At 60.1% G+C, this 57,671-nt stretch carries 46 protein-coding genes and 6 pseudogenes (2 of these 52 running past the window's edge); 29 read left to right on the forward strand and 23 right to left on the reverse strand.

The genetic code is table 11. The features are described 5' to 3' along the window. The 3 genes from glcE to QTN24_RS09555 form a co-directional block, all read right to left on the reverse strand. Window positions 1-688: the 5' portion of a glycolate oxidase subunit GlcE gene (gene glcE, locus QTN24_RS09545; protein WP_062794395.1), read on the reverse strand. The gene continues 386 nt to the left of window position 1, outside the view; only the first 688 of its 1,074 coding nucleotides appear in the window; it begins with the start codon at window positions 686-688; its stop codon lies off the left edge, out of view. Between the two features lies 1 nt (window position 689). Continuing rightward, a complete protein-coding gene (locus QTN24_RS09550; RefSeq protein WP_043355338.1) occupies window positions 690-2,201 on the reverse strand; it encodes an FAD-linked oxidase C-terminal domain-containing protein in 1,512 nt (503 codons plus the stop codon). Between the two features lie 332 nt (window positions 2,202-2,533). Further along, on the reverse strand, window positions 2,534-3,415 hold the full coding sequence (locus QTN24_RS09555; protein ID WP_043355340.1) for a LysR substrate-binding domain-containing protein: 882 nt from the start codon (window positions 3,413-3,415) through the stop codon (window positions 2,534-2,536). Between the two features lie 472 nt (window positions 3,416-3,887). Between QTN24_RS09555 and QTN24_RS09560 the strand changes: the two genes are divergently transcribed. The 4 genes from QTN24_RS09560 to QTN24_RS09575 all read left to right on the forward strand — a co-directional run bounded on the left by QTN24_RS09560 (window position 3,888) and on the right by QTN24_RS09575 (window position 8,944). Continuing rightward, window positions 3,888-5,492, forward strand: a complete 1,605-nt coding sequence (locus tag QTN24_RS09560) for an FAD-binding oxidoreductase (RefSeq protein WP_043355342.1) — start codon at window positions 3,888-3,890, stop codon at window positions 5,490-5,492. 34 nt (window positions 5,493-5,526) lie between these two features. Then, window positions 5,527-6,750, forward strand: a complete 1,224-nt coding sequence (locus tag QTN24_RS09565; protein WP_043355344.1) for a CaiB/BaiF CoA transferase family protein — start codon at window positions 5,527-5,529, stop codon at window positions 6,748-6,750. Between the two features lie 58 nt (window positions 6,751-6,808). Beyond that, the gene (locus QTN24_RS09570; protein ID WP_043355346.1) at window positions 6,809-7,795 is read left to right on the forward strand and encodes a Bug family tripartite tricarboxylate transporter substrate binding protein; all 987 of its coding nucleotides are present in this window, start codon (window positions 6,809-6,811) and stop codon (window positions 7,793-7,795) included. Window positions 7,796-7,924: 129 nt separating this feature from the next. Next, window positions 7,925-8,944 (forward strand): LacI family DNA-binding transcriptional regulator, encoded by a 1,020-nt coding sequence (locus tag QTN24_RS09575; protein ID WP_043355348.1) that lies wholly within the window; start codon window positions 7,925-7,927, stop codon window positions 8,942-8,944. A 357-nt stretch (window positions 8,945-9,301) separates the two neighbouring features. On the opposite strand, the gene QTN24_RS09580 is transcribed toward QTN24_RS09575, so the two are convergent. After that, window positions 9,302-9,745 (reverse strand): MarR family winged helix-turn-helix transcriptional regulator, encoded by a 444-nt coding sequence (locus QTN24_RS09580; RefSeq protein WP_043355349.1) that lies wholly within the window; start codon window positions 9,743-9,745, stop codon window positions 9,302-9,304. A gap of 151 nt (window positions 9,746-9,896) precedes the next feature. On the opposite strand from QTN24_RS09580, the pseudogene aceE reads away from it, so the two are divergent. From aceE to QTN24_RS09595, 3 genes and pseudogenes are all read left to right on the forward strand, one after another. After that, window positions 9,897-10,259: pseudogene (gene aceE, locus QTN24_RS09585) on the forward strand (pyruvate dehydrogenase (acetyl-transferring), homodimeric type); the annotation flags it as partial. A 109-nt stretch (window positions 10,260-10,368) separates the two neighbouring features. Further along, complete coding sequence (locus QTN24_RS09590; RefSeq protein WP_081201625.1) at window positions 10,369-11,685, forward strand: cytochrome P450; 1,317 nt, start codon at window positions 10,369-10,371, stop codon at window positions 11,683-11,685. A gap of 20 nt (window positions 11,686-11,705) precedes the next feature. Then, on the forward strand, window positions 11,706-11,927 hold the full coding sequence (locus QTN24_RS09595) for a ferredoxin (protein WP_196765233.1): 222 nt from the start codon (window positions 11,706-11,708) through the stop codon (window positions 11,925-11,927). 173 nt (window positions 11,928-12,100) lie between these two features. On the opposite strand, the gene QTN24_RS09600 is transcribed toward QTN24_RS09595, so the two are convergent. The 9 genes from QTN24_RS09600 to QTN24_RS09640 form a co-directional block, all read right to left on the reverse strand. Next, complete coding sequence (locus QTN24_RS09600; protein ID WP_124684263.1) at window positions 12,101-12,703, reverse strand: hypothetical protein; 603 nt, start codon at window positions 12,701-12,703, stop codon at window positions 12,101-12,103. A 121-nt stretch (window positions 12,704-12,824) separates the two neighbouring features. Continuing rightward, a complete protein-coding gene (locus QTN24_RS09605) occupies window positions 12,825-13,940 on the reverse strand; it encodes an acyl-CoA dehydrogenase family protein (RefSeq protein WP_043355352.1) in 1,116 nt (371 codons plus the stop codon). 11 nt (window positions 13,941-13,951) lie between these two features. Beyond that, window positions 13,952-15,133, reverse strand: a complete 1,182-nt coding sequence (locus tag QTN24_RS09610; RefSeq protein ID WP_043355354.1) for an acyl-CoA dehydrogenase family protein — start codon at window positions 15,131-15,133, stop codon at window positions 13,952-13,954. Between the two features lie 29 nt (window positions 15,134-15,162). Beyond that, window positions 15,163-15,900: an enoyl-CoA hydratase/isomerase family protein gene (locus tag QTN24_RS09615; RefSeq protein WP_043355356.1), complete on the reverse strand. Its 738-nt coding sequence runs from the start codon at window positions 15,898-15,900 to the stop codon at window positions 15,163-15,165. Window positions 15,901-15,907: 7 nt separating this feature from the next. Next, window positions 15,908-16,648 (reverse strand): enoyl-CoA hydratase/isomerase family protein, encoded by a 741-nt coding sequence (locus tag QTN24_RS09620; RefSeq protein WP_043355358.1) that lies wholly within the window; start codon window positions 16,646-16,648, stop codon window positions 15,908-15,910. Next, window positions 16,645-17,913, reverse strand: a complete 1,269-nt coding sequence (locus QTN24_RS09625) for a CaiB/BaiF CoA transferase family protein (RefSeq protein WP_043358200.1) — start codon at window positions 17,911-17,913, stop codon at window positions 16,645-16,647. Before QTN24_RS09625 ends, QTN24_RS09620 begins: the two co-directional genes overlap by 4 nt. 13 nt (window positions 17,914-17,926) lie before the next feature. Then, on the reverse strand, window positions 17,927-19,342 hold the full coding sequence (locus QTN24_RS09630; protein ID WP_043355360.1) for an aldehyde dehydrogenase family protein: 1,416 nt from the start codon (window positions 19,340-19,342) through the stop codon (window positions 17,927-17,929). Then, window positions 19,342-20,211: a VOC family protein gene (locus tag QTN24_RS09635; RefSeq protein ID WP_052495072.1), complete on the reverse strand. Its 870-nt coding sequence runs from the start codon at window positions 20,209-20,211 to the stop codon at window positions 19,342-19,344. Before QTN24_RS09635 ends, QTN24_RS09630 begins: the two co-directional genes overlap by 1 nt. A gap of 24 nt (window positions 20,212-20,235) precedes the next feature. After that, the gene (locus tag QTN24_RS09640) at window positions 20,236-21,219 is read right to left on the reverse strand and encodes a Bug family tripartite tricarboxylate transporter substrate binding protein (RefSeq protein WP_043355363.1); all 984 of its coding nucleotides are present in this window, start codon (window positions 21,217-21,219) and stop codon (window positions 20,236-20,238) included. Between the two features lie 94 nt (window positions 21,220-21,313). Between QTN24_RS09640 and QTN24_RS09645 the strand changes: the two genes are divergently transcribed. Further along, window positions 21,314-21,961 carry an IclR family transcriptional regulator gene (locus tag QTN24_RS09645; protein ID WP_043355366.1) on the forward strand — a complete coding sequence of 216 codons (648 nt, stop codon included), beginning with the start codon at window positions 21,314-21,316 and terminating at the stop codon, window positions 21,959-21,961. A gap of 259 nt (window positions 21,962-22,220) precedes the next feature. Then, window positions 22,221-22,559, forward strand: a complete 339-nt coding sequence (locus QTN24_RS24915; RefSeq protein ID WP_373424146.1) for a DUF5615 family PIN-like protein — start codon at window positions 22,221-22,223, stop codon at window positions 22,557-22,559. A gap of 582 nt (window positions 22,560-23,141) precedes the next feature. On the opposite strand, the pseudogene QTN24_RS09650 reads toward QTN24_RS24915, so the two are convergent. Then, window positions 23,142-24,152, reverse strand: a pseudogene (locus QTN24_RS09650) (IS110 family transposase). Window positions 24,153-24,367: 215 nt separating this feature from the next. On the opposite strand from QTN24_RS09650, the pseudogene QTN24_RS09655 reads away from it, so the two are divergent. From QTN24_RS09655 to QTN24_RS09675, 5 genes and pseudogenes are all read left to right on the forward strand, one after another. Next, window positions 24,368-24,730 (forward strand): annotated as a pseudogene (locus tag QTN24_RS09655) (IS5/IS1182 family transposase); the annotation flags it as partial. A 28-nt stretch (window positions 24,731-24,758) separates the two neighbouring features. Then, window positions 24,759-25,220, forward strand: coding sequence for a group II intron maturase-specific domain-containing protein (locus QTN24_RS09660; protein ID WP_224039293.1), 462 nt, complete (start codon window positions 24,759-24,761; stop codon window positions 25,218-25,220). A gap of 221 nt (window positions 25,221-25,441) precedes the next feature. Continuing rightward, a pseudogene (locus tag QTN24_RS09665) lies at window positions 25,442-25,884 on the forward strand (transposase); the annotation flags it as partial. Window positions 25,885-26,005: 121 nt separating this feature from the next. Next, complete coding sequence (locus QTN24_RS09670; protein ID WP_231108945.1) at window positions 26,006-26,638, forward strand: tripartite tricarboxylate transporter substrate-binding protein; 633 nt, start codon at window positions 26,006-26,008, stop codon at window positions 26,636-26,638. 124 nt (window positions 26,639-26,762) lie between these two features. Beyond that, window positions 26,763-27,785, forward strand: a complete 1,023-nt coding sequence (locus tag QTN24_RS09675) for a LacI family DNA-binding transcriptional regulator (protein ID WP_043355368.1) — start codon at window positions 26,763-26,765, stop codon at window positions 27,783-27,785. A gap of 586 nt (window positions 27,786-28,371) precedes the next feature. Here QTN24_RS09675 and QTN24_RS09680 read toward each other — a convergent pair. Beyond that, a complete protein-coding gene (locus QTN24_RS09680) occupies window positions 28,372-29,286 on the reverse strand; it encodes a LysR family transcriptional regulator (protein ID WP_043355370.1) in 915 nt (304 codons plus the stop codon). A gap of 165 nt (window positions 29,287-29,451) precedes the next feature. On the opposite strand from QTN24_RS09680, the gene QTN24_RS24920 reads away from it, so the two are divergent. The 4 genes and pseudogenes from QTN24_RS24920 to QTN24_RS09700 all read left to right on the forward strand — a co-directional run bounded on the left by QTN24_RS24920 (window position 29,452) and on the right by QTN24_RS09700 (window position 31,884). Beyond that, window positions 29,452-30,597 carry a sterol desaturase/SRPBCC family protein gene (locus QTN24_RS24920; protein ID WP_043355372.1) on the forward strand — a complete coding sequence of 382 codons (1,146 nt, stop codon included), beginning with the start codon at window positions 29,452-29,454 and terminating at the stop codon, window positions 30,595-30,597. 27 nt (window positions 30,598-30,624) lie between these two features. Further along, a pseudogene (locus QTN24_RS24925) lies at window positions 30,625-30,762 on the forward strand (transposase); the annotation flags it as partial. A 322-nt stretch (window positions 30,763-31,084) separates the two neighbouring features. After that, complete coding sequence (locus QTN24_RS09695) at window positions 31,085-31,423, forward strand: hypothetical protein (protein ID WP_313836663.1); 339 nt, start codon at window positions 31,085-31,087, stop codon at window positions 31,421-31,423. Between the two features lie 32 nt (window positions 31,424-31,455). Further along, complete coding sequence (locus QTN24_RS09700) at window positions 31,456-31,884, forward strand: hypothetical protein (protein WP_313836665.1); 429 nt, start codon at window positions 31,456-31,458, stop codon at window positions 31,882-31,884. A gap of 15 nt (window positions 31,885-31,899) precedes the next feature. Here QTN24_RS09700 and QTN24_RS09705 read toward each other — a convergent pair. Continuing rightward, window positions 31,900-32,118, reverse strand: a pseudogene (locus QTN24_RS09705) (transposase domain-containing protein); the annotation flags it as partial. On the opposite strand from QTN24_RS09705, the gene QTN24_RS09710 reads away from it, so the two are divergent. Next, window positions 32,066-33,799: an SAVED domain-containing protein gene (locus QTN24_RS09710; RefSeq protein ID WP_224039289.1), complete on the forward strand. Its 1,734-nt coding sequence runs from the start codon at window positions 32,066-32,068 to the stop codon at window positions 33,797-33,799. The pseudogene QTN24_RS09705 and the gene QTN24_RS09710 sit on opposite strands and share 53 nt — an antisense overlap. Window positions 33,800-36,037: 2,238 nt before the next feature. Here QTN24_RS09710 and QTN24_RS09715 read toward each other — a convergent pair. Both QTN24_RS09715 and QTN24_RS09720 read right to left on the reverse strand, forming a co-directional pair. Continuing rightward, the gene (locus QTN24_RS09715; protein ID WP_124684262.1) at window positions 36,038-37,045 is read right to left on the reverse strand and encodes an ATP-binding protein; all 1,008 of its coding nucleotides are present in this window, start codon (window positions 37,043-37,045) and stop codon (window positions 36,038-36,040) included. Between the two features lie 24 nt (window positions 37,046-37,069). After that, the gene (locus QTN24_RS09720) at window positions 37,070-39,091 is read right to left on the reverse strand and encodes a hypothetical protein (RefSeq protein ID WP_124684261.1); all 2,022 of its coding nucleotides are present in this window, start codon (window positions 39,089-39,091) and stop codon (window positions 37,070-37,072) included. A gap of 1,327 nt (window positions 39,092-40,418) precedes the next feature. Between QTN24_RS09720 and QTN24_RS09725 the strand changes: the two genes are divergently transcribed. Continuing rightward, complete coding sequence (locus QTN24_RS09725) at window positions 40,419-41,741, forward strand: MFS transporter (protein WP_313836666.1); 1,323 nt, start codon at window positions 40,419-40,421, stop codon at window positions 41,739-41,741. Window positions 41,742-41,798: 57 nt separating this feature from the next. On the opposite strand, the gene phaZ is transcribed toward QTN24_RS09725, so the two are convergent. The 5 genes from phaZ to QTN24_RS09750 form a co-directional block, all read right to left on the reverse strand. Further along, a complete protein-coding gene (gene phaZ, locus QTN24_RS09730; RefSeq protein WP_313836668.1) occupies window positions 41,799-42,632 on the reverse strand; it encodes a poly(3-hydroxyalkanoate) depolymerase in 834 nt (277 codons plus the stop codon). A 72-nt stretch (window positions 42,633-42,704) separates the two neighbouring features. Then, the gene (locus tag QTN24_RS09735) at window positions 42,705-43,130 is read right to left on the reverse strand and encodes a phasin family protein (RefSeq protein WP_313836669.1); all 426 of its coding nucleotides are present in this window, start codon (window positions 43,128-43,130) and stop codon (window positions 42,705-42,707) included. A gap of 64 nt (window positions 43,131-43,194) precedes the next feature. Further along, a complete protein-coding gene (locus QTN24_RS09740; protein WP_313836687.1) occupies window positions 43,195-44,826 on the reverse strand; it encodes an alpha/beta fold hydrolase in 1,632 nt (543 codons plus the stop codon). Window positions 44,827-44,866: 40 nt separating this feature from the next. Further along, a complete protein-coding gene (locus QTN24_RS09745) occupies window positions 44,867-46,660 on the reverse strand; it encodes an acyl-CoA dehydrogenase (RefSeq protein ID WP_313836670.1) in 1,794 nt (597 codons plus the stop codon). Between the two features lie 232 nt (window positions 46,661-46,892). Beyond that, window positions 46,893-47,891 (reverse strand): AraC family transcriptional regulator, encoded by a 999-nt coding sequence (locus tag QTN24_RS09750; RefSeq protein ID WP_313836672.1) that lies wholly within the window; start codon window positions 47,889-47,891, stop codon window positions 46,893-46,895. Between the two features lie 268 nt (window positions 47,892-48,159). On the opposite strand from QTN24_RS09750, the gene QTN24_RS09755 reads away from it, so the two are divergent. From QTN24_RS09755 to QTN24_RS09795, 9 genes are all read left to right on the forward strand, one after another. Further along, complete coding sequence (locus QTN24_RS09755) at window positions 48,160-49,899, forward strand: IlvD/Edd family dehydratase (RefSeq protein WP_313836673.1); 1,740 nt, start codon at window positions 48,160-48,162, stop codon at window positions 49,897-49,899. Window positions 49,900-49,966: 67 nt separating this feature from the next. Continuing rightward, window positions 49,967-51,082, forward strand: a complete 1,116-nt coding sequence (locus QTN24_RS09760) for an ABC transporter ATP-binding protein (RefSeq protein WP_124684255.1) — start codon at window positions 49,967-49,969, stop codon at window positions 51,080-51,082. Between the two features lie 19 nt (window positions 51,083-51,101). Continuing rightward, complete coding sequence (locus QTN24_RS09765; protein ID WP_124684254.1) at window positions 51,102-52,421, forward strand: ABC transporter substrate-binding protein; 1,320 nt, start codon at window positions 51,102-51,104, stop codon at window positions 52,419-52,421. Window positions 52,422-52,539: 118 nt separating this feature from the next. Beyond that, a complete protein-coding gene (locus tag QTN24_RS09770) occupies window positions 52,540-53,391 on the forward strand; it encodes a carbohydrate ABC transporter permease (RefSeq protein WP_409559000.1) in 852 nt (283 codons plus the stop codon). Continuing rightward, complete coding sequence (locus QTN24_RS09775) at window positions 53,388-54,260, forward strand: carbohydrate ABC transporter permease (RefSeq protein WP_124684253.1); 873 nt, start codon at window positions 53,388-53,390, stop codon at window positions 54,258-54,260. Before QTN24_RS09770 ends, QTN24_RS09775 begins: the two co-directional genes overlap by 4 nt. Before the next feature lie 101 nt (window positions 54,261-54,361). Further along, window positions 54,362-55,297, forward strand: coding sequence for a LysR family transcriptional regulator (locus QTN24_RS09780; RefSeq protein ID WP_313836675.1), 936 nt, complete (start codon window positions 54,362-54,364; stop codon window positions 55,295-55,297). 67 nt (window positions 55,298-55,364) lie between these two features. Then, on the forward strand, window positions 55,365-56,345 hold the full coding sequence (locus QTN24_RS09785; RefSeq protein ID WP_124684252.1) for a Bug family tripartite tricarboxylate transporter substrate binding protein: 981 nt from the start codon (window positions 55,365-55,367) through the stop codon (window positions 56,343-56,345). Between the two features lie 37 nt (window positions 56,346-56,382). Further along, the gene (locus QTN24_RS09790) at window positions 56,383-57,639 is read left to right on the forward strand and encodes a CoA transferase (RefSeq protein WP_313836677.1); all 1,257 of its coding nucleotides are present in this window, start codon (window positions 56,383-56,385) and stop codon (window positions 57,637-57,639) included. Then, window positions 57,636-57,671, forward strand: partial view of an enoyl-CoA hydratase/isomerase family protein gene (locus tag QTN24_RS09795; protein ID WP_313836679.1) — the start only. 765 nt of this gene lie beyond the right edge of the window; only the first 36 of its 801 coding nucleotides appear in the window; the start codon lies at window positions 57,636-57,638; its stop codon lies off the right edge, out of view. The genes QTN24_RS09790 and QTN24_RS09795 overlap by 4 nt, the downstream gene beginning before the upstream one ends.

The raw sequence follows: 57,671 nt of genomic DNA on the forward strand, positions 1-57,671 counted from the left end.
GCTTTCTGGCTTCCGTGACAGCAGAGGCTGCACCACTCAGTCGGAGGAACAGCTTTCCGTCGTGCCAGGCACTCGCATTGACTGGCAATGCTTGCCGAGTCAGCCCGTTTAAGAGAGACAACGCCCCTGCTTCGTCGCGTTCAATGAACAGGGTGATCCTCGATGAATGAATGGGCAGAACCTTCAGCGAGACCTCACAGATAACACCGAGTGTTCCCATTGAGCCCGCCAGGAGACGCGAAACGTCATAACCGGCAACGTTCTTCATCACTTGCCCGCCGAATGTCAGAAGCTCGCCTTTGCCGTTAATCATGGTCGCGCCGAGAACGAAGTCCCGAATGGACCCTACCCCGACGCGTGCTGGCCCGCTCAGACCTGCCGCGACCGCTCCTCCGACAGTACTTCCTTTAGCAAAGCGTGGCGGCTCAAAGGCAAGGTACTGATTGTGCTCGGCCAGCACGGCCTCAAGTTCTTCTAGCGGTGTGCCTGCACGAGCGGTGACAACCAGCTCAGACGGTTCATAGCTGCAAATTCCGCTGAGGCGCCGGACATCACACGGTTCACCCGACGGCTCTTCACCGTAGAAGCATTTCGTACCGCCGCCAACGATGTTGAGAGAGGTCTTCGTTTTTCTTGCATGCAGGACTGTCTCAATCAGATGAGACACTTCCGTGGGGATCGTCGTCATTCTAGAACCTCGGGATTTCTGGATGCGGCAGCATCCCACGCCGAACAGTCATGCGACCATATTCGGCACATCGATGCAGCGTCGGAATTACCTTCCCAGGATTCAAGAGCGATTGCGGATCGAATGCACGTTTCAGCGCAAACATTTGTTCTCGCTCTGCGCCTGAGAACTGAACGCACATTGAGTTCAGCTTCTCCACGCCCACACCGTGCTCTCCGGTCACCGTCCCGCCAAGCGTGACGCTTGTTTCCAGAATCTCAGCGCCGAATTGCTCCGCCTGGTGCAGTTCTTCGGGATTGTTGGCGTCGAAAAGGATCAGCGGATGTAGATTCCCGTCGCCGGCGTGGAACACGTTCACGCAGCGAAGCCCATAGCGCACCTCCATCTCGCTGATTGCTCGAAGGATCGCAGCGAGACTCTTGCGAGGAATCGTGGAATCCATGCACAGGTAATCCGGGCTCATGCGCCCCGTCGCGGGAAATGCATTCTTTCGCCCGCTCCAGAAACGAAGACGCTGCGCCTCGTCCTGACTTGCTTCAAGACGAGTGGCCCCGCTGGCGGTGAGGACGGCATTCATCTTCACAATCTCGTCCTCGACCTCCAACGCCGTCCCATCACTCTCGCACAATAGGATTGCGGCCGCGTCCAGGTCATAGCCAGCATGCACGAAGTCCTCTACGGCGGCGGTCATCGGCTTGTCCATCAGTTCCAGGCCGGCTGGGATGATGCCGGCCGCGATGACGTTGGCTACGGCGTCACCAGCGGCTTCGACGGTGTCGAAGCTTGCAACGATGCATCGCGCAAGTTCTGGCTTAGGAATTAACTTGACGGTGACTTCCAATGTCACTGCGAGCATCCCTTCACTGCCTACAACGACGCCGAGCAAATCGAGCCCAGGGACATCAAGGGCTTCCGATCCAAACTCTATCGCCTCGCCCTGAATGGTGTATCCCCGTACTTTCATTACGTTCTGCAACGTGAGTCCGTACTTGAGGCAATGGACGCCTCCGGAATTCTCGGCCACGTTTCCACCGATCGTGCAGGCAATCTGGCTGGACGGATCGGGGGCGTAGTACAGCCCATACGTAGCGGCTGCCTCACTGATTGCGGCGTTGCGTACACCGCATTGGACCACTGCGGTACAACTCACAGGATCTACCCTGACGATCCGGTTAAAACGAGCGAGCGAAAGGAGCACGCCCATCTCATGTGGGAGCGCACCGCCTGACAATCCCGTGCCTGCGCCCCGAGCCACGACGGGCGCACCGAGCGTCTTGCACGTTCGCAGAATGGCAACAACCTGCTCTTCTGTTTCGGGAAGCACCACGACGAGCGGCTGCGCCCGATAGGCCGTAAGGCCATCGCATTCAAATGGCTGGGTGTCCTCGCGCTGCGACAGGATAAGGTCCCTAGGCAGCACGCCTTCTAGCGCGGAAACCACTTCCGCACGCCGGGCTTCCCTCCGCTCAGCGTCAGTAGGATGTGCCAACCAGCCGTCACGCGTCGCATTCATGACTTTGCCCTCCTGGTGCGATGAAGCTGCGTCGTGCTGTGCCGGTCTATTGGATAATCAGTGCGGAGCGACGGCGCGACCGTAGCGAGCCGGCGAACCGCGCAATCAGCCTGGACGGATGCTGCAGCTCCAAGGCGGAGCGTTGCTTCCGGGCGCTGAGGCTCAAACGTTGAGCGATGAATGCGATGCATTGTGTGGGGAGGTTCTAATACACTTCTGTCAAAGGCGTCGACGAGACGCCATGACTTGACTGTAGACAATCACGCGATATAGCAGGTTGAGAGTTATTTGCGGTTGAGTTGCAGAAAACTTGATTGCCGTGTTTGGGCCGCTCAACTTAGCGAGTCGGTGAGCCACTCCATAAAGGCGGCGCACTCCCATCTCTCCAGGGCCCCAGGTTCCCAGCATAAGTAGTGCGCCATCGGTGAAGGCACGGATCGATCCGATATGCGGATGAGTCGCCCCCCCTCTAGCCATGACTGCGCCATACGGGTCCTCACTAGTGCCACGCCGAACCCGCACGCGGCTGCGTCATAGAGAAGCCCTAGATCGTTGAATTGAGCGCCCACATGCGGCTCCGTTCTCGTCAATCCACATGAGGAGAACCATGTCGTCCAAGGCTCAAGCGGGCTACGTATCAGACGCGCCTGGTCGATTTCACCCGCCATTTCGAAGCCTTCGAAGGGGCCGAACTCGTTGAGATAGGTAGGGCTGCAAGCCGGCGCCACCTCCTCCGAGAGAACGACGCGATGATCGACGTCCGCATATCCGCCGGCGCCGTACCGGATTTCCAAATCGGATGGCTCGGCTGTGACGTCCAGGAATGGGATGGAGACCTGCAAGATAAGGTCGATGTCCGGATACTTGTTGCGGAACAGTTCCAGTTTGGGCATCAGGAACTGCCTGGAGAAAGTTGGGGTCACCGCGACCCGCAGTCGCGTGGAAGAGGCTTTTCCATTTTTGACCGGCATCTGCTGTAGCGCAGCGAGGCCGCTTCGGACATTCGCCAGGTACGCTGCACCATGTGCAGAAAGCGTGAAGTCACTCCGCCCGAAGAGTTCAACACCGAGGTGAGATTCAAGCTGGCGGATTCGATGACTCACGGCGCTGGTTGTTACACACAACTCGTCGGCGGCACGTGTGGCGCTCCGAAGCCTTGCAACCGTCTCGAAGGTGACAAGACATTGAATGGGCGGGATGTGTTGCAGGGCCATATCTTCTCTCCGTTTGGTGGGCTACCCAGGGCGGATATGCCGCATGTCATCGCTTGAGGCCTAGGGAGCGGCCACACTTCTTGCTGCTCTGTCGCTCGAGCACCATGCCAACGCTGCAACGAGCAAGCGCCCCCAGATTGCTTGCTCAGGATCGACTCACTGGGTCCTCAGGCAAGGACGTACGTGACGCCCTGCAAGGGAAGACCACCAAGTAAGTCGCTCTCCAACCCACAGTGACCTCGCCGCGGGAAGGTCTCTTAGCGATCCGATCTCTTCGTCGACTCCTGCTCCAACCCATGGCCGCGACTGCGTTAACTGCTTGACATTATGCCGCACCAATCTAAACTTATGTAATCGATTGCACGCAGTGCTGTTTTCGCCTCATCACCGTACTGGCATTGGTTATTTACAGTCTCTGATGCAGGTTACCGTAACGTATGTAATCGATTACCACATCACACAGGAGGCAACAATGCAGGAACGTCGTCGTAAGTTTTACGGGTGGGGCTATGAGGGTGACACCGTCACGCCGGACGAAATCCGGGAGTTCGAGGCAGCGTGGACACGCTTGCTGGGTGTCGAGCACTTCGAAGCGACACCTTTTCCGACGCCCGAAGAAATTTCGCTGCGCAAACCTCGCGTACAGCTGCCCGCGTCGCTTCGCGAAATCTGCACAAGCGATCATTACGACCGCCTGTATCACACCTACGGCGCGGGCACCATGGATGTTGCGCGCGCAATGCGCCGGGAATTTTCCAACCCGCCGGACGTCATCGCCTACCCGCGCACTGAGCAGGACATCGTGGACCTGTTCGACTGGTGCGGGCGCCAGAACGTTGCTGCAGTTCCGTACGGCGGCGGCACCAGCGTCGTGGCCGGCGTGAATCCGCCCGAGCACGATCGTTACCGTGGCGTGGTGTCCATCGACATGAAGCACTTCAACAAAGTGCTGGAGGTAGACCAAACATCGCAGGCCGCGCGCATTCAAGCGGGCGTCCTTGGCCCGGAGCTGGAACGACAGCTCAAGCCCACCGGCCTGACCATGCGATTCTTCCTGCAAGCGTGGGAGTTCTCGTCACTGGGGGGTTGGATCGCAACGCGAGCAGCAGGCCACTTTGCGACCGCGTTCACTCAGATCGACGACCACGTCGAGAGCATGCGAGTGGTAACGCCCCAGGGTGCCATTGAATCCCGACGTTTCCCGGTATCGGGTTCGGGACCCAATCCGGATCGACTTTTCCTCGGCTCCGAAGGCGCACTGGGCATCATTACCGAGGCGTGGGTCAAGCTTCACCGCCGGCCGGTCTTCCGCAAGCAGGTGACCGTACGTTTCCGTGACTATGCGCGCGCTGTCGAGGCCACACGGGTACTGTCTCAATCTGGACTGAACCCTGCCAATGCCCGCCTTGTGGAACGCGAAGAAGCCTTGTACACGGGTTCGAGCGACGGCAGCTATGACATTCTCGTGCTGGGATTCGAGTCCGCCGACCACCCGGTCGAGGCACGCCTGAAGCGAGCACTGGAAATTTGCGCGGAGTGCGGCGGCGAATGGGACGATGATCCGGTCAGCGGAAACCAAGGTGGTGCGGACGCTGCGACATCGAGCTGGCGAAACAAGTTCCTGCGCGGCCCATACCTGCGCGAGTACGCCATTGCTCGCGGCGTCATGCGCGAGACCATGGAAACCGCGTGCACGTGGGACAAGTTCGCCGCTCTTCACGCGCACGTCAAGGCAGAAACGCATCGGGCCATTCGCGAAGTTACCGGCCGCCCGGGTTCGGTGACTTGCCGCTTTACCCACCTCTACCCTGATGGCCCTGCGCCATATTTCACGTGGTTTGCCTATGGCGATAAGGCTCGATTGCCCGAGCAGTTCCAAGCGATCAAACGCATTGGAGAGCAAGCCATGGTGGACGCAGGCGGTACGGTGACCCACCACCATGCGCTTGGTCGGGACCATCGCCCTTGGTACGACAAGGAACGGCCGGAGCTGTTCTGCACCGCGCTAAAGGCCGCCAAGCAGGCCTTTGATCCGCACCAGGTCTTGAACCCTGGCGTGCTGTTCGACCCGAGCTAATTAGTTAGAAACTCAAAAAAGAGGAGTAGGAGATATGGCAGGCCCCCTTGCAGGTATCAAGGTCCTAGACTTGAGCCGGATCCTTGCTGGACCCTGGAGCACGCAACTATTGTCCGACCTGGGCGCTGACGTGATGAAGGTTGAGCGTCCCGGCACCGGCGATGACACGCGAGCTTGGGGCCCGCCGTTCCTTACTCGTGAGGATGGCACGACGACGGAAGAGTCGGCGTACTTCCTTTGCGCCAATCGCGGGAAGCGTTCGATCACTCTGGATGTCAGCAGCAAGGTCGGTCAGGATTTGCTGCACGAGCTAGTCAAAGATTGCGACGTCTTCGTTGAGAACTACAAGTTCGGCGATATGCAACGTTACGGGTTGGACTTCAAGACCCTGAGTGAGATCAATCCTCGGCTCGTCTACTGCTCCATCACCGGCTTCGGGCAGACGGGCCCATACCGCAAGCGGGCTGGATACGATTTCGTGGTGCAAGCCATGGGCGGGCTGATGAGCATCACAGGCGAGCGCGACGGCGTCCCCGGTGGCGGCCCGCAAAAATGCGGGGTGCCCATATCGGACTTGATGACTGGCATGTATGCAAGCGTTGCAATTGTCAGCGCGCTATTTGAGCGAGTCGGCAGTGGCCGCGGGCAGTACATCGATATGAGCCTGCTGGATACGCAGGTGGCGTGGCTGGCAAACCAGGCCTCGAACTATTTGGTGGGCGGGAGCCACCCGCGTCGTTGGGGCAACGCGCACCCCAATCTCGCACCTTATCAGTCATTCCCTGCAAGCGATGGCTCTCTGATCGTAGCAGTCGGTAATGACCGGCAGTTCCGAGCCATGTGCGAAGCGCTGGGTTTAATCAATCTTCCGGATGATGACCGCTATCGACGCAATGCGGATCGTCTAAAGAACCGTGAAAGTCTTGTGGAGGTGCTCTCGGCTCGCTTTGAAGAAGAAGAGAGAGACACGTGGCTCAAACTGCTGGAATCGGTCGGCGTACCTTGTGGCCCGATCCAGAGCATTCCAGAAGCACTGGAGGATCCCCATATCCGGGCGCGTGAAATGGTTTTCTCTTTGCCCCACAGCAGCGGTGCAAGCGCGCCCCAGGTTGCGAACCCTATCAAGTTCTCTCGCAGCAGTATCGACTACCTTCGCGCGCCCCCAGCGCTGGGCGAACACACTGAAACCATCCTGAAAAATGAGCTCGGGAAGTCTGTGGAGCAAATTGAGGCAATGCGCCGCGATGGGACGATCTGACGTGTAATCCGCCCGACCACAGTGATCACCATAAAGATCACGTTCAAAGGAGACAGACATGCATCGATTGCTACGAATTGCGGGGGCATTAGCCGTTTGCGGAGTGACACTGACCATCGGTCTGGCCGCCGCCCACGCTAAGGAATGGCCGGTCCAGCCGATTCGGGTCGTTCTTCCATATCCCCCTGGCGGCGCCTCAGACGTGACCGCCAGGCTCCTAAGCGCTAAGCTTAGCCAGGCATGGGGAGAGTCTGTTGTTGTGGAGAACCGGCCTGGCGCAAACGGCATCATCGCTAATGAAGCCGTTGCGAAGGCGCAGCCTGACGGCTACACCGTGCTGATGGCCAACCTTGGGCCGAATGCCATCAACCCGGCCGTATACGGGAGACTTCCTTATGACACGCTGAAAGACTTTACGCCAGTTGTCTTGGTGACAAAGGTGCCGCTCATTATCGTCACGGCAGCAAATTCGCCGGTGAAGGACCTGCGCCAACTGGTCTCATTAGCAAAGGCCAAGCCAGGACAGATTACCTTTGGATCTGCAGGCAACGGTTCGGGCAGCCATCTGGCCGGGGAACTCCTTAGTACCATGGCTGGCGTCAAGATGAACCACGTTCCCTATAAGGGAGACGCGCCTTCGCTCACAGACGTGCTCGGTCAGCAGATCAATGTTGCCCTTCCCACCGCGCTTGCTGGAATGCCACATGTCAAGAGTGGAAAACTCAGGGCTCTTGCGGTCACGAGCAAGACTCGATTGCCGGCACTGCCCGATGTGCCGACGGTAGATGAAGCGCTCGGGATAAGCGGATACGAAGCCGTTTCTTGGGGTGGATTTATGGTGCCGACCGGGACCTCACCAGCCATCGTTGCTAAGATGAACAGCCAGTTCAACAAAGCCCTTCAGGATCCGGAGGTCCGCGACAAGCTGATGGCTCAAGGCGCGCAGATCGCAGGCGGCACCCCGGAAGCATTCGATGCGTTTCTGCGCACCGAAGTTACGAAATGGAAGCGCGTGGCTGATTCAGCAAAGGTCCGGCTCGACTAGCCCTCACCGGGAATGCCGGTCCGTCGTCGGGATACCCCCCGACGACGGAAACTGCCTGTGGACTACCAAGGTCGTTACAATGACGGCAGTCGGCCGATATCCCAGGCTGAAGATAACCGCTGATCCGATATGGTGAATGTCAAGCAAGTCGCCCTCCTCGCCGGCGTTTCCTCGGCAACAGTCTCCCGTGCACTGACATCGCCGGATCGGCTGCGACCTGACACGCTGGAGCGCGTGCAGAACGCCATCGCAAGCCTCAACTACGTCCCGTCTTCCTCGGCTCGGGACCTGCGTCAAGGGCGCACGCGATCGGTCGGCATCATTGCGCCGACACTGATGAACGAGCTTTACGCGAAAGCGGTCGATACCTTAGAGGCGCAGCTCGATCGGCTCGGATACACCGTTTTATTGACGTGCCACCGGGACGACAGTGAGACAGAACTACGCTGCGCGCGCGCGCTTTTGGAGCGCAGAGTCGACGGAATCGCCATTATCGGGTCACAGCATCACCCTGACGTCTTCTCGCTAATCCACAAGCATGCCATTCCGTATGTCCTAATGTGGGCCGTCGATCGTGAGGGTATGCATCCCACGGTGGGATATGACAATCGCTTGGCGATGCGCAGGTTGACGAGCTATTTGGTCAAACAGGGACATCGAAAGTTTGCCGTCCTCCCAGGGCCACTAGAGACTCAATTTCTCTCCTCTCAACGACTTCTGGGCATCCAAGACGTCCTCAGTGAGAACGGCATTTCGATACCCGACGACCGCATTCTCCCGACACCGTACGAAGCATCTGCCGTCCGGCAAGCGGTTCGGACCTGTCTCGAGCGTAATGACTCGCTGCCGCATCAGGAACAGCCGACTGCCCTGATATGCATCAATGACTTCGTTGCTGTGGCAGCGATCGCGGAGTGCCGCACATTGGGACTATCGGTTCCGAGCGACATCTCAGTTACAGGCTTCGGCGACTGGCAGATGGCGGAACTGATGACGCCCGCACTCACGACCGTACACTCGAATCCCGTTCTGATTGGCGAACTTACTTCTCGTAACCTGGTTGATCAGATTGAAGGCGGGTCCAAACGCATTCAGACCGAGTTCGAGCCTGACCTTGTAGTTCGCGAAAGTACGGCGCCGCCCCAATAGTTGGTGAGCCAAACTACGTTTTGTCGCTACGGACGGAACTCAGCCGTCGCTCTAGCTAGGCCCTCACCGGGCACAAAGCGGTCGAAGCATACGTTGTCCAGCTATTAAATGAAGCGTTGCAGACAACGTTCTGAGGGAATTCTTCAGTCATGCGGGGCGCCTAATGGATATCAGTCTCTGCTCCATCCTGATGTCCGCTTAGGGTGGGCCGGTAAGCGCCGGTCATGCCACTGACCTTTGATTGAGGCGTCAGGGTACCGCCGTTGCCAACTAAGTCGAACGTGTCCCAAAAAGCGGACACATTCGTCCCCTCCGGCGCGAGCCAGAAGCGTCACCGCACGAAAAGGGAGTTCGAACCTATTTCGGCCACCCCGCTTTGGCTGCCGCCGCATCCAGCGCACGAGAAAATCGCCCGATGTCTTCCGGCCGGAACTCGGCCAGAAACAGTTCTTTGACCGCCGCCTCGTAGATGCCCCACATCTTCTTGCGCAAGGCCTTACCTTGCCGTGTGACGGACACGAACGCGGCGCGGCCGTCTTCCTCTGACCGGATACGGGTCACCAGCTCTTCACGCTCCAGCCGGTCAATCAGGCGAGTCAGGTTGTACCGCTCGATGGCAAGCACATCGGCCAGCTCATGCATCCGGCGGCTTTCCTCCGGCCCGCTTTCAATCCCCCACAGCACGTCGTACCACGCGTAGACAGGCAGTCCAGCCTCGGCAAGACGCCGATCCACCTCACGTATCAAGGCCCGGTGCGACCGTACAAACGAAAACCACAAATCCGGCTTCTCAGTCGACATGGTATCTCCAATAGTTGCAGTTGCAATTATGCCGCAGAGCGCTCACAATGCCCAGACGATTGCAACTGCAATTTATTTGAAGCGCAATGGCCACGCCTATCCGACCGGGCCTGATGCGAACCGAAGCCCCGTCAATCCCATGGAGACAGAGATGAATGCCCCGGTGTTGCCGCTACACGTATTGCCGCTGGATGTGGACCCGCAGGAAACCCAGGAATGGATTGAGGCCCTGGCCGCCGTGACCGAAGTGGAAGGCCGCGAACGCGCCCACTACCTGATCGGCCGCCTGCATGAATCGGACGCGGCCCGACACGGGGATTTCCATGGCGCAATCACGACGCCCTACGTCAATACGATTGCCGAATCGGGCGAGCAGCCGTACCCAGGCGACACCTCGATCGAGCGCCGACTGGCCGCCATGGCGCGCTGGAATGCCATGGCGATGGTGTTGCGGGCGGGCAAGCACTCCAACGTCGGCGGGCATATCGCCACATATGGGTTCTCCGCTTTCTTCTGATGTCTACGGGTCGACCTTCGATTCTGTTGTTGAGGGTAAACCCCCCTTTGCGCCACATAGGTAGGCTACCTAACATTAGCCACCAATCGCCCTCGGAGATATTTCCATGACGGAGTCGCCTGCTCCCACCCCTTCCTCCAACCCATCTTCCGCGGTAGAAGGGCGCTGTCCTTTTGATGCGGCTGCGAACGAGCCGAAATCAGCGTGTCCTTTTCACGCTGAGGGCGACAGCGGCGGAATCCCAGATTTCCCCCCTAAGCGCGTAGATCCCTTGGCGCCGCCGCCGGTGTTCTTCCAGATGCAACAGAAGGGCGAATTGGCACAAGGTAAGCTTTGGGACGGAAAGATCGCTTGGCTTGTCACGCGTTATGACGATGTTCGCGCTGTCTTGTCGGACTCTCGCTTTAGCTCCGACGTCTCACATCCGGGATTTCCCTCTTCCAGCGCCGCAGTAAAGGTTGTTCGGAGTAGTAACCGGACCTTCATTACCATGGATGAACCCAAGCATTCAGAGCAACGGCGGATGCTGACCAGCGAATTCACGATCCGAAAGATCGAGAATCTGCGGCCGCGACTTCAGGCCATCGTGGACAAGCTCTTGGAAGATTTTGCGATGGGGCCGCAGCCTTCTGACCTGGTTAGCGCCTTTACATTGGCGACACCAGCATTGGCTATCTCAGAGTTGCTTGGTGTTCCATACGACGATCACGACTTCTTCCAAGAACAGGCGATGATCATGACGTCGAGCACCGCGACGAGGGAAGAGGCTAGCGCCGCGAATCAAGCGTTGTGCGAATACCTGCGTGAACTGGTGGCGAAGAGATCCGAAAGCCCCGGGGAGGACATCCTCAGTCGCCTTATCGTTAATCATGTACGGAAGGGCGATATCACTGAAACAGACGTGGTCTCGCTTGGAAGGCTTCTGCTGATTGCCGGGCACGAGACGACGGCAAATACGACGTCGATGGGGGTGCTCTTCCTACTTCAGAGGCCGGACATCTGGGAAGAGCTTCGCCAGAATCCAAGCCTCGTTCCAAACGCGGTGGAGGAGATGCTACGCTTCCTGGATGTCATACAGTCCGGGACGCGACGTGTCGCACTGGAGGACGTTGTCGTGAATGGGCAATTGATCCGAGCCGGTGATCCCGTTGTCGTGCTTAGTATTTCCGCAAATCGCGACCAGGAGCAGTTCAAAGATCCCCACGTCTTTGACCTCCGCCGTGATGCCCGGACACAGATCGCATTCGGATACGGCCCGCATCAGTGCATGGGACAAGTTCTCGCCAGAGTCGAAATGCAGATCATGTTCACCGCCCTACTGAAGCGCCTGCCGAATCTTCGGCTGGCCGTGCCCATCGAGAGCCTCGCGTTCAAGAGCGATTCGCTCATGTATGGTGTTAGGGCACTGCCCGTTAGCTGGTAAATCCACTACGGCGAATCACGATGAAAATCACAATCTATCCCGAAAAATGCTGCGGTTCCGGCCAATGCGTCGTCAATGCGCCGGATCTGTTCGACCAAAAGGATGACGGAATCGTCATTCTTTTGAATGCCGATCCGTCGGCCGATCAATACAAAATCTGCACGCTTGGCTGCTGGGATCTGTCCGGCGTTGGCAATCGAGATTCACGAGGCTCTCTGATGATTCCCCTAAGCAAATCGTAGTCATCGGGGCAACGGCCGCCGGCATCACGGCGGCACGAGCAGCCTGCGCGCGCGAGGCTGGGGCGGATGGTACTTCCATCGCAAAAGAGGGCGGCCTGCCCAACGGCCGCCCATCTCTTTCGAAGCGGTTGATGGCTGGCAAACGTTCAGTAGAGCTCCTCTAAATAGATCGCCTAGCGGGCATAAAATTTCATTCCGCAAATAACATCTGCCGAAACTTTAAATCTATTATAGAAAGATGACTCAAAGTCATAGGATTGGCTCCACCCAATTCTGTTCGAAATATCCGGTATAGATCTTTCCAGTCCTGCCAATTCGAACAGCGAACGCATAAGCCGCTGCGTGTTACATATTTCCGTGAAGCAATTGCCCTGGCTGAAGAGGGTCCGCCTGACTCTCGAGGATGTTGTCTGCAAACTATCCGCTATATCTGCAATATTCCAAGCTTCCTTTGGATTCATAAACACCGACAATGAAATTGCCTCCCAAAGCGGCCTGGAATCCCACAGATCGTGCATTGGTTGATCACGCACCACAGAATAACTAGTTACATCCAGATCGAAGCTGCAATGCGAGCTCTTAAAAATAGAGCCGCCCAAGAACAGACTCGCAGGAGAAAAAGCGGGGAGCTTCACGAACTTCCCCTCTTTAATTACGCGTGAATAGCCTTGTCGGATGATTATCTGCTCGCCACTCAACGAAGTCACTTTCATTGGAATTGGAAGAAAAATATCATGGATCCCGACTTGGCTTCGTGACTGAAGTTGCGTCTGCATCAATTACGCTACTATCCCGGTCCGATACTATGAGCAGCGCGAGGATGTACCACCGCGCTGCCGGAAACGATGAGGGTCACCCGCCATCGCAATTCATCGAGCACTTACTCTTCGCGGCGCCTTAGGCAGCCTTGTCAAGCTCGGGATGCATGGAGTCCGACATCTGCGCCAGATGATGCAGCGTATCTCCGAACACCGATTCCATTTGGGTAAGGCGTCTAAAATAGTGGCTGACGATATACTCATCCGTCATTCCAATCCCACCGTGCAATTGCACGGCCTGCTGGCCGACGAATCGCATCGACCCGCCCAACTGATATTTCGCTTGTGCCATGGCGCGACGTCTCTGGTTCGCCGGCGCGTTGACGTTGAGCGAGGCGTAGTAGCTCATAGACCTCGCGAGCTCTAGACTCATCTTCATATCTGCGACGCGGTGACGCAACGCTTGGAAGCTCGCGATAGCGACGCCGAACTGCTTGCGCGTCTTCATGTAATCCACCAGAGCCTCCAGGGTTACGTCCATCACGCCCACGGCCTCTGCACACGTCATTGCAATGCCAAGATCCACGGCATACGACAGGCAATCCTGGCCTTCGCGGGTGACTAGCGTGCCCGGCGCCTTCGACAACGTCAGCTCCGCGGCGCGCGAGCCGTCGACAGTTTGATAAGGGTGTACCAATACACCTGGGGCGGAGCGCTCCACAAGGAACGCTCCGAGAGTGTCAGCAATCATGGCGGGTACAATGTACGCAGCAGCATGATCGCCAACCGGCACGAGGCTCTTACTCCCAGTAAGCTCCCAACCTTCCGCCGTCTCGACTGCTCGCGTCTCGCACGTATCGATGCGATAACGATTCGCGCGCTCCTGCTGGGCCAGTACGACCAGACTTTCTCCAGAAGCGATCGTAGGCAGCCACGCCGCACGTACGCTTGCTTCGGCGTAGTTCGACAGCACTGCACCCGCAAGTAGAACTTGCGCCAGCGGTTCGAGTACGATGCCCCGCCCCAGTTCCTCCATAACCACCATAACGTCGACCGGCCCCATACCGACGCCGCCATACTCTTCTGGGACGTAAAGTCCAGTCAGCCCAAGCTCCGCAAGCTCCGAATACGCGTCCGGGGAAAATCCGCCGCTGCTCTCGGAACTGCGACGGTGCTCAAACGTATAGCTACGCTTTACCCACTTTCTTACTGCATCTCGCAGTTGGTCCTGGTCGTCAGTGAATTCGAAATCCATGCTCTACTCCTTTATCCGAGGACCACTTGCGAAACAATGTTACGCTGCACTTCATTGGAGCCACCGTAGATAGTGGTTTTCCGCAGATTAAAATATGTCGCGGCAAGCGGAGCGTTCCGTCGCTCTCCACCTGGGAACTCGCCATCCCACTCCGTCAACATAGCGTCTTGAATAAATGGGAGGCTATAGGGACCTGCAGCCAGCATCATCAATTCACTGTAGCGCTGTTGAATCTCACTGCCTCGGATTTTCAGTAGGCCTGCGATATCCAATGGATTCTTCCCGGATTTTTCTGCCGAGATAACGCGAAGAACCAGCATTTCGAGCGCGATAATATCTACCTCGAGCTTCGAAACCTCGTCTTTGAAACGAGGGTCGTCCATCATGCCTTCTGCAGCCGCGATTCGCTTCAGGCGTCGGAGCTCACGCTTGGCACGCCCGACTTCTGCAATGTTCGAGCGTTCGTGACTGAGAAGGTGTTTGGCATAGGTCCAGCCCTTATTTTCTTCGCCAATCAGGTTCTCAACGGGGACCTCAACATTGTCGAACCAGACCTCATTGACCTCGCACTCGCCGTCCAGCAGCTTAATGGGCCGAACCGTGACGCCAGGCGAACGCATGTCAATGAGCAGGAAACTGATCCCTGCCTGCGGCTTCCCTTCTGTATTGGTCCGGACGAGACAGAAAATCCACTCCCCGTACTGAGCCAACGTGGTCCAGATCTTTTGACCATTGACTATGTACTTGTCTCCCTTTCGCTCCGCTCGTGTCTTGAGCGAAGCCAGGTCGGAACCCGATCCCGGCTCGCTGTAACCCTGGCTCCACCAAACATCGCCCGTCACAATGCCGGGCAAGAAGCGCGCCTGTTGCTCAGCGTTACCAAATGCCATGATGACTGGTGCCACCATGACAGGCCCATAGGGCACGAGTCGCGGTGCTCCTGCCAACGCGCACTCTTCCTCGAATATGTGCCGCTGCACTGGTGTCCAGCCCGTGCCGCCGAACTCGACTGGCCACTTATACGTCAGCCAACCCTTTTTCCCCAGAATTTGGTGCCAACGCTGCATATCGGTGCGGGATAGCTGCAGTCCGTTGTGCACCTTGTGCGAGATCTCCTTCGGCAAATGGGCGTCGATCCACGCATGTACCTCTTTTCTAAATTCCTGCTCTTCTTCTGTGAAATTCAGATCCATTTCTCAGTCCCCTACTGTGTTAGTTAGTCCTAGCGGCCCACGAAAACGGGAGCGCGACGCTCCTTGGCCGCCAACGCCCCTTCCCGGGCGTCTTCACTCCTGGCCAGCATCTGAGCTTGGTACTGGGCGCTATAGCCTGCCTCAACCAGTCCTACCGGAATCGAGTGTCTCGCCGCCTGTTTGAGGAAACGCAGTACCAGCGGCGCTGCGCTCGCAATCTGACGCGCTGTCACTAGAGCTGCCTCTGTTTCGCTTCCTGGTTCACAGAGTTCGTTTACGAATCCGACTTCATAGGCCCGTTGGGCGGATACCGGGCGCCCGGTCAACATGAGCTCCATCGCGATCTTGTGGGGAATCCGACCGACCAGCGAGCTAATCAAGCCGGCTGCCATGCCTAGGCGACCTTCGGGATAAACGAAGGTCGTTGCCGAAGTCGCTACACAAAGATCGCAGAATGCAAGCATCGATACGCCCGCCGCTATCACGGGGCCATTAACCGCTGCAATAACCGGCTTTCCAATGTCAAATGCGACATTGGGAATGGCATGCCAAAAGGAATCCGGTGGATCGTTCGTGTCGAGGCCTGCCGTAAACACCGACCCCTCTGCACGTAGCAGGGCAACGCGATCCTCTGAGCCCGCGAAGTCTTGCCACGCGTCGTGCAACGCGTCGCACATTTCCGAGTTCAGCGCGTTTCTCTTATCCGGCCGATTCATCGTAATGACCCGGACGAAATTTTCTGATTCGATTTTTATCAACTCGGCCATGGCGTTCTTAACGCTTCTTGTTCAGGAAGGATTTGAAGATTTCCTGAGTGGCTTCGGTATTCAAGAGTTCGGCGAACATCTTCACTTCCAGGTCGAGCGCAGAACCCACAGCGGCACGATTCTCGTGGTTCAACATCCGCTTTGTCGCGCGTACCGAAGCCTTGGGAAGCTTTGCCAGTTCGGCAGCCGTTTCGCGCGCCCGTGCAAGGGCTTCCCCGTCCTGCGTCAGCGACGTCAGAAGCCCGGCATCGAAAGCTTCTTCTGCATCAAAGAACTTTCCAAGCATCAACCACTCACGTGCCTTCCGGACACCTACCAGCGATTCGAGCAGGTAGCTGGATGCGCCCTCGGGGCACAGACCCAGCGATACGAACGGCATGCGGAAGCGCGCATCTTGGGATGCGTAGGCAAAATCGACGTGTTGCAGCATCGTGGCGCCGATTCCAATCGCCAGTCCCTCGACTGCTGCGATTAGCGGCACATCGATCGCGGCCATCTTCCGGAGAAGCGTGACAGCAGGGGAATCTTCATTACCCCGCCGGGTCTGGAAATCATTGATATCGGCACCGACAGTGAAGTGTCCGCCCGCACCATGCACGATGACTGCGGCACATTCCTTGTCCGCGTTGGCCTCATCCAGAAGACGGGTCAGTTCCTGGTACATCGCGGCGCTGATCGCATTGCGCTTTTCTGGACGCGCAATGCAAATCTCCAGGACGTTTCCGACATTATTAGCTTGGATGCTCATGATTGCTCCTGAAGTGTCTTTTTTGACGTTTGGCAACTAATCACCCCACGTTCTTCGAGACCGGCGATGTGGTCCGCGGAAAGTTCTAGCAAGTCGGAAAGCACGTCTTCTGTGTGCTGACCGAGTTTCGCGGGCGCCCGAACGTAGTGCACCGGCGTTTTACTGAATTTGATGGGATTGGCGATGCCCCGTACCGAGCCGATACCTTTGTCAACCGGCACGTCGATCGCCATCTGACGGTGGATGACCTGTGGGTGAGCAAAGGCTTCCTTGTAGGTATTGATACGACCGTGCGGGATATCCGCTGCGGAGAACGCGGCAAGCCAATGCTCGGTTTGGCGCGCCGCAAGAACCGACGACACCTGCGCAATTAGCGCCTCTCGATTCCGAATGCGTCCGGATGCGGAATAGAACGTCGAATCCCGGGCCAGTTCTTTGGCGTCGATCGCTTGGCAAAAGCGTTGCCACTGGGAATCGTTCCCCACAGCAACTACCACCTTACCGTCTGCCGTATCAAAGACTTGATACGGTACGAGAGACGGATGCGCGTTCCCCCACCGGTGCGGTTCGGCGCCATTGATCAGGCACGACAATCCCTGATTCGACGACAAGCCAACCAGACAATCGAGCAGTGCCAAATCGATGTGCTGACCTTCTCCCGTGACATTCCTGTGGTTCAACGCGGCGAGGATCGCGACCGTCGCATACAGTCCCGTCGTCAGATCAGCAATGGCGATCCCGACCTTCTGTGGCCCACCACCAGGCTCGTCATCACGCTCGCCCGTTATGCTCATCAGCCCGCTTTCCCCCTGGAAAACGAAGTCGTAGCCGGGGCGGTCAGCGTACGGCCCGGATTGGCCGTACCCGGTGATAGAGCAATAGATCAGGCGCGGATTGATCTTTTTCAGACTGTCGTAGTCAAGCCCTCGACGAGCCAGATCACCAACCTTAAAGTTCTCTACAAAGATGTCGCACTCAAGAACGAGCTTACGGATCAGATCCGCACCGTCTGGGTTGGCGATGTCCACGCCAACCGATCGTTTGTTCCGATTTGCGGAAGCGAAGTAGGTGGAATCCTCAAGCACTTCCGCTTCACTCGTCATCGCATACGGCGGCCCCCACTGCCGCGTATCATCCCCTCGCGATGGGTGCTCAATCTTGATGACATCGGCTCCCATGTCGCCCAGCATCTGGGTACACCATGGCCCTGCGAGCACTCGCGTCATATCCAATACGCGAATGTTCCCTAGAGCTTGTTTCTGCATAAGAGACATCCCGTCATCCCTCGTTCATTTGGATAGATTTGTACTCGAGGAACTCATCCAAACCGACGTGACCCGCCTCCCGGCCAACACCGCTTTGTTTGAAGCCGCCGAAGGGCGCTACGGGGTTGAATCGGGCGCCGTTAATATCGACCTGTCCTGCACGAATCTTCTTAGCGGCGTCGAGTGCGAGGTCAGGATCGCCCCAAACGGCCGCCGCCAGGCCATACACCGTTGCGTTGGCGATGCGGATGCCGTCGTCGATTTCGTCGTAGGGAATCACGCAGAGCACGGGGCCAAACACCTCTTCCTTGGCCAGATAGTTATGTTGATCTGTGAGAAACACCTTCGGGCTGACGAAGAATCCTGCAGGCGGAACATCCTGGCCTGACGCGATGAGCGTGGCGCCCTCCGCTACCCCTTTTTCCGCTAGTTCCTGCACGCGGTCACGCTGCTTGCCAGAAATGAGCGGGCCGATCCGATGGCCTTCGACGAGGCTGGATCCGACAGAGAACTTGGCGAGTTCTTGCTTCACCAGGGCTTCGACGGCCGACACATCACGCGAGTGAACAATCAACCTGGTCAGCGCGCTGCAAGTCTGACCGTTGTTGAGGAAGCAGGAAGCGAGCGTTCCCTTGACGGCCACAGTCAGGTCCGCACCCGGCAATACCAAGGAAGGCGACTTGCCGCCCAATTCCAGCGTCACCTTCTTAATGGTCGACGCGGCCAAGCAAGACACTGCACGACCCGCTTCCGTGGATCCTGTGAAGCTAACCATGTCCACGCCGTCAGCTCGCGCCAACGCTGCGCCCACTACCGCACCCAAGCCGTTCACAACGTTCACCACGCCCGAAGGAAAGCCTGCGTCATTGATGGCATCGCAGATAAGGCGCGTTGTTCGGGGCGTCAATTCACTTGGTTTGAGCACGACTGTGTTCCCGGCCAGAAGCGCGGGCACCACCTTCAGAATGATCTGATGAAGCGGGAAATTCCATGGCGTGATACATGCCACGACGCCGAATGGCTCCCGGACGATGACAGATGGGCCCGTTCGCGATTGCCATGGAAATCCTTCCGCCAGCTTTACGAAGTTCCCAATGTTCCGAATGGGCGAGTCGACTTGAACGATGCGTGAGATCTTCAAGGGCGTGCCAACCTCAGCCGCGATAGCATCGGCCAACGACTCCTGCCGATTTGTGAGTTGGTCTTTTAGGCGATTAAGAATTGCGCATTTGTCCGACACGGATGTTGCGGACCAGCTGGCCAATGCGTTCTGCGCGGCACCCAAGGCGAGACCGACGTCCTCCTCGGTACCTGGAAGAATTTGGGCCGATACCAGGCCAGTATTCGGGTCCTCTACGTCGATGAGCTGTGTGCCAGAAGCACGGCGCCACGATCCCCCGATGTATTGCTGATCGAAGATCTCCGGCATCACGACTGCACCTCTGAAATCTCTTCGACTTTCTCGGGGCTACCGGACCATCCCCACGCCAACGAGGTTCGGGATACACCAAGTAGGACGCCATTCAGCGCGCTCGGATGGATCCAGAGGCCGTCCTGCTCGGGCTTGCCCGTGTCGGTCCTTCGGGTCCACTTTGCGTTGCGCGATTCGAGTCGCCTGATTACGTCCGCCAAATCATGCGTTTCGATGTAGCACATGTAAAGTGCGTCACCTCGCTTGCCCGAAAACCTGCCCATGGCAAAGGCGGGATCATGCGCTTCAGCCAATTCGATGCGATCGAGACGATCCGGCGCGAACATCAGCAGCGTGCCTTCATAGCCAAATCGCGCGAACGTGATGTCTACTGCCTTGTCGCGCTGCAGGCCCAGTTTTCGCGCGTAGCAATCCGCGACTTCTCGCCAGTCGGTGCTGAGAACCATGGTGAGCTCGTACAGAAACGACACAGGACCATTCGCTCGAACCCGCGCTGCCGCTTCGCTGACAACGAGTGGCATGCCATAGAGGCCGCCCGCGTTCAAATAGAGACGGCCGTCGGCTTCAGCAAATCGGATACCTTGCTCGGCAAGGAACCTCTGGCATTCAGCCAGGCTAGCTGTCGAGACCCCTCCAAAGAAGAGGCCTTCCCCGAAGCTATCAAGATGATCACTTACGACCCCTGCTCCCCGCGGGGTCCAAAGTTCGACCGTGCTTTCGCCGATTACCAGGCTACGGCCACGGGCATTCAGATGGTCGCTTGCAAGCTCATCAAGATACTGCGCCCCAAGTACTTCCCTGTAGTTCTGCTCTGCTTGATCGAGGTCGCGCACCGCAACGAGGATTCTGTCAACCGAGTTCAACATTGCTTCTTCCTTAAAGTAACTGACCTACTGCACGGTGATGTGCGCGGTACGAATGAGCTTTTGCCATTTCGCCGACTCCTGCTGGATGAATCGGCCGAACTCATCTCGTCCTGCGCCAGAGATGATTCCGCCGATGTCGCCAATCTTGCTGCGGACGTCAGGCATCTTGAGTACAGCTTGAATTTCGGCATCCAAACGGGTGACGATCGGCTTCGGCGTTGCGGCAGGTACCAAGACGCCGAACCAACCAGTGATCTGATAGTTGCTCAGACCAGCTTCAGTCATCGTTGGGACGTCCGGCAGCAACGGGGAACGGACAGCACTCGTGATGGCGAGTGCGCGAACCTTTCCGCCTTTTACGAGATTCAATGCCGAAGGCATGTTGTCAAACATGATCGGTACATGGCCTGCCATCGTGTCGTTCAGGCCGGGGCCGCTACCGCGGTATGGCACATGAACCATGCGCAGGCCCGCTGTCGAAGCGAACAGTTCACCCGCCAAGTGCAAAGATGTTCCGTTGCCAGGCGTTGCGTACGACAAGGGATTGGGCTGTTGCTTCGCGTACTGAACGAGTTCCTTCACCGATTTGACCGGCAGTTGCGGGTTGACCACCAGCAGGTTGGGAACCTCCGCCAGGAGCGTCACCGGCGCGAGATCTCGCGTGGGAGAAAAGCGAGCGTCGGGAGTAAGCGTGGGGTTGATGGCAATAGGACCAATATTGCCCATAACGATGGTGTATCCATCAGCGGGCTGTTTCGCAACATAGGCCGTGCCAACATCGCCCCCAGCGCCTGGCTTGTTCTCGATCACCACGGGCTGCCCGAGTCGTTCAGAGAGCTTGGCACCGACGATACGTGCCAGCATGTCAGTGGTGCCGCCCGGCGGATACGGCACGACCCACTTGATCGGGCGACTCGGCCAGGACTCGCTGGCGTTCGCAACAGATTGACCGGTCGCTGCCCAGCACCCCACCACAGCGGCGCTAAAGCCCAATATCCATCGTTTCATTCGTTGTCTCCTGACCTCAAGAAGCAGGTTGCATCTCAAGGGCACCTGGTTTATGATGTTCACTAGGTGAACTAGCGGTACACAGGGTGTACGAATGAAGAATAATAGATCGATCCAACGCTGTCTAGCGGTGCTGCGCGCTTTCCGAGAGAACGGGCGACCTACGTTGGCGGAGTTGTCGCGTGCCGTAGACCTGCCGCACCCGACCGTTCTGCGCTTTCTATTGACTTTGGAGGAGGAGGGATATGTCGCGCGCGAGGGCAACCAATGGCGCTTGACTACCCGAGTCTTCGAAATCGGCTTTGCTGCTTTGGAAAGTTTGGGAGTGACAGACTCGGTTCAGCAGATGCTCCAGCAACTGGCTGACACGTACGCAGGAACATCCAACCTGGGTGAAGCGAACCCCGACGGGGTGATCATTATTGGAAGGGCGATGGCACTCGCGGAACGCCGTCGCCTCGTGGTGATGAATCTCCGGGTTGGAAGCATCCTGCCTCCAAGTAGCGCGCTCACACAGGCGTTGACCCTCGGGGTCGGTGAATGGGCGATGGTCGAGTATCCAGAGAGCAATCAGATCTCAGTTGCAGTCCCGCTTGCTCGGGTTGGCAACCGCCAGCTGGCTATCGGGATTTCCACATCGCCAGCCGAGGCGACACCCGAAAGGATCGAGAATGAAATCATTCCAACACTTCAGAATGCCGCAGCGATGGTCTCAAGGCTTGTTGGGATGGGGCCAGCGTAGGGAGTTCGCTCATCGCCCCGGGTGCGGAACCGTCGACTGATCAACACGAATCTGCCCGCTTGGCCGCTGGGATCTGTCCGGCGCTTGCAATCGAGGTTCACGAGGATCTCTGATGATTTCCCGTGAGCACATCGTAGTCGTCGGGACACCCGCCGCCGGCATCACGGCATCACGGCATCACGGCGGCACGAGCGCTGCGGGCGCAAGGGCTGGCCCGGACGCCTTACTCTCATCGGAAAAGTAGGCGGCTTACCCTAGCATGGCGCTCATTGGACACGCCGACGAGGCCAGTTTCGCGACGGCTTGTGAAACGCGACGCATCATACTGACGCACGATTCTGATTTCTTGGATGATCAGCGCTTCCCATTTCACCGTAACCCAGGCGTGGTCGTTCTACTAGCTGCAACTGGCAATGGGACGCTGGAAATCGCATTAGCAGATCACTTGCGCATACTAACGCCCCGTACGGCAACGCCCATGTTGGCGCCAATATCTTCGCAACAGACGATCGAGAATGGACCGTCCGCAGGCATACTCGCGCCGAAGGAACGCACGTTGAAACCCGCATCAAGCTGCATCCAGGAGATGACGCCCTAATTTGGGAGTAGCGGAGGCGTACCTAGCTACGCAGACGATTCTGCGACATGAAAGTTGCCGGGCAGGATCAATCTTCGAAGCTGTTCTGATGCGTGGTGTCTGCGACACTGCCGCTTTGGCTGGCGGTCAACGTAAAGGCATTGAGATCTGGGGCCGCTCAGTAGCCAGTACTTTGAGCCCGCATCCGATACTCCAGATCAATGCGGCCACCTTGGTTGTCAGCGTGCTCGTACTGATGATGGCGCGACAACCCGGTGTTCTGGCGATGCACAACTGTCATAGTTGCTGCGGCGCGATCCGTCACTAGGGAATCGCCTTATGTGGACGCCTCCCGGATTGCAAGCCGATTGACATGGTGGTCGACAGGTGAAGGCAGCACGCCTATGTCCGGCCCTTTTGTGCAGGCCGCTCAGCCTGCTGGCCCATATGGAATTCGCTGGCGAGGTCCTCATCTGATCATCGAGCGTTGCTGCTCACATTCCCTATCGGGTTTTCCTCGCCCCGGTCCAACCTGTTAGCCATCATGCGATCAATGCTTGCGCTCCTTGAGAAGAAGTCAGTTCAGGCGGGCCACGCACCTGGCTATGCAGCCATGGCGGGTGCCGTGTATCTCGTATCCCTTGCTAGCACCGCCCAGATGGTCCGGGCGAGTTTGTTGGCTACGGCAGCCACCACTACATTGAAAGGACGTCGCTGAAGCAATCCGTCGAGCCAGGCGGTTCATGCGCCTTTGATGATCACCGATCTGGCGCCGTGTATGAGTAGGGTGCGCAGGTAGGTGTCACCTCGCTTGCTAATGCCAAGCTGGCGCACGTGACCACCGGTGCCCGTTTGTTTCGGTACCAAGCCTAACCAGGCAGCGAACTCACGCCCGGAGCGAAACGTTTTGGCATCGCCGATCGCAGCCACCGCAGCCGTGGCGGTTAGCAGCCCCACGCCAGGAATTTCAGCGATCTTCTGGCATTCCTGATTGTCGCAAAGCGCAACCTTGAGCCGACGTTCCAGCACAGCGATTTCCTTGTCGGTTGCCTGCACGCGTGCCCATTGCTCTCGTAGGCTGTCGATCAGTATGGCTGGCAAGCGATTCGCGATCTTGGCAAGCGCACCAGAAATTTTTTCGGCAAATTCCCGAGATCCTTCCGGAAGGACTTCACCAAACTCATAGAGTAAGCCGCGCAATGCGTTCGTCTGCATGATCCGGAACTTCATCAGTTGAGCCCGGATGCGGTGCAGCGCCAGAATGGTCTGTTGCTGCTCGCTCTTGATCGCAACAAACCGCGCCTCGGGCTGCTGGACTGCTGTCCAGATAGCTCTGGCATCGGCAGCGTCGGTTTTATTACGCAACACAAAGGGACGAACCGATCGCACAGAGATGAGCTTCACTTCGTGGCCGAGCTTCTGCAGTTCTCGTGCCCAACGGTGGGCGCTGCCGCAAGCTTCGATGGCAATGAGTGAACGCTCCCGCTGAGCAAGGAAGTCGGTGACCTGGCTCCGCTTCAACTTGATGCGCTCGATTTCACCGGTGTTGGCATTCACCGCATGAAGTTGGAAGACATGCTTGGCAATATCCATGCCGATGACGGTAAGCTTCATTTTGGATCGTCCCGATCAGGGTCGTTTGCAATCGACACCTCCACTTTGGCATAGGGATGCCATGGCAGCGAGGACCCTTACAGTTACTCTTGCAGGTAAGCGGCGCCCCGTTGCCGGGGGGAGGCGTCCATACCATCTGATTAAATCAGTGCGCGAGTCATCGAGGCATTGGGTGAGCGCGTTGTCATGAGCGTGTCCATGATTCAGGTCCTGTGATGAAGCGACAGATCAGTTTTGCGGAAGCGGAAAGTCACGGCAAGAAGCGTGTGACGCGCCGCCAGCGCTTCCTGTCGGAGATGGAGAGCGTGGTGCCGTGGGCGCGCCTGATTGCGGCGGTCGAGCCGTACTACCCCAAGGGCAAACGTGGCCGGCCGCCGATCGGCCTTGAGCGGATGCTGCGCATTTACTTCCTCCTGCAGTGGTACGGGCTGTCGGACGAGGCACTGGAAGACGCGCTGTACGACAGCATGGCGATGCGGGCGTTTGCCGGGATCGACCTGGCAGTCGAGGCGGTGCCAGACGCGACCACGCTGCTGAAGTTTCGCCGCCTGCTCGTCGAGCATGAACTGACGCGAAAGCCGACGGCTTCGGGAAGAGTTTGCCAAGTTGCAGGTCGAGGTCAATGAAGAGAAGAGTCGCACGGTGGATTTGGACTGCGGTGAGAGCTTTGGCTTTCTGGGATTCGACTTCCGTCGATTGCGCAGCATAAAGAGACAGGTGTGGCGAGCGCACTATACGCCCAAGTTGAAGAAACGCACGGCGTTGCTGCGCAAACTCAAGGAGGTGTTCAGGCGATACCAGTCGCAGCCGGTGGATCGGGTGGTGCAACTGATAAATCCGGTGCTACGTGGCTGGGTGAACTACTTCGCGGTCGGACACTCCAGTGAGTGCTTCAGCTTCATCCAGGACTGGGTGGAAAAGAAGGTCAGGCGCCATCTGGAGCGCTCCCGGAATCGTCGGGGCTTCGGCTGGAAGACGTGGAGTAGGCGGTGGCTCTATGACGAACTGAAGCTGTTCAACGGCTATCGGGTTCGTCGTCGACCATCGACGAAAGCGGCCCCGGCATGATAGGTCCCATATACCTTGACATGAAGCAAACAGGAAAGCGTAGTGCGGGAAAACCGCATGCTGCGTTTGACGTGGCGGGAGTTGGAAACGTGACTATGGTCGCCGGATTGCGGGCCATCGCGAAAGCGGTGGAATCACCACCGGCACCTGAAGGTGCGCGCGCCAGTTCTCGACCCTACCTTAGGGGGCAGTGGCGCAGAAATGCGCCGCTGCTACCCGACGTCGGCGTGGATGCGGCCTCTGGGCTGGTGCATAGCGTGGTGGGCACAGCGGCCAAGAGTCGGACGTGTCGCAGGCCCATGCCTTGCTGCATGGCCACGAGGAGCATGCGTTTGGCGACGCGGGCTACACGGGCGTGGACAAGCGCGAGGAGATGCAAGGCAAGACCGTGAAGTGGCAGGTGGCCGTCAAGCGCGGCAAGATCAAGGCGATGTGTGACGGAGCCGTCAAGGACTTGCTGATCGCCGTCGAGCGGGTCAAGGCACAGATTCGGTCGCGGGTTGAGCATCCGTTCCACGTTATCAAGAATCTGTTTGGTCATCGCAAGGTTCGCTACAAGGGCCTGTTCAAGAACACGGCGCAGTTGTTCAGCCTGTTTGGTTTGGCGAATCTGGTGTTCGCCAGGAGGCTGTTGTTGTCCTTAGAGGGGAGCAATCCGTCCTGAGCGCGCAAAAGCGCGACCAGGAAAGGTGCGAAACGCGAGAAAGACGGCTTGAATCGGCCCATCTCTCCCGGATTGCGAAAGCTGAAGTCCTTGGCTTGTGCAACATCAAGCGCAAACCTCATTGATCAGCAATTCCTTAGTGACAACGGTGCCGCTCATTATCGTCACAGCAGCAAATTCGCCAATAAAGGACCTGCGCCAACTAGTCTCGATGGCAAAGGCTAGGCCAGGGCAGATCACCTTTGGATGCGCCGGCAATGGTTCGGGCAGCCATCTGGCCGGGGAACTCCTTAGTACCATGGCTGGCGTCAAGATGAACCACGTTCCCTATAAGGGAGACGCGCCTTCGCTCACAGACGTGCTCGGTCAGCAGATCAATGTTGCCCTTCCCACCTCGCTCGCGGGAATGCCGCAAGTCAAGAGTGGAAAGCTCAGGGCGCTCGCGGTCACGAGCAAGACTCGATTACCGTCACTGCCCGATGTGCCCACGGTAGATGAAGCACTCGGGATAAACGGCTACGAAGCCGTTTCCTGGGGCGGGTTCATGGTCCCGAGCGGGACATCACAGGCCATCATTGCTAAGATGAACAGCGAGTTCAACAAAGCCCTTCAGGATCCGGAGGTCCGCGACAAGCTGATGGCTCAAGGAGCGCAGATCGCAGGCGGCACGCCTGAGGCGTTCAATGCGTTGCTTCGCGCCGAAGTTTCGAAGTGGAAGCGAGTGGCAGATTCAGCAAAGGTCCGGCTCGACTAGCCTCACCAGGGATGTCGATCCGTCTTCGGGAACCCTCCAACGACGGGAACTGCTTTCGACTACCAATCGTTACAATGGATGGCAGACGGCCGTCATTCCGGCTGAAGATAACATCTGACCCGATATGGTGAATGTCAAGCAAGTCGCCCTCCTCGCCGGCGTTTCCTCGGCAACAGTCTCCCGTGCACTGACATCGCCGGATAGGCTGCGACCTGACACGCTGGAGCGAGTGCAGAACGCTATTGCAAGCCTCAACTACGTTCCCTTCTCGGCGGCTCGCGAACTACGTCAGGGGCGCACGCGATCGGTGGGCATAATTGCGCCGACACTGATGAATGAACTTTACGCCAAAGCAGTAGATACCTTGGAGGCCCAGCTCGACCGGCTTGGATATACCGTTCTGTTGACTTGCCATCGGGACGACAGTGAGACCGAATTGCGCTGCGCCCGCGCCCTATTGGAGCGTAGAGTGGACGGGATCGCAATAATCGGTTCACAACATCATCCCGAAGTCTTCTCGCTGATACACAAGCACGCTATCCCGTATGTACTAATGTGGGCCGTGGACCGCGAAGGGATGCATCCGACGGTGGGGTATGACAACCGCTTGGCTATGCGCAGGCTAACCACCTACTTAGTCAAACAAGGACACCGGCAGTTTGCAGTGCTCCCAGGTCCTCTCGAAACTCAGTTTCTATCGTCTCAACGGCTTCTGGGGATCCGAGACGTCCTCAGCGAGAACGACATTTCCTTACCCGATAACCGCATTTTTCCGACCCCTTACGATGCATCTGCTGTGCGACAAGCGGTGCGCGTCTGCCTGCAGCGCAAGGACTTGCTGTTGCATCGGGAACAGCCGACCGCCCTGATATGCATCAATGACTTCATTGCTGTGGCGGCGATCGCGGAGTGCCGCACATTGGGACTTTCGGTTCCGAGCGACATCTCTGTCACAGGCTTCGGCGACTGGCAGATGGCGGAACTGGTAACACCCGCGCTAACGACAGTGCACTCGAATCCCGTTCTGATTGGCGAGCTTACTTCGCGCAACTTGATTGAGCAGATCGAAGGAGGAGCCAAAAACATCCAGACCGAGTTCGAGCCTGACCTAGTAATTCGCGAAAGTACTGCGCCACCTCGACAATAAATGGCGGCCTCAAATCAAAAGTGCAACACCTTGCCATCATGCATTACTGTCCTGATCGTCCCAAGGCTTCCCATAGCCGCATGATTTCGCGAGCCTTGGTCTGACGGTCGATGACGTTGAACGGTCTTCCATCGAGGCCCATCGCCTCACGAGGGAATTCCGCACATCCTGCTGGTGCAAGTTGGACGATCGAGATGCCCTTTCAAAACGGCATAAAGCTGCCTTGCGGCAGCGACGCATTCTTGTGGCGTTGTTGCTTGTGACACGACCCCGGTCCCCTTTGATGCAGTGGGTAGGATTTTATCGCGCGAGACCTATGTGCCACACGAGCAAATGGGGCACGAAGCAACTGTAGGCGCAGGCAGGACATGGTTCCAGATGGATCGCGGCGATCCAATCGGGTTACATGGCGGTTACATAGACCGCAAAATGCACAAGGGTTTACAGGAAAACCCCTGTAAACCCTTGATTTTATTGGTGCGGCTGCAGGGCTCGAACGCGCCGCCCGATTTCCCGACACAGCGCAGGCAGCGCCACTATGGATTCAAAGATCCATCGCGCAGGCAGCCCAATGAGGCCCGCCACATCAGCTCGATTCGGTCTGTGCAACTTGCGCAATTTGCTCCTTCAGCCATTGCAGACCAGACATGTGTTGTTGTTGACGGTGCCATATCAAGCTGACCTGCACCGCAGGCGTTTCGAAAGGAAGCTCCGCGAGCTGCAAGCCATAGTTGTGCACGAAATGCCTGGCCAAGTGCCAGGGCACGGTACCCAGCAAATCGGTGCTGGCGACGATGGCTGGAATGGTCAGGTAGTGCGGAACTTGCAACTGCACATGGCGCTGCACTTTGGCCGAGCCCAGGACGATCTCGAGCGGACTGCCGCGGCCGGCTCGCGGCAAGAGCGAGACGTGCTGTGCGGCCAGATACGCCGTCTTGTCGAGGCCTTCCCTGAATGCAGGGTGGCCCGGTCGGCCGATAACTGCGAGGCGCTCTTCGTGAATCGGTTGGTAGAGCAAATCGGCGTCGTCGAAGTACAGGTAATCAATCGCCAAGTCCAGATCTCCGCTGGCCAGTCGCTGCGGGATCAGGGCACCTTCGTCCGACAGTACCTGCAGCTTCACCTGCGGCGCCAGCGCCATCAGCCGGGTCATCAGGCTCGGTAACAGCCGTAGCTGCCCATAGTCATTCATCGACAGTCGGAAGGTTCGCTCCGTGTCCGGCTGAAAACTCTCTTGAACGGCAAGCCCTGCCTGCAGCAAGCGCAGGGCTTGCCGTACCGGCACGTGCAGCGTCATCGCCCCGGCAGTGGGCTCGAGTCCCTTAGCGGTACGGCGGAAAAGAGGTTGCCCCAGTTGCTCGCGCAGACGACTGAGCGCATTGCTCACCGCCGGCTGGCTCTTGTGCAGTCGCTCGGCCGCGCGTGACAGGTTGCGCTCCTGCATCAGCATGTCGAACACGAAGAGGAGATTGAGATCAATCTGCTGCAAATTCTGATTCATCAATAATTCTCATCATCAATATCCATTGGAATGAAAATGATCGCACCAATAGACTACAACACCAAGCGACCTACTGGCGCCAGACGTCAGAAAGGTCCGCGGGGGCTTGGCGGAACTGGCCACGTATCGCGAGCCCGACAGCGCAACAGTCTTTGAGAGCCGATCATGTCTTTTGATACCCAAACCTTCCGGAAGAAATACCGGGCGAACATTTCGCCTTACTACAACCCCTGGCTGCATGCTGGCTTCGTTCTTGTTTTCGGCGTGACCTTGATCCTCTTCTTGCTGAACAAGTTGGACCACGTCAGCGCGGTGGAGTGGCTAACTGTGCCGGCCACCTTAATTTTCTACAGCAGTGGCGAGTACCGCACCCATAAGGGTCTCGGGCACAACAAGAAGCGATTCGCGAAGGCGTTCTACCAGCGCCACACGGGCGACCATCATAGTTTTTTCGCAGATGACCAGATGCGCTACGAGTTCGCCAAGGACTGGCGGGTGATTCTGTTCCCGGCATGGCTGATCGTTGTCTACAGCATTGGCGCGCTGCTCGCTTGGTCGATCATCGGCCTGGTCAATGCGAACGTCGCTGCGCTGTTTGCCGCCACGCTACTGGGCGGCTATCTCAGCTACGAGATCTTTCATGCCTGCGAGCACCTCCCGCCGCAGAATCCGATCTGTCGCCTGCCGTGGATTCGCCACATGCGGCGGTTGCATGAGTTGCATCACCGCCGTGACCTGATGCAGACCAAGAACTTCGCCGTAGTGTTTCCACTGTGGGACTGGATCTATGGAACCCTTCATTGGGAGCCCGAAGAAGCAAGCGAGAGCCTGGTCCCCACCGTCAAGATGCAGCATTCCATTGATATCGCCCGGACGCCAAGCCAGGTACTGGCCTACGTGAGTACTCCGCTTCGTTGGCACGAGTGGCATCCTTACCACGTAGCGATCACCGGGCAGGGAGGGTCGCTGCCGGTTGGGAGCCACTTTGCGTACGTCGGCGGCCGTGCAGGCAAGTTGCAGTGGGAAGTCGTGGAAAGTCTTCCGGATCGGCTCTGGCGAACCCGGGCCCGTGGCAACCGGGGTCTTGAGATGTTCGTCACGTATGAGTGCATCGGCACAGCCACTGGCACGCGCTTCGTGCGGACGCTGGAGTATCGGTTTTCCAGTGTGGTGGCCCGCATGGCTGATCGGCTGGTTTTGCGTAAGCGAATTGAGCGCGACTCTGTTGCCTTGCTTCACAAGCTGCGCAGCGTCTCCGAGAGTGTTCTTCCCGCGGCAGAAACGGATTGTGCTTCCAAACAGGCGACATGAAGGGCATGGGGGCATGCAGGCTCCACCGCGCGTGTCAGGCTGCAATGGAGCAATGGCCAGACGGAGGGTCATGTCAACAGGCTCAAGCTCCTCAAGCGCCAAATGTATGGCCGCGCCAATATCGAGCTTCTGCGGCTGCGGGTTGTTACGTCCCGCGCAATCTGAGGTTTGGGGAGGGCCGTTTATCCCGCGAACGGCTGGGGCGATTTTCTGAACATCTCCGCAATCAGCGCGAGACGCAACGGACATAAGGAAGGCCAGTACTGCTCTGATATCGTGCGATGTTTTCCAGGCGCCACACGACAACCAGAACAGACTGGCCTATGCATCGCATTGTATTTGCGTTTCTCACGCTCGAACAACATCTTCTCGCTATCCGTTGGAGAGCGTGCAAAGGTTGGGGAGGACACCAAGAAAGTGCCGCTTAGGCACCGCGCCGGTTGTATGTGAACTAGGCTGATCGGTATCGCAACGGTGGGAGCAAGCCATGCGGTTGATCATCGAAGCCAGGTTGGCGGACGAGGGCAGCGATATTGGCCATGCCGGTGAGGGCGTTTTGGCAGTGATCGAGCGCCGTGACGGTAGTCTTGCGGATCTGGGCCTGACCCTCGCGGAGGGCCGCTCGCTGTTGGCCAAGGTTCAGACCGAGCTGGTTTCGAAACAAGTCGCGGGATGGCTTTCGGGCCAGACTCATTGCAGGAGTTGCGGGGCGGCTTTGAGCCACAAGGACCAGCGCTCGACGGTGGTGCGCACGGTGTATGGCAAGGTGATGGCAGGCCGCCAAAGTTCTATGCCTATGTGCACCGGGAAGTTACCTCGGCAGTAGCGCGGCTGGATCAATTTCTCACTCGAAACGGTGTGGCGACCGACGAGCGCGTTACCGTGATCAGCGACGACGCCGGTGAATTTGAGAAGACCATCCGGGGCAGTCAGCTCGCACGCGGCAGGATTCTCGATTGGTTCCACATCGCTATGAAGTTCAAAGCGGCGCAGCGTTCCGTGTTCGGCAGTAAGGTTATCGATTCACTGGAACGAGAGTCGATAGAGACCGAAATCACGCACGCCAAGTGGCTCGCGTGGCATGGCAAGGGCCGCAAAGCGTTGGAGCGCATCAAGGCATTGGACGCGCAGCTCCTGACCAGAGCGGGGTATGAATTCAGTACGCTGTGGTGGAATCTAGATAAGGTCTGCGGGTACCTGCGGAGCAACGCGTCTACGTTGGTCAACTATGGCGCCCGGCATCGAAAGGGCTTGCCCATCGTAAGCGCCAGTTTCGGCACACCTTGAGTGCGACGAGCGTATTCAGGCAGGATGCGGCGGGGCGGCTTTCGGCGGGGCGAAGCTGAACGGCAACAGGTCGCTGATGTCGGCGTCTGGCGTTCGCTGTGGCAACTCTGTGAGCACGTGGAGCAGATAGGCATATGGCTCGACGTCACAGGCCCGGCACGTCAGCATCAGGCTATAGATCATGGCGCTTGCCTTGGCGCCGGCCACGGTGTCTGCGAAGAGCCATGCCTTTCGATTATGGAAGCCCTTCCATAATCGAAATTATCGTAAGTTCGCAATTATGGAAGCTTCGCGGGAGCTATATCGAACGAACACGCGTCGATCCATGCCGCGGCCCTGCATTTGCTGGGCTACGGCATCGATGCGGATGCATGTCCCGCCGCGCGTCAGCTATCGACTGCCGATAACTAAAGCGCCTGTGCGTCGGGACGGCGACAACTTCCAGGCCCGGATTTTCTGGCGCAAGGCCGTTTGCCTGCTTGACCCTAACAGCCCCGTCATTCGCGTGGGTTTCGAATCCGGTCCCAAAGGCTTCGACGACGTATGGGTGGAATATGACCCCAGCCGTGCACCAAATGACCCAGAAGGAAAACCAATCCTGCGGGAGTACACGCAATGCAAGTGGCACGTTTCGGTAAGCGACTTCGGACATAGCGACCTCATAGATCCCGAGTGGATCAACGCCAATCGTTTTTCCTTTCTTCAGCGGGCCCGAAATGCTCAGCACGCCCACGCGAAAGACGGGATCGGGGTCCGATTCAAATTGCTAACCAACTGGCGGATCGCGCAGACCGACCCGCTCCGACCCCTTATCCATCAGCGTCACAAAGCCATTCGCCTGGAGCAGTTGTTTGGCACGAAGACCGATGCGTCGGCGACAGGCCGGATCCGGAAACTGTGGCGGGAACATCTGGGCATCGACGATGCCGAATTGCGTCTACTGGCCCGCACGCTTTCGCTCGACACCGACTCCACATCGCTGGATGACCTCCGCGAACTGTTGGACATGCACTTCGAGAACCGGGGACTGCTTCGCATACCGCTGAACGAGAGTAGCTTCCGGTATGACGACATCGTCTTCCAATGGCTCGCCCAGGGTCGCCTCGAGTTCACGCGGGACACCTTTCGGGACGCCTGCCAGCGCGAGAATCTGTTTGCGAAAAGGAACTCTCCAAGGACACTAGTGGGTGTCAAGTCGTTCGAGCACGCGTTCGACCGACTAGAGGAACGATGCAGCACCGTCCTGGACTTGATACCGTATTTCAACGATCGGGCCATTCGCGACCAGCAAGATTGGACCGGCAACCTGTACCCCGCGCTCAAGCGCTTTCTCATTGACGCGGCGCGCGAACCGCAACCGTTACTCCTGGCGCTAGACGCCCACTTGACGCTGGCGTTTGCCGCTGGGTCCGTCGTCAACATCAAGTCTGGACGGCACGTGGAAATCGAGCAGCGTACGATCGACCGGCAAAGCTGGAGCGCGACGGACACTTTCACCAATCCAGACTGGCCGACGTGGAACTTTGAAGTGGAAGACTTGACGTCAGAGTCAGGAGAGATGGCCGTGGCTGTTGCGCTCACCCACGATATTCCCGACGCGGTGCGCGGCTATATTGCCACCGCCTTGCCTGGCGTCAGCAAGCTATTAGTCGCGAAACCGTCGTGCGGATCGGGAGCGCAGTCGGTCGCAAGCGGCAGGCACGCTTTCGAACTCGCCGAAGCCTTGGTTCAGCGCATCAATATGGAGCGGAAGGACGTGAAACCTCCAATGCATATTTTTATTGCGGCGCCCAACGCCTTTACGTTCTTCCTGGGCCAGCGTCAGCCGGGTATGGGACGAACAACCTTGTATGAGTATGACTTCGAGGGCGCGTTTGGCGGCGGCTATCAAGCCTCCCTGACGCTCCCGACCTAGCACGCGCGTCAGGCATTGCCGAATGACTGGGCCGATGTGGCTTTGGTGTGGGACATATCTGGCGAAAGTGATGGCAAAAAGCTACCGAACGGTGAGCCACGTCGATGGCTGGACTGGCCTCCCGCAATACGAGATTCGCGACAACAAGGTCTACCGGGCGGTGTCCCATGTTAGCGGTTGAACTGGCCTGCCTCAGTATGAGATCCGTGGCGATAAGGTGTACCGTACCGTGTCGCATGCAGACAGCTGGAGCGCAGTTCCTCAATATGAAATCCGAGGCAACAAGTTGTATCGCACGTGCTCCCATGCACAGGGTTGGACCGGCTCTGCACAATACGAATTACGCTAGCGCAACCAGCGCGTACGCGGAGTGGCTCACGTCGCATGTACCGTCAGCTTTCTTAGAATCACTCGTATTGGAGCGTGCGGCGGCGTTCCAGCCATTGAAAGCGCCGATCAATGTCCAACGTTGGGTCAGTTGCCGAGAGTTGATCGGGCACTCGGCCTACTGGTCGGTATGCCCTGGAGAAGCTGGCCCGCACAGAATCCATAACAGTTCGAGGCAAGACATCGCTGCCGATCGGGTGACATTCGCTACCTCCGGAACTAGTTTTCGTTCCAGCCTGCCTCCAACGAAAACAAAGTGATGGCGGATACCCGCCAAGGAAGCTCGAAACGCTGCAGCGGCACTGACGCAAAGCCCGGCGAGTTCATGAGAAACGGCCGGACGTCTAAACTGTGCTTCCTTCGGCCACACAGCCTCAAATATCGGCCCGTTGAAGGTCCGACCACGCCCTCTCGGGATCATAAGGGGCGTGCTGGCTTTCCCGCTTTCAAGGTGCTTTCGCTGCTGGCGAGTTGGCGCATGACTCCGACCACCACCGTGCGATGCCCGATTTCAGATTTCTTACGCAGAAATGCGGGGAAGATTCGGCAAAGGCCGAAACGGAGCCAAAGGCATTCCCACGGGCATCCGGAATACTACGACTCCCCGCTCGACAGTCTCCGAGTATTGATGGGCCATGACGACACCTTGTACCAGTTCGATCAGACGATCCCATTTCACAAATCCGGAGGTCGCTGCTTCTCGAATCGCACGATGCATTGTCGCATACGCCAATAGAATTCCTGCTCGGGTCGATGCTCTCGAGTTCTCGTCCCTGGAGAGAAACCATCCCAAATCTCTACTTGGCGACACCTGTTCTACTGCTGAATCAAGCGCGATAACACTATTGGCAGGTTGTTCCACAAAATAGCGTAGCAGCAGGTAGGCCTGTACTCGTGCATCCCCTGTGCTGACTTGTATTCCGTCGCCCTTCCTGAAGACGACAAATTGCTTCAGCGGAACCCTCCCGGAGCTCGCAATACCCGCAGCATAAGAACGCAGAAGCCGCAAAGTGCAGCAATAGACAACGCGTATAAGCTCGTCTTCGCGCCGTCTAATAGTAAACAAAGGCACGAATGACATATTTCCCGCCAAATGTCGTTGCCAGAACAGGGCTACGCCGTTGCATGATGGCCGTTCCAATATCTCCGGAGGCTTTGCCAGCGCACATGCAATCGCAAAGGCACATTCCGCATCCGCGGCCCATATTTCGACGTTGGAGTAGGCGATCCAACTGTCACCGCGAGCGGAGACATCCTCTACCCACTCATTCAACGTAGAGAATGCTTGTCGATATATTTTTACGTGGGTTCGATGTTCGTGGAGGTAGCTTTCGACAAAAACTCCTGGACTAAGGGGCGCCCCCGATAATGCACAGTGACATACCGGACAATGAAGCGCCTCTCTGAAGTTTTCCAAAATACCTATATCGGAGAGAAGGCTACTACACTTCATGCAACGATCATGTATATCAACATTGTGAATCGGGCATCGCGCTAACTTGCTACACTGAAACCAGATCGAGTGATATCCGGACTCCAAACAAACGGGACAAAATCTAAGGCGACTAGTAAAAATGGCGCCCAACAAATTTGAAACCTCCCCAGCCACCAGCGAACGCTCCTCTGGAAACCTAGTACTATTGAAGTTAACTCGCTCTATGACATGGCGGATTCGTTTCAGCTTGCCGAAAAAAGTCTGCGTGCGCGTGGGAAAATTCGGAGCATCGAGTAACCTCATTGCGGCTTGCATGCCAACTGCATTCAGCCAACACAACCGATGAAAATACCCGAATGAAGACTCATTTGGTATCGAATCTAATCCACCACCGCACCAGTGAGCGTCTTTCATGCCTAAGCTTGAGAGCAGTCTGGTCTATCCGTGGCATCCGGTTTTTCATCCCAGGCCGATTTAGCTGCAAACTTAGCGGCACTCTGCCAATCTTCCTTTGGAAACTCGAAGTTTGGGCAATCTTTATCCATACCCTTAAACGCTAAAAACCCAAGAGCATCGAAAATACGCCTCGAAAGCAATTTTCCATTTTGACTTGGTTCTGATATTTTATCGTCTCTTATAAGATGTACCTCCTTCATTGCCTGCCAAAATAAACTGGCTTGATTAGCTAGGCGAAAGCCAGAGGCATATCCGAGTGGAAAACAAAATTCTGTCCATGTTGGTCCAAAATCCGTCGGCCATCTTTTCACGTCGATCACCTCAAGCAGATCTTGCAGCTCTTCCAATCCATATCCGCTGAGTCTCAGCCGATGCCTAAAATACCGATCCAGGCAGCCTATTTGCTGCTCACTGGATAAGGTTCTGAATAATTCACGAATTTTTGGAGACTCGCCACAACAAATCACGACGAAATCAATCCTCACCTCTTCTAATTCATTATGCAGATCTTTGATAAAACCGAAATCTATAGGACGAAGGGCCTGCGCTTCGTCAACCAGCATCACAATTAGCTTCCAATTAGTCTCCAGTGCAGAAGCCACAATGTCATTAATCAATCTCCGACTTAATTCGTATGAATTTCCATCAAGAGCAGCATGATTAACCGTATAAAGCAAATCCCTCACAAATCCACCATGAGAAAATATTTCCCTATTTAAGCCTCTATAAGAGAGTACGTGAATTTCGCTGAGATCTCTTGGTAACCGCTCACGAAGGACATTCATCATGATGGTTTTTCCCTCGCCAGCGATCTCTTCTATGAAAAAACTTTGCCTGAGAAACAATAAAGTTCTGGCGTTGTCATAAAAATTCGATATCGGGAGTGTCCATAATGGTGATTCCGCTCTGCTCTTCTTGGATATAATCGGGTGCTGCAGCATTAATGCTCGAAGATGACCCTCATCCATTTCTTTCTCCACGATCGCACGCAATCATTTCTTATTCCCCGAATCCAGCTTGAATATTCCGCGCGGATTTATATTTGGAAGCAGATCGTTATCACTCCCAACATTATTATTGTGGTTATCTTCTTCGGCCGGCTTTAGGGATGCTGATTTCGAACCAGTAAAGCTATCCCGAGCTACTTTCGCTATCGCAAGCGCAGTTTTTTTTCCGATATTTTCGCCGCTATTTTCGCTCGTTACAAACTCATAATCTACTTTTCCGGATCTAGCATAAATATCGGGGCTCCGGCCTCGGGGCCGTCCCTTTGCTTTTGCGCCTACCAGTTCTCTGACCCGCAATGCACATCGCCAGTTTTCCCATTTTTCCTCACCGTATAGCTTGCCCAAATTCTCGCCAGTTTCCGCGTCACTTGCCCATGCCTCTCTCGCATCGAGACGATTGATGTAGACAAACACTTTTCTTCCTATCATAGAAAAATCAGAAGCGATACGAGGATTTGTATATCGGCAGTATGCCGTATTAATGTACGGCCTACGCGTATGGACGCCCCATTCTCCCCTAACCTCCACCTTTCGTCGGTGCATAAGGAGTCGATCATTTGAATTGATAGATCTTGGTAGAGGCTGTGGAACCCATAGAAGCTCATGCTTATCTACGAATCTTTGCAGAACATTAATTACAGTTGCACCATTAAGTCGATCACCGGTTGAGATAGTATTATGTTCACGGACAACGGCATTCAACATATCGACCACAAAATCAAGGTCGATTCCGTCATTTAAACCGAGCTGTTCGACATCGGGGGGCCGGCGAACATCGTCGGGGCCCGACGCGTATGTGGCCTTCAGGCGATGCTCTCCGCGTTCTTTTGAAACCCCAATGATCCTTTCGACTAACGACCTTCCCCACCAGGCACGTGGGGGGCCGAACTCAATGGCACAACCAAATACATCAATAACGTTATTTACAAAATCATTTGCAATATTGCACCAACCGTTATCCACCCTAAGCAAACTGAATGCTTGCCCTGCCAACTGCGGTATCAACGAGCATATCAAGGTGGGGCCGCGTGCAACAAAATCCATATTGGTGCTACGTACCTCAATGCGAACGTCACCAGAATTCCGTGCGTCTAACACGACAGGCACACTGCTCAACATCGTCTGCAACGCACAATCGGCGCTCGGGTTAACTTCCAGAGAGATATGTGCGCCCAAAATTGCGCTTGTTTTTACCTCGACCAGCAACCCTAGATACCAACGAGATATAGGTATCAAATGCCCTGTACCGTTGGGATCAATCACCCTAACATGAGTGGGAATATCAATAACTGTGTAATCAAGCTCTACGACTGCAAACGGGAGAAGTGGCGATATGAGAGCATTAGGACCCATACCATGTCCTAGATTGTTAGTCGCCTCAGCACCCATTCTGGCTTTTACCGCACGCTCTGATCTTTCATTCTTCAAAGAATGAAGGAAGCGCAAAAGGGATCGTCTACCCTTGTCTTCCGTCAGGAAGGGCCATTCATTCTCTCCAACCCCTTTTGTCCGTAATTCAGAAAGAAACTCGCCATGTATTTCAATATAAGGCTGCGGCCCTAACTGCGGCGAACGGCTATTTTTTGACTTCTTTTGTTTATCCGGCTGCAGAAAGAATTTTTGTATTAAATCTTTCTTGACATCAGGAAACTTTTCGAATAACTGCGCCAGCGCGCCAGCGTAACCACTAGAGCGTTGATCGGCCAATGGATGCTTCGCAATAATGGGTTTCGTTCTGAAGTAAGGCTTAATGCGAAAACTCGGAAGCAACGCATAAAATCCTACAATACACCCCTCCCCTGCTGATGCCACGCATCGTCGGAGCAAGCGCCTCACTTCGTTTGGCGAGAATTTTGTCTGTTCTTGAATCTCACCGTAGGGAATATCGGCAGCATATAACTCAACGGCAAGCTTTCGATTCAGAAACGTTCGACGAGTCGCATCGTCAAGAACGGTGATATCGGGATGGGGCCAGTCGACAAGCTCACCGTGATATTGTTGAATCAACGATCTCCGCGCGCCCCCGCCCATTATTCAACCCGTTCTAGAAGGGAACGTCGGTGAAATGCGCTAGTACGAAGTTCGGTTTTAAGTTTCCCGTTTGCCAAGTAGCGCGCCACACTAGCAAGTAAGTGTGCGGGATCACAATCTTCTAGTGCGAGAACCTCCTGGAGCGTGAAGCTACTTCTGGCGCTAATTAATCCTGGGAGGGCCCTGGGATTCGGGTCTATAGCTCCTCTAACGCGTGTTCGATAGGAACATAGCAACATCCAATTATGGGGCAGCCATTGCGCCATTCGGATTTCGCCTTCGGTCTTGGTTATCCTATTCTTGTGTCGCGTGGGTTCCCCGTTCCTAGAGTGATTGAAGTGCCAACACTCCGTCTTGCCAGACTGATATAAAACATCAACTGTTTGTTTGTATTTTTTTTCAGATTTTTCTTTTGGTGGCCTGGATGGAAGATACGACAGTATTTCAGGATTTCCTTCGGCTAGCAATAAATGCGAAAATGCAACCACGCCGAAAATGCCAAAGCGACGATCATTTTTTGGGGAATCAAAAAAATAGACCGACGCGTGGCCGCGATTTGGATTTCTAACAAATTCAGCCGGGCTCAATCTGTGCTGGTCTGCGGCGTGATACATGATGAGTCACAACGGCGAGTCTTGGAGAATATATGGTAGAAAATTTTGTGAGTAGATAACGGTATCAGTAACCCTATGAAACTGGTTGCATAGTGCGCATAATTTTAATATTTTTTATTATCAGAAAATCGCAAAATTCGCATTTAAACCCAAGGACTTTCCCCAAAAAAATACTTTCGGTTGCGGGGACAATGTGTGGAGTGGAGCGGAATGAACTCCATGAACTGCAGGCGATTACTAGGAGCTCTGAGACAAGAGCGCAGAACCAAGGCTTTCGCCGTTTGCCTGCAAGCTCAAGGGAGGTAGGGGCGGGTAGGCGGCGCTCACACGCCAGCGGAGACATAGGCAGCATGACAACGGCTGCGGTCGCTCCCGAAAAAGACACACAATTACATCTTCGGCGTAGAACCGATAGAATATTTCATCCCCAAAAAAGACGAAAATATGTGTTGAATGCAGCGACAAAGTCTACGTAAGTAGATAATTCTTATCAGATTTTACCCCATCACTTTTCTCGTCGTCTGACTCTGTCCCCGAAAGAACAATGCATGTCCCGCTGGATCAAACGGCCGAGCGTGGATTCCCGATACTTGGGTGCCGTCGCGGCCGGCGTTGGCGCGCGCCGGGAAACGAACCTTTTCGGCCTGGCGTGCCAGCCGGGCGCGCAAAGTGTTCCCTCTGAGGTGTGCATGCTCGAACCACGCTCCGCTTTGTCTCCCTTGGCCGCCGTGCCGCCACGACCCGCCCGCATTCCGTATTACTCCTGGGTCGTCTTTGCGCTGGGCTTTGGCCTGCTGCTTTCCGACTACATGTCGCGGCAGGTGCTCAACGCCGTTTTTCCGCTGTTGAAGCAGGAATGGGCGCTGACCGATACCGAACTCGGCGCGCTGGGCGGCATCGTCGCCCTGATGGTCGGCCTGCTGACCGTGCCGCTGTCCCTGCTGGCCGATCGCTGGGGCCGCGTCAAGAGTCTTACGCTGATGGCCGGCCTGTGGAGCCTGGCGACGCTGGGGTGCGCCGTCGCCAACAATTTTGGCGAAATGTTTATCGCCCGCCTGTGCGTGGGCGTGGGCGAAGCGGCTTACGGCAGCGTGGGCATTGCGATGGCGCTGTCGGTGTTTCCGCGCCGACTGCGGTCCAGCCTCAGCGCGGCGTTTATTGCCGGCGGCCCGTTCGGGTCGGTGCTGGGCATGGCGCTGGGCGGTACGCTGTCGGCCCATTTCGGCTGGCGCTGGGCCTTTGCCGCCATGGCGATCTTCGGCCTGGCGCTGGTGCTGGTGTTCCGCGTCGTCGTCACGGAGCCGCGCCTTGCCGTGCAGCGGCGCCATATCGGCGAAGACAGGGGCGACGCCGCCGCGCCCCGGCGCCTGGCGTTGCGGCCGCTGGTCGCCGCCCTCTTCTCGGCGCCTTCCATCCTCTGTACCTATGTCGGCAGCGCGCTGCAGTTGCTGGTGACGGGCGCCCTGCTCTCCTGGATGCCGAGCTTCCTGTCGCGCGGCTACGGCATGGCGACCGACCGCGCCGGGCTGGCCGCGGCCGGCTTTGTGCTGGCCGCCGGCGCCGGCATGGTGGCGTGCGGCGCGCTGACCGACTGGGTGGCCCGTCACGCGCCGTCGCGCAAGTGGTGGATGGCCATCGCCTACAGCAGCGTCAGTTGCGTGCTGCTGGTCACCGCCTTTCATCTGCCGATGGGCACCGCCCAGCTCGCGCTGATTTTCGCCGGGATGTTGCTGGTCGGTGGCACCGCCGGCCCGGCCAGCGCGGTGGTGGCCAACCTGACCCATCCGTCGATCCATGCCACGGCCTTTGCCACGCTGACGCTGGCCAACAATCTGCTGGGGCTGGCGCCGGGGCCGTTCGTGACCGGGCTGATTGCCGATCGCATCGGCCTGGCGGGGGCGCTGCAGATCGTGCCGCTGGCTGGGCTGGGCGCGACGCTGTGCTTTGTAATCGGGCGCCGGTTCTACGCGGCCGACCTGCTGCGCATGGAACGCCAGCGGAACGCCGGCTGAGACCGGAAAAAGGAAGGGGAAAAGCTGGCCTCTCCCGCACGCGGGAAAGGCCAGCGGTCAGGCGCGCAGGAAGCGCAGCACCATCGGTGCCGCTTCGGCAGCGCGCGTCAGCAGGAACAGGTGTCCATCCTCGAAGACATGCAGCGCCGCATCGCGAATGCGGGACGCCAGGATTCTGGCGTTGACCACGGGCACGATGGGGTCGTCGCTGCCGTGCAGCACCAGCGTGGGCTGCACCAGCGATCCCAGCCACAGCAAGCTGCTCCATCCCCAGGTCGCCAGTAGCTGATAGACGTAGCCACGGCCGCGCGGCGGCTGCATGTGCTGGCCGTGTTCATCCAGCAACGATGGATCCGTGCGGAAGGCGCCGCCGTAGATGTCGGCGCCCACGCGCCGCAGATAGTCGGGATCGGTGTAGCGGCGCGCGCCGATCATCTTCGAGAGTACCGACAGCCGGCCCGGCACCATCAGCACCCCCGCCGACGTCCCCGCCAGCACCAGCCGGCGGCAGCGCGCGGGATACAGGCGCGCGAACTCCTGCGCCAGCGCCCCGCCCCACGACACGCCCAGCACGTCCACCTGGCCGGCATAGCCCAGGCGGGCCAGCAGCTTGTCGGCCATCACGCACAGGTTGGACAGCCGGTACGGCAGCAGCGGCGCGGGCGAGCCGCCGGCGCCGGGCACATCGAAAATGATCACTTCCACGCCGTCCAGCGCGTCGACAAACGGCGCCAGCAGCTCAAGGTTGGCGCCGATGCCATTGAAGATCAACAGCGGCGGCCCGGCATCGTGGCCGGGCCGAACGCCTGCGCGCAGCATCTGTCCATCGAGGTCTACCGTCTGGATTTGCATCCTGTGGCCAGCATCGACGCTGGCACCCGAAACTGTCATCAAGTCCTCCTGGAAATACTGCCTGGGCCAACGGGCGATGCGGCACGGCCGCCCAGGGCCGTGCCGGCGCGCTTACTGCCGCGGACGCAGCACGCTCTTCACTTCCTCGACGTTCTCGGCCAGCCGCTTGCCGACCACGGCGAAGCTGTCGGCCTGCGCCTTGTACACGGTGTCGCTCATGCCGCGCAGCCCGGCCACGGCCTTGTTCAGGCTCAGCGGCAGCAGTTCGGTCACGCGCACGGGCGCAGCCTTGGCGTCGTCGCCCTGCTTTGACGACCCCAGCGATTGCAGGTCGGCCGCCGTGCCGCACAGGTACTCGGCCTGCAGCCGGACCAGCGATTGCAGGCCCGACAGCAGCGTCAGGTTCACGCTGGCCAGCGCCTCCACGTCCTTGCGGCGCGATTCCAGGATGGCGGCCGGGTTCAGCCGGTTGTGCTTGACGAAGTCGAACAGCCGCTTGTGCGGCGCGGACGTGCTGGCGGTGTTGCTGGTTTCCATCGTGGAATCTCCTCTGAGGTGGATGGCGTTGAAGAAACGAAGAAAGCGGGTGTCCCGGCGGCCGTCAGGCTTCCAGCACGTAGCGGCCCGGCGCGTCGCCACAGGGCGCGTGGCGGGCACTGCCGGCCGACGTGGGAGCCTTGCGCTTGCGCCCGGAGCGTTGCCGGAGCCAGGCGCTCCAGTGGCCCCACCAGGAGCCGTCGTGCGCGTCGGCGCCCGCCAGCCAGGTTTCCGGATCGGCCGACGCCGCGCCGTTCACGAAGAATTTCACCCTGGCATTGCCAGGCGGATTGACCAGGCTCTGGATATGGCCGCTGGAACAGAGCACGAACTCGGTTTCGCCGCCCAGCGCCTGCGCGGAGCGGAACACGCCCTGCCACGGCGTGATGTGATCGGTCGCGCCGGCCAGCACGTACGTGTCGCACGTGACGCGGGACAGGTCGATGGGCTGCCCCAGCACGGTCAGGCCGCCCGGCGTGGCGAGCAGGTTGTCGGACAGCATGTCGAGCATCTGGCAATGCAGGCCGGCCGGCAGCCGCGTCGTGTCGTTGTTCCAGTACAGCACGTCGAACGCGGGCGGCGCCTTGCCGAGCAGGTAGTTGTTGACCCAGTAGTTCCACACCAGGTCGTTGGGCCGCATCCACGCGAACATGCGGCCCAGTTCCTCGCCATCGAGCACGCCCCGGGCCTGGCTCTGCCGCCGCGCCGTGCTCACGGCCTCGGGCGTGGCGAACAGGCCCAGCTGCGATTGCTCGTCCAGGCCGAACACCGCCACCATCAGCGTGGCGGCGTGCACGAGGTCCTGCCCGCTGCTGGCGCAATAGCCCATCAGCGCGGCCATGGTCATGGCACCGGCGCACGCGCCGTGCAGGTTCACGTCCTTGCAGCCGGTGATGTCGCGGATGGCGTGGATCGCCTCGACCAGCGCGCCCACATAGGTGTCCAGGTTCCAGTCCCGCTCGGCCGCCGTCGGGTTGCGCCAGCTCACGGCAAACACCTGCAGCTCCTGCGCCAGCAGGTATTCCACGATGCTCTTGCCCGGCGCCAGGTCGAAGACGTAGAACTTGTTCACCTGGGGCGGCACGATCAGGTGCGGCCGGGCGTGCACCCTGGCCGTCACGGGCGTGTACTGGATCAGCTCCAGCACCGGGTTGCGGAACACCACGGTGCCCGGCGTGCGGGCCAGGTCCTGGCCCACGCGGAAGGCGGTCTTGTCGACCTGGGACGGCATGCCCTGGTTGGTCAGCGCGTCCGTCACCAGATTGGCCATGCCGGCCAGCAGGCTCAGCCCGCAAGAATCGAACGTCTCGCGCAGCGCGGCGGGATTGCCCAGCAGCACGTTGCTGGGCGCCAGTGCGTCGAACAGCAGCGACGTGAAGTACTGCGCGCGCTCCTTGCCGCGGGCGTCCATCACGGACCGGCTGACCAGGCCCGCGGCGGCGTTGCGCCAGGCCAGGTAGCCCTGCAGCGGCATGCGGAACAGCGGGTTGTCGTGCCACTCGGGGTCGGCAAAGCGGCGGTCGCGCGCCGGCGGGGCGTCGGCCGTGCCGTCCAGCACGCGCCACAGGTCATGGGCCAGTTGGGTCTGCTGGTCGAGCAGCAGCGCCGGGTCCTGCGCGCACTGGGCGCCAATCTGCTGCGCCGTGCCGACCAGATCCTCCGGACGCAGTCCCACAAAGGCGTCGAGCGTCGCCATGCTGTAACCGTCGATTGCCACGGCTGTCTCCTATGGATGTTCAGAACTGCGCGTCGCTGATGGCGAGGTAGCCGTCCGTGCCGGCGGCGCAGGTGATGGCCGCCTCCAGCCCCGGCGCGCGCACCAGGATGTGGTTGGCGAAGAACGCAGCCGTGGCTACCTTGGCGCCGTAGAAATCGGGGTCTTCGTCGCGGCGGTCCGTGGCCACGACCAGCGCGCGCGCCATCTGCCAGCCCGTCAGCACGATGCCGGCCAGCTTCAGGTAGGCGACGCTGACGCCGAACACCGCATTGGGGTCGGTACGCGCGGTGGCGACGATGAAATCGACGGCGTTGCCCAGCGCCGTGTGGGCCGCGCTCAGCCGGCCATACATCGCGCGGCAGGCCGGGTCGGCGCCCCGCTCGGCCAGCGCGGCCAGCGTGTCGTCGATCCGGGCCAGCAGCGCGCGGGCGGCCGCGCCGCCATCGCGCACGGTCTTGCGGCCGACGAGGTCATTGGCCTGGATGGCCGTCGTGCCTTCGTAAATCGGCAGGATCCGGGCATCGCGGTAATGCTGTGCAGCGCCGGTTTCCTCGATGAAACCCATGCCGCCGTGCACCTGCACGCCCAGGCTGGTCACTTCGATCGACATCTCGGTGCTCCAGCCCTTGATGATCGGCACCAGGTACTCGTAGGCCGCCGCGTATGACGCCCGCGTCTGCGCATCGGCGGCGCCGTGCGCGATATCGGCGTACCCCGCCGCCACCAGCGCCAGCGCCCGGGCGCCTTCGGTCAACGCACGCATTTCGGTCAGCATGCGGCGCACGTCGGGATGGCGGATGATCGGCACCGCCTCTTGGGCCGACCCGTCCACCGGCCGGCTCTGCACGCGGTCTTTTGCATAGGCCACCGCCTGCTGGTACGCTCGATCGGAAATGGCAATGCCCTGCACGCCCACGCCAAAGCGCGCGGCGTTCATCATCACGAACATGTACTCCAGCCCACGGTGCAGCTCGCCGATCAGGTAGCCCGTGGCGCCGCCATTGTCGCCAAACTGCAGCACGGCCGTGGGGCTGGCCTTGATGCCCAGCTTGTGCTCGATCGACACGCATTCCACGTCGTTGCGCGCGCCCAGCGAGCCGTCGTCGTTGACCAGGAACTTCGGCACCAGGAACAGCGAGATACCCTTCACGCCCTCGGGCGCGTCGGGCGTGCGGGCCAGCACCAGATGCACGATGTTCTCGGCCATGTCGTGCTCGCCGTAGGTGATGAAGATCTTGGTGCCCGACACCTTGTAGCTGCCATCGGCCTGCGGCACGGCGCGCGATCGCACCAGCGACAGGTCCGAGCCGGCCTGCGGCTCGGTCAGGTTCATCGTGCCGGTCCACTCGCCGGCAATCAGGCGCGGCAGGTAGCGCTGCTTCAGGGTGTCGGAGCCGGCCGTCAGCAGCGCCTCGATGGCGCCATCGGTCAGCAGCGGGCACAGCCCGAACGACATGTTCGCCGCGTTCATCATTTCGATGCACGGCGTGGCCACCAGCTTCGGCAGGCCCTGCCCCCCGAACTCGGTCGGATGGACGATGCCTTGCCAGCCGCCTTCGCCAAACTGCCGGAAGGCGTCGCGAAAGCCGGCCGTCGTGCGCACCTGGCCGTCTTCCCAGCGACTGGGCGCCCGGTCGCCGGCCGCGTTCAGCGGCGCCAGCACCTGGCCGTGGAACCGCGCGGCCTCTTCGAGCACGGCTTCCACCGTCTCCGGCGTGGCGTCCCCGAAACCGGGAAGCGTGGCGATATCTGTCAGTCCGGCCAGTTCCTGGATGACAAACATCATGTCCTTGGTGGGTGCGATATAGCTCATCTCGTGCCTCGTTTCCTGAGATGCAGCGCCCGCCGGCCCACTGGCCCGCTGCGCTGCGACATTGACGAAAGCATCGTAAGGTCGCGCCGCGCGGATTCGATTACCCGAATCGGCCCATTCACTGACAAATCGTGCCGCATTGCGCCATGCGCGCCGGCAGCCGGCCGTCAGGCGGCTGGCGTGGCAGGATCGGCAAGTCGATGGCCAGGAATGGCAGTGCGGGCGGCGCCGCTCAGAGCGGCCGGCGGTAGGCGTTGGGCGTGCTGCCCGTCCAGTGGCGGAATGCGCGGTGGAAGGCGGTGGGATTGTCGAAGCCGACGTCGTAGGCGATCTCGGCGATGGAGTCTTCGGACCGGGTCAGCCTCTGGATGGCGATGTCGCGCCGCACTTCGTCCTTGATGGCCTGGAACGTCGTGCCTTCGGCCGCCAGGCGCCGGCACAGCGTGCGCACCGAGTGGTGCAGCGCCTGCGCCACGGCGTCGATCGTCGGCGACGCGGGCAGGCAGTCGGCCAGGTGCTGGCGCACGCGGTGGCAGGTCAGTTGCTCGGCAAAGGCAACGAAGATCCAGTCCTCGGGCGCCCGCGCCAGGAAGGTTTCCAGGTCCGGCTTGCGCTGGCGGATGGGCAGGTCCAGGTACGCGGCATCGAAGCTGATCCGCGTGTGGGGGCGGTCGAAATGAACCGGGCCGGGAAACAGGTACAGGTGGTCGCTGCTCTGCGGCGGCAGCGGAAACGAGAACTCGGCGCCATGCAGCAGGATGCGTTGCCGGATCAGCCACGACGCCATGCCGTGCACCAGCTTCAGCATCAGCTCGCAGCCCAGCACGCTTACGCCGGGGCCGTCGGGATTGGCGACCAGTTCCACGTGCCCGGCGCCCGCCTCGCGCCGCAGCGTCAGGCGGAATTCGTCCAGGATCAGGTGGAAGAACTGGCCGAACCGGTGCAGCGCCACTTCCAGCCGGGGCGCGTCGAGCAGGCTCAGGCCCAGGAACTTGAGCACCCCGTTACGCAGCGGCCGGCTGAAGATGCCCGGCATCTCGTCATCGAGCTCCATCGCCAGCAGCCGGTATAGCGTGGCGAACTGCTCCTGCGTCACCCGGGCGCCCGGCTCGCGCAGCAGCGCGTGGGCGATGCCCGAGCGCTCGGCCAGCCGCGCAATCGCAGCCGGGTCCGCGCCGGACAGGAAGCCGTTGACGACGGAGATGGGAACGGTAGCGGAGAGGCCAGTCAAGCGGGAAAGCCGGCGCGCGCCGGTCAGGAACGGTGACGACGCATTCTTGCACAGCGCCGGCATGGCGGGTTGTGGCGGCCGCACATGGCCAGCCACGCGCGGCCCTGCCACCCTCGGGAAAGCCCCATACCGCATATTGGTAATACCACTTTACCTGTCCGATACCCTGTCCTAGACTCCGTTGAACTCGACGTGCGCGCGGCCTGGCAGACGGTGGCGCGCATCCGGATCTGCACCCCCTACAAGAAGCAGAACGCAGGAGACCCGAGTGAAGGACGACGACAATCCGTCCGGTGCGCCCAAGCGGCGCAGCCAGGCATGGTTCGGCCGCCTTGACCGCGATGGCTTCATCTATCGGTCGTGGCTCAAGAACCGCGGCATTCCGCACGACCAGTTCGATGGCCGGCCGGTCATCGGCATCTGCAACACCTATTCCGAGCTCACCCCCTGCAATTCGCACTTCCGGACGCTGGCCGACCAGGTCAAGACTGGCGTGTGGGAAGCCGGCGGCTTTCCGCTCGAATTTCCGGTGATGTCGCTGGGCGAGAACATGCTGCGCCCCACGGCCATGCTGTTCCGCAACCTGGCCAGCATGGACGTCGAGGAATCGATCCGCGGCAACCCCATCGACGGCGTGGTGCTGCTGATGGGCTGCGACAAGACCACGCCGGCGCTGATGATGGGCGCGGCGTCGGTGGACCTGCCCACCATCGGCATCTCGGGCGGCCCGATGCTCAGCGGCAAGTTTCGCGGCCAGGAGCTGGGCTCCGGCACCGACGTCTGGAAGATGTCCGAGGAAGTGCGCGCCGGGCATATGTCGCAGGAGGATTTCTTCGAGGCCGAAGGCTGCATGCACCGGTCTCACGGCCACTGCATGACGATGGGTACGGCGTCCACCATGGCGTGCATGGTCGAATCGCTGGGCATGGCGCTGCCCGGCAACGCCGCCATCCCGGCCGTGGACGGGCGCCGCAACATCCTGGCCCGCGCGTCGGGCCGGCGCATCGTGCAGATGGTCAAGGACAACCTGGTCATGTCGAAGATCCTGACGCGCCAGGCGTTCGAGAACGCGATCAAGGTCAACGCCGCGATTGGCGGGTCCACCAACGCGGTGATCCACCTGCTGGCCATCGCCGGGCGCATCGGCGTGGAACTGAACCTGGACGACTGGGACGCGCTGGGCCATGCCCTGCCCTGTCTGGTCGATCTCCAGCCATCGGGCCGGCACCTGATGGAGGACTTCTATTACGCGGGCGGCCTGCCCGCCGTGATCCGCGAGATGGGCCCTGTGCTGCACCGCGACGCGCCCACCGTCAACGGCCGGACGCTCTGGGACAACTGCAAGGACGCCCCGAACTGGAACCGCGAGGTCATCCACGCGTTCGACGACCCGTTCAAGCCCCACGCCGGCATTGCCGTGCTGCGCGGCAACCTGTGTCCCGATGGCGCCGTGATCAAGCCGTCGGCCGCCACGCCGGCGCTGCTGCGCCACACGGGCCGCGCGGTGGTATTCGAGGACAGCGAGCATATGCACGCCCGCATCGAGGACGAATCGCTCGACGTGGATGAAACCTGCGTGCTGGTGCTGAAGAACTGCGGCCCGCGCGGCTATCCCGGCATGGCCGAGGCCGGCAACATGCCGCTGCCGCCCAAGATCCTGCGCAAGGGCATCACCGACATGGTCCGCATCTCCGACGCCCGCATGAGCGGCACGGCCTACGGCACCGTGGTGCTGCACGTGGCGCCCGAGGCCGCCGCCGGCGGCCCGCTGGCGCTGGTGCGCGATGGCGACATGGTCGAGCTGGACGTGGAGGCGCGCCGGCTGCACCTGCACGTCGACGATGCCGAACTGGCGCGCCGCCGCGCCGCCTGGCAGCCGCCCGAGCCGCCGATGGAACGGGGCTGGACGCGGCTTTATTTCGATCACGTCCAGCAGGCCAACCGTGGCGCCGACCTGGACTTCCTGGTCGGCAAGAGCGGCCCCTTCGTGCCGAAGGACAATCACTGAACGACGCAGCACCCCAGGGCTCCACCGCCATGCAGCGCGGTGCCGCACCACACAGGAGACGTGACGCATGGCATCGGTACAGATCCGCGATGTGCAGAAATCCTTCGGCGGCACGCAGGTGATACGCGGCGTCAGCATCGACATTGCCGACGGCGAGTTCACGGTGCTGGTGGGGCCGTCCGGCTGCGGCAAATCCACGCTGCTGCGGATGCTGGCCGGGCTGGAGGAGATCAGCGGCGGCGAGATCGCCATTGGCGACCGCGTGGTGAACCGGCTGCCGCCCAAGGAGCGCGACATCGCGATGGTGTTCCAGAACTACGCGCTCTACCCGCATATGTCGGTCTACGACAACATGGCGTTCTCGCTCAAGCTGGCCGGCGTGCCCAGGGAGACGATCCGGGCCAAGGTCGACAAGGCGTCCGGCATCCTGGGCCTGGGCCAGCTGCTGGACCGCTATCCGCGCCAGCTCTCGGGCGGCCAGCGCCAGCGCGTGGCCATGGGCCGGGCCATCGTGCGCGACCCGCAGGTGTTCCTGTTCGACGAGCCGCTGTCCAACCTGGACGCCAAGCTGCGCGTGCAGATGCGCGCCGAGATCAAGGAGCTGCACCAGCGGCTGCGCACCACGTCGGTCTACGTCACGCACGACCAGATCGAGGCGATGACGATGGCCGACCAGATCGTCGTCATGCGCGATGGCCGCGTGGAGCAGCGCGGCCGCCCGCTGGACCTCTACGACCACCCCGACAACCTGTTCGTGGCCGGCTTCATCGGCTCGCCGGCGATGAACTTCGTGCCCGGCGTGCTGCGGCGCCAGAACGGCGCGGCCCGGGTGCAGTTTCCCGATGGCACGCTGCTGCCCGCCCCGGCCGGCCTGGGCGACGGCGCCGGGGCCGACGGCCAGCGCGTGATCTACGGCGTGCGGCCCGAGCACCTGGCCTGCGGCGCGCCGGGCCAGGGGTTTCCGACCACGGTGACGGTGGTGGAGCCCACCGGCGCCAATACCGAGGTGTATTCGCGCTTTGGCGAGACTGATTTCATCTCGGTGTTCCGCGAGCGCCATGATTTCGCGGCCGGCCAGCCGCTGCACCTGGTGCCCGATCCGCATCACACCCACCTGTTCGACGCCGAATCGGGACAGGCCCTGCCCCGCCAGCCCGCGCGGCAACCACAACCTGTGGCATGACCACGGAGGAGACCCAGCCATGAGCCATTCCGGAAACTTCACCCGACGCGATTTCCTGGTATCGACGGCAGCCGTGGCCGCCACCACCGCGCTCGGCACGCCGGCCCACGCCGCCACCCAGCTCCAGTACAAGCCCGAGGCCGGCGCCAAGCTGCGCGTGCTGCGCTGGAAGCGCTTTGTGCAGGGCGACGAGGACCTCTGGACCGCCAACGCCAAGAAATTCCAGGACCTGACCGGCGTGGAGGTGCGCATCGACAACGAAGGCTGGGAAGACGTGCGGCCCAAGGCGGCCGTGGCGGCCAGCGTGGGCACCGGGCCGGACATCGTGCTGGGCTGGTTCGACGACCCGCAGCAGTACCCCGACAAGCTCGTCGACGTGACCGACGTGGCCACCTACCTGGGCAACAAGCACGGCGGCTGGTACGACGTCTGCAAGAAATACGGCATGCACGGCGGCAAGTGGATCGCGCTGCCGCTGGGCGTGGTGGGCAACGCGCTGGTCTACCGCGAAAGCCACGTCAAGGCGGCCGGCTTCGACGCCATCCCCAAGGACACGGCCGGCTTTCTGAAGCTTTGCCAGGCGCTCAAGGCCAAGGGCACGCCGCCGGGCTTCGCGCTGGGCAAGGCCGTGGGCGACGGCAACAACTGGGCGCACTGGCTGCTGTGGTCGCACGGCGGCATGCTGGTCGACACCAAGGGCAAGGTGGTGGTCAATTCGCCGGAAACCTGGGCCGCGCTGGAATACGCCAAGCAGCTCTACGCCACCTTCGTGCCGGGCACGCTGTCGTGGCAGGACCCGTCCAACAACAAGGCGTTCCTGGACGGGCAGGTCAGCCTGACCGCCAACGGCATCTCGGTCTATTACGCGGCCAAGAACTCGAAGGAGCCGAAGCTGCAGGAGATGGCCAAGGACATCCAGCACGCCCACTTTCCCATCGGCAAGAGCGGCAAGCCCACCGAGCTGATGCAGATTACCCAGATGATGATCTTCAAGTACTGCAAGTACCCGAACGCGGCCAAGGCGTTCCTGCAGTTCATGATGGAGCCCGAGCAGTACAACCCGTGGATGGAGGCCGCCATCGGCTATGTCAGCCAGCCGCTCAAGGCGTACGAGTCGAACCCGATCTGGACGGCCGACCCCAAGCACACCGTCTACCGCGACGCCGCGTCGCTGATGCTCGACAACGGCCACGCCGGCCCGCTGGGCACCGCGTCGGCCGCCGCCATGGCCGACTACATCGTGCTCGACATGGTGGCCGAGGCCGCCAGCGGCGCCAAGACGCCGAAGGAAGCCGCCGCCCGCGCCGCCCAGCGCGCCGAACGCTACTACAAGGGCTGACGCGATGCCGGACACCGCTGCGACGCCGCCCGCCTCGCGGCGGCCCCCTGCCGAGCCGGCCCGGCGCCCGCTGCTGGGCCGGCTGTCCGACAACCGCCACGCGCTGGGGCTGCTGTTCATGCTGCCCACCGCGCTGCTGCTGGTGGTCTTCCTGACCTACCCGCTCGGGCTGGGCGTCTGGCTGGGCTTCACCGATGCCAAGATCGGCCGGCCCGGCGCCTGGATCGGGCTCGATAACTTCACCTACCTGGCGGGCGATTCGGTCACCCAGCTCGCGCTCTTCAACACCATCTTCTACACGCTGGTGGCCAGCGTGCTGAAGTTCGCGCTCGGGCTCTGGCTGGCGCTGCTGCTGAACCGCAACCTGCCGTTCAAGTCGTTCTTCCGCGCCGTGGTGCTGCTGCCGTGGATCGTGCCGACGGCCCTGTCCGCGCTGGCGTTCTGGTGGATCTACGACGCGCAGTTCTCGGTCATCAGCTGGACGCTGGTCAAGCTGGGCCTGATCGACCGCTACATCGACTTCCTGGGCGACCCATGGCTGGCGCGCCTGTCGACGATTGCCGCCAACGTCTGGCGCGGCATCCCGTTCGTGGCCATCTCGCTGCTGGCCGGGCTGCAGACCATCCCGCCGTCGCTGTACGAAGCGGCGTCCATCGACGGCGTCACGCCGTGGCAGCAGTTCCGATACGTCACGCTGCCGCTGCTGACGCCGATCATCGCCGTGGTGATGACGTTCTCGGTGCTGTTCACGTTCACGGACTTCCAGCTCATCTACGTGCTCACGCGCGGCGGCCCGCTCAACGCCACGCACCTGATGGCCACGCTGTCGTTCCAGCGCGCCATCCCCGGCGGCTCGCTGGGCGAAGGCGCGGCGCTGGCGACGATGATGGTGCCGTTCCTGCTGGCGGCCATCCTGTTCTCGTACTTCGGGCTCCAGCGGCGTGCCTGGCAACAGGGAGGCGACAAATGAAGGCGGCCGAGAACGAATCGCAAGGCATGGAGTACCTGCAGTCGGTGCCCCGGCGCTGGGTGACGCTCTACATCCCCATCGGCATCTTCCTGTTCGTGCTGCTGTTTCCGTTCTACTGGATGGGCATCACGGCGTTCAAGCCCGACGGCGAACTGCTGATGCAGACCGCCAACCCGTTCGTGGTGATGGCGCCGACGCTGGCTCATTTCAAGAAACTGCTATTCAACACGCCCTACCCGGCGTGGCTGCTGAACACGGTCATCGTGTCGACGGTATCGACGTTCGCGTCGCTGGCGGCCAGCGTGCTGGCGGCCTACGCCATCGAGCGGCTGCGCTTCCAGGGCGCGCGGCAGACCGGGCTGGCCATCTTCCTGGCCTACCTGATCCCGCCGTCGATCCTGTTCATCCCGCTGGCGTCCATCGTGTTCCAGCTTGGCCTGTTCGACACGCGCTGGGCGCTGATCCTGACCTACCCCACCTTCCTGATCCCGTTCTGCACGTGGCTGCTGATGGGCTATTTCCGCTCCATCCCGTACGAACTGGAGGAATGCGCGCTGATCGACGGCGCCACGCGCTGGGAGATCCTGGTCAAGATCATCCTGCCGCTGGCGGTGCCGGGGCTGATCTCGGCCGGCATCTTCGCGTTCACGCTGTCGTGGAACGAGTTCATCTACGCGCTGACCTTCATCTCGTCGTCCGAGGTCAAGACCGTGCCGGTGGGCATCGTCACGGAACTGGTGGAAGGCGACGTCTACCACTGGGGCGCGCTGATGGCCGGCGCGCTGCTGGGATCGCTGCCGGTGGCGGTGGTCTACTCGTTCTTCGTCGAGTACTACGTGTCGGGCATGACCGGGGCGGTCAAGGAGTAGAAGTGGCGCATTAGGCGCTTGGCGGCCGGGAGAAGCCCAATAGACACCGGCCGCCGCCGGCAGGCACAATCGCCGGGCCCTCCGCTCCGCTTCCGCCCCTCGTGACCCTGCCGCCGCTGCGCCCTGCCCGCCTGCATTTCGACCTGACCACCGTCCAGCTTTTCATTGCCGTGGCCGAACTCGGCAGCATCACGCGCGGTGCCGAGCGGTTGCACCTGGCCGCGGCGGCGGCGTCGCGGCGCGTGCTGGAGCTGGAAGCCCAGCTTGGCGTGGCCCTGTTCGAGCGGCTGCCGCACGGCATGGCGCTGACCGAGGCCGGCCGCGCGCTGCTGGCCCACGCGCGCGGCATCACCCACACGGTGCAGCGCATGCAGGACGACGCCGCGTCGTTCGTCGGCGGCGACCTGGGCGTGGTGCGCGTGGCGGCGCCCAAGTCGGCCGTCATCCAGTTCCTGCCGTTCGATATCCAGCGCTGCGCCACGGTCTGCCCCGGCGTGCGCGTGGACCTGCAGGAGATGAACAGCCAGGAAGTCCAGCAGGCGCTGCGGCGCGGCACCGTCGACATCGGCATCTACGAAGGCAGCCTGGGCATGGTGGACCTGCCCACGGCGCCCTACCGCAGCGACCGGCTCGAACTGGTGGTCGCGCGCGGCCACCCGCTGGCGCGGCGGCGCAAGGTGACGCTGGCCGATATCCTGGACTGCGACCTGATCACGCTGGGCGAAAGCTCGGCCATTTCGATCATGCTCGACCGGCTGGCCGAGGAAGCCGGCCGCGTGCCGCGCATGCGCATGCGCGTGGGCGGCTTCGACAGCATCGCCGCGCTGGTGGCCCAGAGCCTGGGTGTGGGCGTGATGCCGCAGGCCATCGCGGCGGAAATCGCCGCCGGCAGCCGCTTCGTGCGGCTGGCCATCGCCGAGCCCTGGGCCGGGCGCCAGTTCGTGATCTGCCACCGGCCGGCCGATGCGCTGTCGTCGGCCGCCATCGGCGTGCTGGCGGTGCTTGCGCAAAATGCGAAACCTGAAATCCCCAAATAGCGATAGCCCGCGCTGGCCGCTTTCCGCATCATCGGCACCATAACGATGCCTATGACGGAGACACTTCATGCAGCGCAGACAGTTCCTTCTCGGGGCGGCGGCCGGCCTGGCCGTGCCCAGCCTGGCGCTCCCCACCCTGGCCCGCGCCGCCGACATGCCCGGCCCGGTGCGCATCGTCGTGGGTTTTGCCCCCGGTGGCGGCACCGACGTGCTGGCGCGCGTAATCGGCCAGAAGCTCGGCATGATGTGGAACACCAGCGTGGTGGTGGAGAACAAGCCCGGCGCCACCGGCGCGATTGCCGCCGCCTACGTGGCCAAGCAGCCCGCCGACGGCACCACGCTGCTGATGGCGCACGTCAACAGCCACGCCATCGGGCCCGCGCTGCTTGACGTCAAGTACGACCCGGTAGCCGATTTCTCGCCGATCTCGATGGTCGGCGTGACGCCCAACATGCTGACCTGCCGCCCCGAGCAGAAGGTGCGCAGCGTGGCCGACATCGTCGCGCTGTGCCGCAAGAAGCCGGGCCAGATCTCGTTCGGCTCGTCGGGCATCGGCTCCGCGCAGCATCTGGCGCTGGAACTCTTTCGCCTGCAGGCCAAGCTCGATGTCGTACACGTGCCGTACAAGGGCTCCGGCCCGCTGATCGCCGACCTGCTGGGCGGCCAGATCGACTACGCGTTCGACACGATGACCGCCGCCACGCCGTTCATCGCCCAGGGCAAGGTCATCGCCATCGCCCAGACGCGCCTGAAGCGCGCCGCCAGCCATCCCAACGTGCCGACGCTGGCCGAATCGGGCTTTCCCGGCCTGGACGCCGCCTCGTGGTACGGGCTGGTCGGCCCCAAGGGCATGCCGCCCGCGCTGGTACAGCGCATGAACCAGGACGTCAACAAGGCGCTGGCCATGCCCGACGTGGCCGAGAAACTGCGCAGCTTCGGCGCCGAAGACTCGGGCGGCTCCAGCCAGCAGTTCGGCGCCTTCATCGCGGCCGAAGCCAGCAAGTGGGGCAAGGTCGTGAAACAGGCCGGCGTCAAGGCCGAAGCCTGACGCACGCCGCCCAACCCTCTTTCCCGGACGCTTCACGATGACGCCTTTCGATACTTCCTCCGCTACCGCATCCGCCAACGCCAGCCAGGACGGCGCCCGCCCGCTGCCGCTGGCCGGCGTGCGCGTGCTCGACGTCTGCCAGGTGATGGCCGGCCCGTACGCCTGCATGCTGCTGGCCGACCTGGGCGCCGACGTGATCAAGGTGGAGCCGCCCGACGGCGGCGACCAGACGCGCGGCGCCATGGGCTTCAAGATGAAGGGCCCGGACAGCATGGGGTTCCTGAACATGAACCGCAACAAGCGCAGCGTGACGCTGGACCTCAAGAGCGAGGCCGGCCGCCAGGTGCTCTACCGGCTGGCCGAATCGGCCGACATCCTGGTCGAGAACTACCGGCCCGGCGTGATGAAGCGGCTGGGCATCGACTACGACACGCTCGCCAGTATCAACCCGCGGCTGGTCTACGTCAGCATCTCCGGCTTCGGCCAGACCGGCCCGTGGGCCAAGCGCCCCGGCTTCGACCTGATGGCGCAGGCCATGTCCGGCGTGATGAGCGTGACCGGCTACCCGGGCGACGCCCCGGTCAAGTGCGGCGTGCCCGTGGCCGATATCGGCTGCGCGCTGTTCGCCACCTACGGCATGCTGGCCGCCTACATCGGCGCGAAGGAAACCGGCAAGGGCCAGTACGTCGATGCATCGCTGTTCGACTCGGCGCTGGCGTTCTCGGTCTGGGACAGCGCCGAATACTGGGGCACGGGCCGAGAGCCCGAGCCGCTGGGCACGGCCAACCGCATGAGCGCGCCGTACCAGGCCATGCAGGCGTCGGACGGCCATTTCGTGATGGGCGCGACCAACCAGAAGCTGTGGCAGTTGCTGTGCAACACGCTGGACCGGCAGGACCTGCTGGCCGACGAACGCTTTGCCACGGTGGCGCTGCGGCTGGCCAACCGCCCGGCGCTGATCGCCGAACTGGAGCAGACGTTCGGCCAGAAGCCGAGCGACTACTGGATCGAGACGCTGCTGGAAGTCGGCATCCCGGCCGGCCCGATCCTGACCTACCCGCAGGCGTTCGACAGCGAGCACGGCCGGCACCGCCAGATGCGCATCGAGATCGACCATCCGATCGAGGGCAAGGTGCCGAACATCGGCTTCGCCGTGAAGATGGGCGGCACGCCGCAGCAGGTGCGCCGGCATCCGCCGCTGCTGGGCCAGCATACCGACGAGGTGCTGGCCGAACTGGGCATCGGCCACGACGAGAAGCAGGCGCTGGCGGCAGCCGGCGCGTTCGGGGCATGAGCGCGACCCCGCCGCCGGACAGCGGCCAGGTC

The sequence above is a fragment of the Cupriavidus sp. SZY C1 genome (assembly GCF_032190535.1).
GTDB lineage: Bacteria > Pseudomonadota > Gammaproteobacteria > Burkholderiales > Burkholderiaceae > Cupriavidus > Cupriavidus pauculus_C.

Excerpts from the sequence above, each read along its gene's own strand:
- QTN24_RS24920 (WP_043355372.1), top strand. The coding sequence starts at position 29,452 with ATGTCTTTTGATACCCAAACCTTCCGGAAGAAATACCGGGCGAACATT.
- QTN24_RS09575 (WP_043355348.1), top strand. The coding sequence starts at position 7,925 with ATGGTGAATGTCAAGCAAGTCGCCCTCCTCGCCGGCGTTTCCTCGGCA.
- QTN24_RS09725 (WP_313836666.1), top strand. The coding sequence starts at position 40,419 with ATGCTCGAACCACGCTCCGCTTTGTCTCCCTTGGCCGCCGTGCCGCCA.
- QTN24_RS09675 (WP_043355368.1), top strand. The coding sequence starts at position 26,763 with ATGGTGAATGTCAAGCAAGTCGCCCTCCTCGCCGGCGTTTCCTCGGCA.
- QTN24_RS24915 (WP_373424146.1), top strand. The coding sequence starts at position 22,221 with ATGGCGCTCATTGGACACGCCGACGAGGCCAGTTTCGCGACGGCTTGT.
- QTN24_RS09620 (WP_043355358.1), bottom strand. The coding sequence starts at position 16,648 with ATGAGCATCCAAGCTAATAATGTCGGAAACGTCCTGGAGATTTGCATT.
- QTN24_RS09555 (WP_043355340.1), bottom strand. The coding sequence starts at position 3,415 with ATGGCCCTGCAACACATCCCGCCCATTCAATGTCTTGTCACCTTCGAG.
- QTN24_RS09570 (WP_043355346.1), top strand. The coding sequence starts at position 6,809 with ATGCATCGATTGCTACGAATTGCGGGGGCATTAGCCGTTTGCGGAGTG.
- QTN24_RS09550 (WP_043355338.1), bottom strand. The coding sequence starts at position 2,201 with ATGAATGCGACGCGTGACGGCTGGTTGGCACATCCTACTGACGCTGAG.
- QTN24_RS09600 (WP_124684263.1), bottom strand. The coding sequence starts at position 12,703 with ATGCAGACGCAACTTCAGTCACGAAGCCAAGTCGGGATCCATGATATT.
- QTN24_RS09680 (WP_043355370.1), bottom strand. The coding sequence starts at position 29,286 with ATGAATCAGAATTTGCAGCAGATTGATCTCAATCTCCTCTTCGTGTTC.
- QTN24_RS09790 (WP_313836677.1), top strand. The coding sequence starts at position 56,383 with ATGACGCCTTTCGATACTTCCTCCGCTACCGCATCCGCCAACGCCAGC.
- QTN24_RS09745 (WP_313836670.1), bottom strand. The coding sequence starts at position 46,660 with ATGAGCTATATCGCACCCACCAAGGACATGATGTTTGTCATCCAGGAA.
- QTN24_RS09785 (WP_124684252.1), top strand. The coding sequence starts at position 55,365 with ATGCAGCGCAGACAGTTCCTTCTCGGGGCGGCGGCCGGCCTGGCCGTG.
- phaZ (WP_313836668.1), bottom strand. The coding sequence starts at position 42,632 with ATGACAGTTTCGGGTGCCAGCGTCGATGCTGGCCACAGGATGCAAATC.
- QTN24_RS09710 (WP_224039289.1), top strand. The coding sequence starts at position 32,066 with ATGGCGCTTGCCTTGGCGCCGGCCACGGTGTCTGCGAAGAGCCATGCC.
- QTN24_RS09605 (WP_043355352.1), bottom strand. The coding sequence starts at position 13,940 with ATGGATTTCGAATTCACTGACGACCAGGACCAACTGCGAGATGCAGTA.
- QTN24_RS09630 (WP_043355360.1), bottom strand. The coding sequence starts at position 19,342 with ATGCCGGAGATCTTCGATCAGCAATACATCGGGGGATCGTGGCGCCGT.
- QTN24_RS09560 (WP_043355342.1), top strand. The coding sequence starts at position 3,888 with ATGCAGGAACGTCGTCGTAAGTTTTACGGGTGGGGCTATGAGGGTGAC.
- QTN24_RS09775 (WP_124684253.1), top strand. The coding sequence starts at position 53,388 with ATGAAGGCGGCCGAGAACGAATCGCAAGGCATGGAGTACCTGCAGTCG.
- QTN24_RS09715 (WP_124684262.1), bottom strand. The coding sequence starts at position 37,045 with ATGGATGAGGGTCATCTTCGAGCATTAATGCTGCAGCACCCGATTATA.
- QTN24_RS09625 (WP_043358200.1), bottom strand. The coding sequence starts at position 17,913 with ATGCAGAAACAAGCTCTAGGGAACATTCGCGTATTGGATATGACGCGA.
- QTN24_RS09565 (WP_043355344.1), top strand. The coding sequence starts at position 5,527 with ATGGCAGGCCCCCTTGCAGGTATCAAGGTCCTAGACTTGAGCCGGATC.
- QTN24_RS09595 (WP_196765233.1), top strand. The coding sequence starts at position 11,706 with ATGAAAATCACAATCTATCCCGAAAAATGCTGCGGTTCCGGCCAATGC.
- QTN24_RS09735 (WP_313836669.1), bottom strand. The coding sequence starts at position 43,130 with ATGGAAACCAGCAACACCGCCAGCACGTCCGCGCCGCACAAGCGGCTG.
- QTN24_RS09580 (WP_043355349.1), bottom strand. The coding sequence starts at position 9,745 with ATGTCGACTGAGAAGCCGGATTTGTGGTTTTCGTTTGTACGGTCGCAC.
- QTN24_RS09760 (WP_124684255.1), top strand. The coding sequence starts at position 49,967 with ATGGCATCGGTACAGATCCGCGATGTGCAGAAATCCTTCGGCGGCACG.
- QTN24_RS09640 (WP_043355363.1), bottom strand. The coding sequence starts at position 21,219 with ATGAAACGATGGATATTGGGCTTTAGCGCCGCTGTGGTGGGGTGCTGG.
- QTN24_RS09610 (WP_043355354.1), bottom strand. The coding sequence starts at position 15,133 with ATGGATCTGAATTTCACAGAAGAAGAGCAGGAATTTAGAAAAGAGGTA.
- QTN24_RS09765 (WP_124684254.1), top strand. The coding sequence starts at position 51,102 with ATGAGCCATTCCGGAAACTTCACCCGACGCGATTTCCTGGTATCGACG.
- QTN24_RS09635 (WP_052495072.1), bottom strand. The coding sequence starts at position 20,211 with ATGTTGAACTCGGTTGACAGAATCCTCGTTGCGGTGCGCGACCTCGAT.
- QTN24_RS09695 (WP_313836663.1), top strand. The coding sequence starts at position 31,085 with ATGCGGTTGATCATCGAAGCCAGGTTGGCGGACGAGGGCAGCGATATT.
- QTN24_RS09770 (WP_409559000.1), top strand. The coding sequence starts at position 52,540 with ATGCTGCCCACCGCGCTGCTGCTGGTGGTCTTCCTGACCTACCCGCTC.
- QTN24_RS09740 (WP_313836687.1), bottom strand. The coding sequence starts at position 44,826 with ATGGCGACGCTCGACGCCTTTGTGGGACTGCGTCCGGAGGATCTGGTC.
- QTN24_RS09615 (WP_043355356.1), bottom strand. The coding sequence starts at position 15,900 with ATGGCCGAGTTGATAAAAATCGAATCAGAAAATTTCGTCCGGGTCATT.
- QTN24_RS09645 (WP_043355366.1), top strand. The coding sequence starts at position 21,314 with ATGAAGAATAATAGATCGATCCAACGCTGTCTAGCGGTGCTGCGCGCT.
- QTN24_RS09590 (WP_081201625.1), top strand. The coding sequence starts at position 10,369 with ATGACGGAGTCGCCTGCTCCCACCCCTTCCTCCAACCCATCTTCCGCG.